The following is a 54286-nucleotide window of genomic DNA, read 5'->3' as shown; positions in this document are numbered from 1 at the left end:
TTGGTCTCGGCGAAGGCCCAGTCGATCCACTGGGTCAGCAGCGCGACATCATTGGCCTCGACGGTGGCGCCGCACCAGATACGCAGGCCGGCGGGCGCATCGCGATAGTAGGCGAAGTCGTAGCCCGCGCCCTCTTTCTCGACCAGCGCCACCAGCTTCTTGCTGAACTCGGCCTGCGCGTCCTCGGAGAGTGAGGTGATCGCGGGATCGGTGAACTTCAGGCACACCGAAGTGTTGGAGCGGATTGCGGCGTCCTTGGCGAGGAAGTCGATCCAGGGCGTCTTAGCCTTCCAGTCGGCGAGCACCTTGGTGTTGGCGTCGGCGCGCGCGATCAACGCCTTCAGGCCGCCGATCGACTTGGCCCAGTTCAGTGCGTCGAGATAATCCTCGACGCAGAGCATCGACGGCGTGTTGATGGTCTCGCCGACGAAAATGCCTTCGTTGATCTTGCCGCCCTTGGTCATGCGGAAAATCTTCGGCAGCGGCCAGGCCGGCTTGTAGGTTTCGAGCCGCTCCACCGCGCGGGGCGACAGGATCAGCATGCCATGCGCGGCTTCGCCGCCGAGCGCCTTCTGCCAGGAGAAGGTGACGACGTCGAGCTTGGCCCAGTCGAGGGGTTGCGCGAACGCGGCCGAGGTGGCGTCGCAGATGGTCAGGCCTTCGCGGGTCGCGCTGATCCAGTCGGCGTTCGGCACGCGCACGCCCGAGGTGGTGCCGTTCCAGGTGAAGACGACGTCGGACTTCGGATCGACCTTGGAGAGGTCGGGGATCTCACCGTAAGCCGCGTTGAGCTTGGTGACGTCCTTGAGCTTCAATTCCTTGACGATGTCGCTGACCCAGCCCTCGCCAAAGGATTCCCAGGCGAGCGTGGTGACGGGCCGCGCACCCAGCATCGACCACAGCGCCATCTCGACCGCGCCGGTATCGGAGGCCGGCACGATGCCGATGCGATAATCAGCGGGCATTTCGAGCACTTCGCGCGTCAAATCGATCGCGAGCTTGAGCTTGGTCTTGCCGACCTTCGCGCGATGCGAACGGCCGAGCGCTGCGTCCTTGAGATTTTGGGCATTCCATCCGGGGCGCTTGGCGCAGGGGCCGGAGGAAAAATGCGGCACGTTCGGCCGCGAAGCGGGCTTCGCTACAGTCATCGTCTACCCTTCCAGATAGTAAGCCTCCCGTTGGGGGGAGGTGTCCCGCCGCGGCTGATACGGGAAACGGGAAGAGTCGTCAAGGAAGTTCCGGCGGTTCACGCGCGGGTGATGGCGCCTCCGGTGCGATCTTGGGGGAATCGACCACCGCCAGCGCGTTCAGCAAGCCCGTGGCATCGCTGATCAATTGCGCGGCGCGGCGGCGGCTGCCGACTTTCAAAATGCATTTGTCATTGGCCTGCACGACGTAGTCGTTGCCGACCTTGATCATCGAATAGCTTGTCATCGAAATCCCCGAACCGATCGAGCCCGGTTTCGACGTCCCGTAGCACCGTTCGTTCCTTCACCAACGTGAACGCCGTGACGGTGGTTTATCAGCTCTTAATATGAACGTACGCGCGATCCGATTTCGCTGATCGCGCAAGGCTCATAGCGTGCTGCGTCAAAAGCGGACAGTCATGCCGACGTGACTCGCCGTGAACCCAAGCCGCTTGTAGAAGCGCTGCGCATCTGTTCGCGTCTGATGCGTCAGCAGTTCGACGAGATTGCAACCGCGCGCTTTCGCTTCCGTCACCGCCCATTGCACCAATTGCTCGCCGATGCCGCGGCTGCGGCAATCGGAAGCGACGCGGACGTCTTCGAGCAGACCGCGCAAGCCGCCTTGCGAGCTGAGACCCGGCAGGATCGCGAGCTGCAGGCAGCCGACCACCCTGCCCTCATTCTCGACAACCACAAGCTGGATATTTTGATCGCGCTCGACCCGCGCGAATGCCTCGTAATAGGACGCATGCAACGGGTCTTCCACGCGCTCGCGTGCGCTCCCGAGATGATCGTCGGCGAGCATCGTCACGATCGCAGCAACATCTTCGCGGCGCGCGGGACGAATGGAGACAGATTCGGCGTTCATAAAGTTACTCCTGCCTCAAGCGCGCCTAACGCACCTTGGGTAGCCCGAGAAAGGTCTCGGCTTCGCCGATCCAGCGGCGGATGGCGGCATAGCGACCGAGATCGAAGCCGCCTTCATGCGCGACGCGCGTATAGGCAAGCAGCGAGACGTCGGCAAGCGAAACGTCATCACCGGCGAAGAAGCGGTTTGCCGCCAGATGCTGCTCCATGCGATCGAGCGCCGCGTAGCCGCGCTTGACCTTTTCAGGATCGAGCTCGGAGGCGTCCTTGCCGAGATAGACGAGCTGGAAGCGGCACACTGCGATATAGGGCTCGTGGCTGTATTGTTCCCAGAACAGCCATTCGTCCATCTTGGCGGCAGTGAAGGCGTCGCCCGGAATGAGCGCACTGTCGCGCGCGAGATAGCGGATGATGGCATTGGACTGCGCCAGCGTGCGACCGTCGTCGAAAGCGACGGTGGGCACCTGGCCGGCACCGTTCATCTGGAGGAATTGCGGCGTACGGGTCTCGCCCTTGCGGGTGTCGATCTCGATCCACTCGTAGAGCACCGCGAGCTTGTCGCAGACCCACTTCACCTTCAGACAATTGCCGGAATTGCTATCGCCGTAGATCCGCATCCGTGCCCCCGCGCATTCGGCGACAGAGCATCAGGACGGGAGAAAGCTGTCAACCGGCGGCGAAGGGCGGCGACGTCAGAATTTGTAGCCGAGGCCGAGACGCGCGTTGTTCAGCGTCACCTTCGTGTTCATGACGGGCGAGAATTGCACATACTCGTATTCCACGCGCGCGAACAGCCCGCTCCAAATGCAATATTCCAAGCCGATACCGGCGGTCCAGCCGACCACGAAATTGTTGGTTCGGTGCTGGGACTGCGTCTGCGACTGCGCGGGAACCGCCATGGGCGTTCCGATGATGGTGAACACGTTGCCGAATATGTCCGTCACGGTCGCATCCTGGCGCAGCTTCACATCGCTGGTCACGGTGCGCGAGACGTCCATGCGGGCGATGGCCGGGCCCGCGAACATGTAAGGCATGAAATCGCCGCCGTCCCAACCCACGCGCCCACGGAGTGAGACCATGTCCTTGACGGTCGCCGCGGCGGTGCCGGTCAATGTCGTGAGATAGTGGTTGGTCACGCCGGTGGGCTGGACGTCTCCAGGCGGGTTGACGATGTCGAGCGAGTTGGAGCCTGACGTCAACGTGGAAATCTTGTTGAAATAGCTGTAGGTGCCCTCGAGACCGAGAATGGCGTCGTACCATTGCCAGTTGCGACCAACGAAGCCGCCGAAATTCGCGCCTTGCGTGCTTGTCTTGTTCATCAGCGACCAGGTCGAGGTCGGTTGCTGAAGCACGCTGTCGCGGAAGATGAAGTTGGTCAGGCCGACGACGCTCTGGCTGAAGTCGACCGCTGCGGACGAGTAACCGGCGGAGCCGCCGGCATAGAAGCCGTCCCAATTGCGGGTCGATTTTGACAGGCCGTCGGTGAAGCTGCCGCGCAGGAACGGCAGATCCGGCATGTCGGCCGCATGCGCGGCAGAAACCGTCCCCAACATCGCCGCCGCCAACAAAAGCCTACGCATCGAACGCTCCATCGAACTCGAACTTTCGCTCGTGATCATGGCCCGTTAACCTTAACCAATGGTTGCGCCGGAGCCTTTCGTCGCCGCCCGCCATGAAAAATACGCAAAGCAAAACGGCGCGGGATGATCCCGCGCCGTTAAGAAGTCCTAACCGATCAGGCTGACGATCAGCCCTTGGTGACGAGCGGCGGCATGTAGGCCGGCGGGCTGTCGAGATTCCAGCGCACGCCGAGCTTCAGGTCGTGCGAGGTAATGTCCTTGAACTTGAAAACGTTGCCGGTGGTTGCCCCGGTGTAGGTCGACAAGACACCGGTTTGCCCCTCACCCATATCGACATAGCTGTAGGCCAGTTCGAGAACGAGGTTGGGATTGACCTTGTACGCGAGACCCGCATGGGCAGCCCACGCCAGGTTCCACTTCGAACCGGCTGGTGCGCTCGAGAAGCTCGCCGTCGAGAACGCAAGATCGTTGATGCCGGTATCGGTAAAGTTCGAGATGGAGACGCGTGCGCCGCCAACGCCGGCACCGATGAACGGCGTGATGCACCACCAGGTGCCCAGGTCGACATACGCGTTCGCCAAGACCAGCCATTCGGACTTGGATGCGCTGTAATTATCGATCCCGCTGTAGGGCACGCCGCCCGCGGTTCCGGTGAAACGATCCGTTCCCTTGAAATTCGAATTGCCGCGATACTGCCCGGTCACGTCCGCGCGGAACCAATTGTTGAACCGGTAACCCGCGCCGAGGCCAAAGATGCCGGCGGTGTCGAACGACGACTGCTGATTGAACGAGGTGAGCTGCGAATAGGCGGACTCGCGACCGTAGTGGAGATCGCTCGTCTTCTGATTGCTGAAGCCGACGTCGCCGCGCAGGTACCAGCCACCGAAGTCGGCGGGCGGAGCCGGGGGCGCGTACATCGGAGGGGGCGCCGCGATCGGCATGTCGGCGGCGAACGCCATCGAGGAGATCAGGGTTGCCGCACCCGCGGCAAGGAGAGACTTAACGCTACGCATTGGCTTCGTCCTTTTGGCCGGTGAGGCAATACGGCGCCTCACGTTCTGGAAACTCACGGCCCGGACGATGCCAGCAAATGTTTAAGCGCCACTTAACCCTAATTTTTAAGGTTGATTTTTTCTCAACTCGGACGCGCGGGCGGCGCGAGCGTTGCAAAAATGCAGCGCCAAATGCGACGCCGTCGCCGCATTTCCTAACGATGTATGAAGCCGCGTTGCAGCAAGTCAGGATATGTTAACGCGCGTGCCGCGGCAGCTTGGGCAGGAACACCGCAAGCAGGCCGATCGCCGGCAGATAGGCGCAAACCTGGTAGACGAACGCGATCGAGGTGTGGTCCGCGAGCTTGCCGAGCACGGCGGCGCCCAGGCCGCCGATGCCGAAGGCGACACCGAAGAACACGCCGGAGATCATGCCGAAGCGGTGCGGGACCAGCTCCTGCGCGAACACGATGATCGACGACGTCGTCGAGGAGATGATCAGGCCGATGATCACGGACAGCACCGCGCTCGCATAGAGCCCGGCATAGGGCAGCGCCAGCGTGAACGGCAGCGCCCCCAGGATCGAGATCCAGATCACGATCTTGCGGCCGAAGCGATCGCCCAGGGGACCACCGAGAAAAGCGCCGACCGCGTTCGCTGCGAGGAAAATGAAGAGATACATCTGCGCGGCTTGCGTCGACACGCCGAAGCGGTCGATCAGATAGAAGATGTAGTAGCTCGACAGGCTCGAGACGTAGAGCTGCTTCGAGAACAGCAGCGCGACCAGCACGAGGAGCGCAACGACGACGCGACGCGAATTCGGCGCGTCGGGATGGGCTTGATCCACCGCCGTCTTCTTCGCCTTGATCTGCGGTTCGTACCAGCGGCCGATGCGCCAGAGGATGAGGATCGCGAGGAAGGCGATCGAGGAGAACCAGGCGATGCTGCCCTGCCCGAACGGCACGACGATGAGCGCGGCGAGCACCGGTCCCATCGAGGTGCCAAAACTGCCGCCGAGCTGGAACACCGATTGCGCAAAACCGTAGCGGCCGCCGGAGGCGAGCCGCGCGATGCGCGCCGACTCCGGGTGAAACACCGCCGAGCCGAGGCCGACCAGAGCGGCGGCGACGAGGATGACGAGATATTGGTGGGCGGCGCTGAGCAGCAACAGACCGAAGAAGGTCGAGGCCATGCCGATCGACAGCGAATAGGGCTGCGCCTTCTTGTCGGTGTAGTGGCCGACCACCGGCTGGAGCAGCGAGGCCGTGAACTGGAAGGCCAGCGTGATCATGCCGATCTGCGCGAAGTCGAGCGCATAGGTGTCCTTCAGGATCGGATACACCGAGGCGATCAGCGACTGCATGGTGTCGTTGAGGAAGTGCGAGAAGCTGATGCCGGCCAGCACGACATAGGCCGGCCCCGCGGCACCTTTGGCGCCGGGCTCGACGTCGCTGACGAGGACGGGCTCCGTCAGTGTTTCCTCTGAGACGACGACAGGCTTGTTCACTGGAGCATCCCGGCGGGCGCGGCAGATTGCCGCGACAAGCTAGTTACGATGCGCGCGGCGACCGATCCACCGCCAAACGCCCATGGCTGGAATGCGCTTCGCCAGATTTCGCGGCCAAACTGCGGCCTGCATGGTTCGAGACGCCCGCCTGTGGCGGGCTCCTCACCATGAGGGTCTACGTCTTCGCCTGGAAACAAAACCTCATCCTGAGGAGCCCGCGAAAGCGGGCATCTCGAAGGATGGCTGCGAGTTCAGGCCGCGGCGTTCCCGAGCGCCGAGACGATGGTATCGACGACGTCCTCGACCAGGATGCGATCCTCGCCCTCGCCCATGACGCGGATCACCGGCTCGGTGCCGGAGGAGCGGATCAGCAGGCGGCCGTGGCCGTTGAGCCGCTGCTCGCCGTCGGAGATCGCCGATTTGACGTCGGAATTGTCGAGCGGCTTGCCGCCCTTGTGACGGACGTTCTTCAGGATCTGCGGCAGCGGATCGAAGCGGTGGCAGACTTCCGACACCGGCCGGCGCAGCTTCTGCACCACGGCAAGCACCTGCAATGCGGCCACGAAGCCGTCCCCGGTGGTGGCGTAGTCGGACAGGATGATGTGGCCGGACTGCTCGCCACCGAGATTGTAGCCGCCGTTCAGCATCTGCTCGAGCACGTAGCGATCGCCGACCGGCGTGCGCACGAGATCGAGCCCCTGCGCATTGAGGAATCGCTCGAGCCCGAGGTTCGACATCACGGTGGCGACGATGCCCGATCGCGACAGCCGACCGTCTTCCTTCCAGCTCCGCGCGATCACCGCGAGCAGCTGGTCGCCGTCGACGATATGGCCGCGCTCGTCGACCAGGATGACGCGATCGGCGTCACCGTCGAGCGCGATACCGATGTCGGCGCGCATCTCGCGCACCTTCTTCGACAGCGCTTCGGGCGAGGTGGAGCCGCATTCCTTGTTGATGTTGAAGCCGTCGGGCTCGACCCCGATCGGAATCACGTCGGCACCCAGCTCCCACAGCGCTTCCGGCACCACCTTGTAGGCGGCGCCATTGGCGCAATCGACCACGACGCGCAAGCCGTCGAGCGACAGATCGCGCGGCAGCGTGCGCTTGGCGAATTCGATGTAGCGGTCATGCACGCCGTCGATGCGGCGGGCGCGGCCGAGACTGGCGCTCTGGGCGAGACGCTTGTCGATGGGCTCATCGAGCAGCTGCTCGATCTGCTTCTCGACGTCGTCGGAGAGCTTGAAGCCCTGCGGCCCGAACAGCTTGATGCCGTTGTCCTCGAACAGATTATGCGAGGCGGAGATCATCACGCCGAGATCGGCGCGCATCGACTTGGTCAGCATCGCGACCGCCGGCGTCGGCATCGGGCCGACCAGCAGCACGTCCATGCCGACCGAAGTGAAGCCCGCGACCATCGCGTATTCGATCATGTAGCCGGACAGGCGGGTGTCCTTGCCGATCACGACCCTGTGGCGGTGGTCACCGCGCTGAAACGCCAGGCCTGCGGCCTGGCCGACCTTGAGCGCGAGCTCCGGCGTGATCAGTCCGTTGGCGCGGCCCCGGATCCCGTCCGTCCCGAAATATTTGCGGCTCATATCGTCCCCCACGCAACAACCAGGGATCCCCAGCGCAACCTCCGGGTGCCCAAGCGGGACCCGCATCCCTGATTTGCTGAGGTCTTATAGAGCCATCACGGCTAACTTGGCTTCAAAAAATATGATGAATCATTACGGAACCGGGCGGCTCCCGGCCCCGATAACGTCTTGTTAACATTATATTTCCGTTGAAGATACTGGAACAGGGCGGAACCGGCACCTAGTCCGAGCGCTTCACATGGCCGTCCGCGCGGCTCGGCGCCGGCTGGGTGACACTGACGGGATCGGAGCCCGGAAAGGTCTCTTCCAGACCCTCCTCCAGCGCTTCCTCGAGATCATGCTTCTCCTTGATCTCCTCCGGCGTCGGTCCGGTGTGCGGCCTGGTCATGGCGCCCTCCTCTCCACAAAGGATTTGCAAACGATTTGGCTGTGCATCCAACCATGCTAGATGACCCCTCGATCTTCCGATGCAAGAGTCTTCCCATACAAGACTCTTCCGACAAGACGGGCCGGGAAACGTTCATGAAGCACATCACCTGTATCGACGATCTTCGCACACTGCATCAGCGCCGCGTGCCGAAGGCGTTCTTCGATTATTGCGACCGCGGCTCCTACGCCGAGGAAACGCTGCGCGCCAACCGCGAAGACATGCAGGCGATTAAGTTCCGCCAGCGCATTCTGGTCGACGTCTCCAAACGCGACACCGCGACCACGATCCTCGGCGAGCCCTCGACCATGCCGCTAATCCTCGCGCCGGTGGGCCTGCTCGGCATGCAGCATGGCGATGGCGAGATCCATGCCTGCCGTGCCGCGCAAGCGGCCGGTATCCCGTTCACGCAGTCGACGATGTCGATCTGCTCGATCGAGGACATCGCGGCCAATGTCGAGAAGCCGTTCTGGTTCCAGCTCTACGTGATGAAGGACCGCGGCTTCATCAAGGAGTTGATCCAGCGCGCGATCGCGGCGAAATGCTCCGCGCTGGTGCTGACCGTCGATCTCCAGGTCATCGGCCAGCGCCACCAGGACATCAAGAACGGCATGACGATCCCCCCCGAGTGGACGATGTCTAAATTTCTGGATTTCGCCACAAAGCCCGCGTGGGTCTCCGGCGTGCTGCGGGGCAAGCGCCGTACCTTCGGCAACATCGCCGGCCACGTGAAGAACACCGAGGACCTCAATCGCCTCGCCGAATGGACCGCCTCGCAGTTCGACACGTCGTTGAACTGGAAGGACGTCGAGTGGGTCCGCAGCATCTGGCCGGGCAAGCTGATCATCAAGGGCATTCTGGACGTCGAGGACGCCGAGGAAGCCGCCAAGACCGGCGCGCAGGCTCTCGTCGTCTCGAACCATGGCGGCCGTCAGCTCGACGGCGCGCCGTCATCGATCGAGGTGCTGCCCGAGATCGCCGAGGCGGTCGGTGACAGGATGGAGATCATGTTCGACGGCGGCATCCGCTCCGGCCAGGACGTGATGCGCGCGCTCGCGCTCGGCGCGAAGTCCTGCATGATCGGCCGCGCCTACGCCTATGGCCTTGGCGCCGGCGGCCAGGCCGGCGTCGCCAAGGCGATCGACATCATCCAGAAGGAGCTGCTCACCACCATGGGCCTGTGCGGCGTCAACCGGATTGACGAAATCGACGAACATATCATCGCGATGTGAACCGCAGCGGCAGTGCCGTAGGGCGGGCAAAGCGAGGCGTGCCCACCAATTCGCAAATCGTAGGGTGGGCACGGCGCTTCGCGCCTTTGCCCACCCTAAGATTTCAGCGTTCGCCCTCACATCGGCGGCGTCACCCCATCGCGGCCGACATTCACCCGGTTGGCCTCAAGCGAACCATCGTCCTTCTTCACCGCGCCGAAAATGATCAGCCTGGCGCCGGGCTTGAGCTCGGATTTGTCGCTGGCGACGAAGGTGACGATCGGCGTGTCCGGCGGCACCACGACTTTCTTCTCGCCGTCCTTGTACTTGACCGTGATGTTCTGGCCGTCGGTGCCCTTCACCGTCTGCGCCACGGTGGCGTTGGTCATGGTCGAGTTGGCGCGCGCATCCCAGGGACGAAAACCTTCGGCCGCGCCGCGCTGGTTTTCGGGGAAGATGTGCACCGCGATCGCCTTCTGGGTGCCGTCGGGCTCGGGCAGGCCGGTGACGCCGATATAGGAGCCGTCCTTGACCTCCGACAACGACGTCTTCACCACCGCGAAGACGGCGACGTTGTCGGTCATGCGCACCTTCACGTCGGTTCCTTCGCGGGTCTTGATGCCGAGCGTGTTGCCGTCGACGCTCTCGATGGTGCCGCGGATGCGCACCGTCGGCGTCTGCTGCGCCAGGGCAGATGACGTGACGATGCAGGCGGCGAACGCGGCCACGCCGAGGCGTGATATCCAGGTTCTCTTCGACATGTTGTTATTCTCCACTTACATCGGCGGCGTCAGGCCGTCGCGGCCGACGCTGACGCGGTTGGTTTCGAAAGAGCCGTCCGGCAGCTGCTTCATGAAGGCGATCACCTTGGCGCCGGCCTTCAGATCGGATCTGTCGCCGGGCACAAAGGTCACCACCGGCGTATTGTCGGCGACGAACACCTTTTTCTCGCCGTCCTTGTACTTGACCAGCAGCGTATGGCCGTCATTGCCGACCACGCTCTCCGACACGGTCGCATTGGTCATGCTGGAATTGGGCTTGAGGTCATAGGGTCGCGAGCCCTCGCCGGTGCCGCGCATGCTCTCCGGAAACACGTGCACCTCGACCGCGTTCGCGCCGCCGTCCGATCCCGGCACGGTGGTGGCGCCGACGAAGGAGCCGGGCTTGATGTCGGCAAGTGAAATCTTCGTAATGCCCGACACGTTCACGTCGGAGGCGATGTGCAGCTTGACATCCTCGCCGCTGCGCGCCTTGACCTGCATCGTGTCGCCATTGACGCTTTCGATCGTGCCTCGCACGCGCGTCGGCACCGGCGCCCTTTGCGCAAGGGCCGAGAGGGTCGAGACGGCCACCATCGCGACGGCGATGAGCGGACGTGTGAAAGTTGCACGTTGAACAGACATGATGGTCTCCGATTGCGCCCTATTGTCCCTACGGACATAGAACTCCGGAGATTACGCGCTATTCTCTCAAGTCTTTGTGAGATCGGCCTCGACCAGCGCACGCAGCTCGGCCGTGACCTGCGGCCGCTGGCCGAACCACAGCTCGAAGCCGCGGACCGCCTGATGCAGCAGCATGCCGAGCCCGTCGGCGGTCTTCAACCCGCGCGCCTGTGCGGCCGCCAGCAGCGGCGTCACCAGCGGGACATAGACGAGATCGGCGATCACGGCGCCATCCGGCAGGCGCGCCACTTCAAGGTCGAGTGAAGGCTGACCGTGCATGCCGAGCGAGGTCGTGTTCACGAGAAGTTTTGCACGCGGCAGAATGTGGTCGATGCCATCCCACGCAACAGGATGCACCTTCGGCCCGAACTGCCTTGCAAGCATCTCGGCCCGGCCGACGGTGCGATTGGCGAGATGGACGCGCTTGATGCCGCGTTCAAGCAACCCGAACACGATGGCGCGCGAGGAGCCGCCGGCGCCGAGCACCAGCGCCTCTTCGGCTGCGTCCCAGCCGGGCGCGCTGGCATCGAGATTGCCGATAAAGCCCTCGACGTCGGTGTTGGTCGAGCGCAGCTCGCCGTCTGCAAACCAAAGCGTGTTGGCCGCACCGACCGCTCGCGCGCGGGCATCGGGCGTCGACAGCTCGAGCACGCCTTCCTTGTGCGGGATGGTGACGTTGGCGCCGACGAAGCCGCGCAGCGACAGCCGCAGGACGAAGTCACGCAAATTATCGGGTGGAACCGCCTCGATGACATAGCCGCCCTCGATCCCGAGCGTGCGCAGCCAATAACGATGGATCAGCGGCGAGCGCGAATGCGCGGCCGGCCATCCGATCAGGCAGGCTGCGGGAGCCTTGGTCACGGTCGTCCTCCCCTGGGGTGGTTTCGGAGGCGATCCATTTCGCGTCCCGCAGGCGCTGTCAAGCGCGCGGGGCCGTCTCGGGAGAGGCTCGACGTCAGGTCGTGCCCGCCTCACCACCCGCGGGCAGCGCCGCGCCGCCCTTGATGTCGGCGACCGCACGCGCGATGGTCTCGCGATAGCGCGCGCGTGGCGGCGTGACGCCATGGGTGAGCAGCGCACGGCGGACCGCAGGCGACGCCCCTGTGATGAACAGCCGGATGCCCTGGCGGTGGGCCTTGGCGGCGACGCGGCCGAGCACGTTGGCCGCGGTCGAATCCAGGAACGGCACGTCGGCGAAATCGACCACAAAACCCTTGCGCTTGTCGGCGATGCCGTCGAGCACGCTGCCGATCGCCGAGGCCGCGCCGAAGAAGAACGCGCCGGTGATGCGATAGACCAGCACGTCGCGATCGACCGCGAGTGCGGGGTCGTAAGGCACGCGCCCGCCATTATCGTCATCGGGACGATCGGCGGCCACCAGTGGCGATCGTTCCTCGATGCCCGTCATTTCCGCCATGCGATGGATGAACAGGACCGCGCCAAGCGCGAAGCCAACCAGAATGCCCTCGGTCAGATCGCGGAAGATGGTGAGCAGGAAGGTTGCGAGCAGCACGACGGCATCGCCCCATGACGAGCGCAGGAGCGTCGCGAATTCGTGCTTCTCCGCCATGGTCCAGGCCACCACGACGAGCACGGCGGCGAGCGCGGCCAGCGGGATGTAGCTCGCGAGCGGCGCTGCGATCAGCATGAACAGCAGCAGGAAAACCGAATGCAGCATGCCCGCGAGCGGCCCCCGCGCGCCGGCGCGGATGTTGGTCGCCGTGCGCGCGATCAGCCCCGTGACACAGATGCCGCCGAACACCGCCGCGCCGACATTGGCGGCACCTTGCGCCACCAGCTCGCAATTGGAGCGGTGACGGCGTCCGGTCATGCCGTCGGCCACCACCGCCGACAGCAGCGATTCGATGGCGGCGAGCAGTGCGAAGGAGATCGCATCGGGCAGCACGGCGGTCGCCTTCGCGAGCGAGAATGCAGGCAAGGCTGGCGAGGGCAGTTCCCGCGGAATGCCGCCGAAGCGCGATCCGACGGTCTCGACCGGCAGCGACAGCACGGCACATGCGACCGCCGCGAGCACGACCGCGATCAGGATACCGGGCCAGGACGGCAGCCAGCGTCGCAGGCCGGCGATGATGGCAATGCTGACGATCGCAACCGCGACGGCCGACGGATTGACGGTGTGCAGGCCCCCGGCAAGCGCGACGAGTTTCGGGACGAATTCGCTGGGCTCCTTCGCGAGGAGCGTGATCCCGCCGAGATCGCGCAGCTGGCTGGCGAAGATGATGACGGCGATGCCGGCCGTGAAGCCAACCGTCACAGGATATGGAATGAACTTGATATAGGTGCCGATCCGCAGGAAGCCCGCAGCGATCAGGAACAGGCCCGCCATCAGCGTGGCCAGGACCACGCCGTCAACCCCGTGACGGTCGGCGGTCGCCGCAACCAGCACAATGAAGGCGCCGGCCGGACCGCCGATCTGGAATCGGCTGCCGCCGAGCAGTGACGCAATGAAGCCGCCGACAACAGCGGTGTAGAGTCCGCGGTCCGGCGTCACGCCCGAAGCGATCGCGATCGCCATCGACAACGGCAACGCGACGATCGCGACCGTGAGGCCCGCGAACACATCGGCACGGAAATCCGATAAGCCATAGCCCTCGCGCCATACGGTGACGAGCTTTGGCAGATAGAGTTCGGTAAAGGTCGGCCGACGAGGCTGGTGCAGCTTGCCTGCGTGTTCGCCTGTGATGCTCATTTCAGCAAAATGCTCCGCTGCCCACAACGCTCCGATGCATCGTGCGGCCGCGTATCGGGGCGCGACGGTGCGTTAGTTAAGACTGCTCCCGAGCATGATCATTGCGGGATCATGCTCCCACCCGACGCGGCGGCCCCGGCTCCTTGAGCCGAACGCCGCGTCCGCCGCCTTCGCTGCGCGCCTGTTCGCCGATCAGCTCGACGCCGGCGCGATCAAAGGCTTCGACCACTTTCATCAAGGTCTCGACCACGCCGCGGACATTGCCGGTGCTCGCCTCCATCCGCTGAATGGTCGGCAGCGAAACGCCTGCGAGCTCCGCCAAGGCCCTCTGGTCAATGCCGAGCAGCGCACGCGCTGCCCGCATCTGGAACGACGTGATCACCTTGGCCTCACGTATGAAAGATTATAAATGATGTCTGGAGCATGCACAATGATGTAAAATACATCAACCGAACGCAAGGGGAAGCTCGCCATGCGAGCCATCCGTCTCCACCGTCATTGCGAGGAGCGAAGCGACGAAGCAATCCAGAATTCCTCCGCGGAAAGACTGGATTGCTTCCGCCTTCGCTAAAGCTTCGGCGGACAAGTCGCTGCGCTCACACTGACGGTTGGGAGGAGCAGCGTGAGTCCAACCTTCGCCACGCCCATTGTGAAGCCCGTCACCCCACCCCTCTCCCCGTAAGAACGGCGAGAGGGAGTGAGACAGTGATGCGTCCCTTACTTCGGCAGACCGATCACGCCGCGTGCTGATGCGCTGCGATGATCTGGTCGGCGGCGCGCCCCGTGACTTCGGCCATGTGGTCGAACTGGCGGGTGAAGCTGCCGGCGCCTGCCGTGGCCGAGCGCAACTCAACGATCAATTCGCCGATCTCGGCTTCCGGCATCATGGCGCGGACGCAGTCCCATCCGCTCCAGCCGTCGCGGGTGTCAAAGCCGAGGATCTGGCCGCGCCGTGCCGACAGAATCGCATTGATCTTGGCGGTGGCGTCGGTCGGGCAGACGATCTCGACCACATGGATCGGCTCCAGCAGCACCGACTGGCATTGCGGCAGGCCCTCGGTGAGCCCGACCCGCGCCGCCGTGCGGAAGGCGAGGTCGGAGGAATCGACGCTATGATAGGAGCCGTCGGTCAGCGTCACCTGCAAATCGGTGACCGGGAAACCGAGCGGGCCGCGGGCGAGCCCGTCGATGACCCCCTCTTCCACCGCGCCGATGTAGTTGCGCGGGACCGCGCCGCCGACCACCTTCTCGGCGAACTTGAAGCCCTCGCCGCGCGGCAGCGGCCTGATGTCGAGCACGACATCGCCGAACTGGCCATGCCCGCCAGACTGTTTCTTGTGGCGGCCGCGCTGGACGATCGGCTTGCGGATGGTTTCCTGATAGCCGATCGCGGGGGGATGCGAAGCGACCTTGACGCCGAAACGATCGCGCAGCCGCTCGCTCGCGACGCGCAAGTGCATCTCGCCCTGACCCCACAGCACGGTGTCGTGGGTCTGCGCGTTCATCACGAAGACGAGCGAGGGGTCCTCCTCGTGCAGCCGCATCAGCGCCTGGCCGAGCTTGACGTCGTCCTTGCGGTCGGTGGCCGCAACCGAGATCGCGAGCACCGGCGGAGTGGGTTCTACGGCGGTTAGCGCTGCCGGCTGGATCTTGCCGCTCGAGACCGTGTCGCCGGTCTTGATCGGGTCGAGCTTGGCGAGCGCCACCGTATCGCCGGCTTCCGCCGCGGTACGCTTGGTGTCGTAGGCCCCGGTGACGGCGAGGATGCCGGAGATGCGGCTGGCCCCTCCGGAGGAGGCTTGCAGCGTGGCACCGTCGTCGAGATGGCCAGCGAGCATGCGCGTCAGCGACAGCTTGCCGCCGTGCTGCGAATGCAACGTCTTGAAGACGAAGCCGAGGGCGTCCCTCGTTTCGGGAACGCCGAGACGTTTTGCCGTTTCCGCGATACCGGGCGCCTCGTGGCGCAACGCTTTCATCAAACGCAGCACGCCGTTTTCGCGTGCGGCGGCGCCCAGCAGCACGGGGCAGATCAGCCCGTCGCGCAATTCGCGGGCGAGATCGTCGAACACGGCATCGCGCGGCGGCTGGATGTCCTCGAGCAGCTGCTCCATCAGCGCATCGTCGTGATCGGCGAGCTTCTCCAGCATCGAAAAGCGGGCCTCCTTCTCGCGATCGAGATCGCCGCCTTGGAGCGCGACCACTTCGGAGGCCTTGTGCTCGCGGTAAATGAACGCACGCTCCAGCGCGAGATCGACGAAGCCCTCGATCAGTTCGTCCTTCCAGATCGGGATCTGGCGCAGCACCAGCGGTACGCGCGAGGCGGGCTGGAGCATCTCGAGCGTCTCGCGGATGCGCTTGTTGGCGCGGTCGATCTTGTTGAGGAACAGGAAACGCGGGATCTCCAGCTCCTCCAGCTCGCGCAGGATGATCTGAAGCTGCGGCAGCTTCTTCTCGTCGGCTTCGCAGACCACGATTGCGGCATCGACCGCAGGCAGCGCGGCGCGCATGTCGTGGGCAAATTCGACGGAACCGGGACAATCGAGGAAGGTGTAGCTGTCGCCCATGAAACTCGTGGTGACGGCAGTCAGCCCGACGGTCATCTTGTGATGACGGGCCTCTGGCGTGGCGTCGCCGACGGAGGTTCCGGCATCGACGCTGCCGGCGCGCGGGATTGCGCCCGTTCGCGCCAGGATGGCTTCGAGAAGTGTGGTTTTACCGCTTTGGAAAGGGCCCACCAGCGCGATGCACCGTGGACCTCGGGGACTTCTGACGTCTTGTCCCATTCGCCGCCTCCTTGGTGTGGAGCTCGGCCCATGATTGGGTCGGCAAACGCTGATGCTCTGCCCGTCCCCGAGATTTGGCAAGCATCAAAAATCGCTGCGGTGCGTCGTCGGTATTTCCTCCTCTCCCGGAGAGAGGTTGAGGAGGAGCGCTTCGGCTGGCGCCGAGTCTCAACGTCCCGGGCGGAGTTCCAGGCTCTCGAGGCCGGCGGCGACGTTGAGGCCGACCTGGCCCTGCACGCTGAGCGGCTGGAGCGCGATCGAATTGTTGGAGCCGCCGACCAGCACGTTGCCGCCGAGACCGACACCGACCGAGGCGCTGCCCTGCGCACCGGCGTAGTTGCCGGCGAGGTCGCCCGGGCCGAGCCGGTTCACCGGCGCGAACACGCCCCACGCCAAAGCCGTCTCCTGTGTGATGCCGATATCCAGACCGACCTTGCGGATCGTCGCAACGTAACGGTCGTCCGGCAAACCATCGACGCGCAGCACGCAACCGAGATGGGTCACCGATCCCACGATGAAGCCCACGCTGGCGCCGCCGCGGCATTCGAGCACGCCCACCTGCACCATCCGCGATTGCGCGCTGGCGCCCGTAACGGAGGCGACGAGGCTCGCAACGGCAAGCCCGGCGAGGAGGAGTGAACGGCGCATGAATATCTCCGGCGATGAATGTGATGCGAGCATGGAGGCGCGGCACACGCCGCGCGATGGTCTATGCCACAACAGTTCCGGTGGCGCCAGATCGTGCAGACTTGAAAGAAAAAGGGCCCGCATTGCGCGGGCCCTTTGATGTCACTTCATGTCTGTGAGTTCAGCGCAGATTGCCGCAGAAGCGCTGGATGCGCTTGCAGGCGTCTTCGAGGTCCGAGGTCTTGGTCGCGTAGGAGATGCGGAACGCGGGGCCGAGGCCGAAGGCCGAACCCTGCACCACGGCGACGCCTTCGGTCTCCAGCAGTTCGGTGACGAACGTCTCGTCATTGTCGATCACCTTGCCCGACGGCGCGGTCTTGCCGATGGTGCCGGCGCAGGACGGATAGACGTAGAAGGCGCCCTCGGGCCGCGGGCACTCGATGCCCTTGGCCTGGTTCAGCATGGAGACGACGAGATCGCGGCGCTCCTTGAAGACCTTGTTGTTGGCGGGGATGAAGTCCTGCGGACCGTTCAGCGCCTCAACCGCGGCCCATTGCGCGATCGACGACGGGTTCGAGGTCGACTGCGACTGGATCGTCGACATCGCCTTGATGAGCTGCGCCGGACCGCCGGCATAGCCGATGCGCCAGCCGGTCATGCAATAGGCCTTCGACACGCCGTTCACGGTGAGCGTGCGGTCGTAGAGTTTCGGCTCGACCTGCGCGACCGTGGTGAACTGGAAGTCGTCATAGACGAGGTGCTCGTACATGTCGTCGGTCATCACCCACACATGCGGATGCTTGACCAGCACGTCGGTGAGCGCCTTCAGCTCGGTCCTGGTGTAGGCAGCTCCCGTCGGGTTCGACGGCGAGCACAGGATCACCCATTTGGTCTTCGGCGTGATCGCGCGCTCGAGTGCCTCGGCCTGGAGCTTGAAGCCGGTCGCGGCGGTGCAGACCACCGGCACCGGCTCGCCGCCGGCGAGCGCCACCATCTCGGGATAGCTGACCCAGTACGGCGCGGGGATGATCACCTCGTCGCCCGGATTGATGGTTGCCATCAGCGCGTTGTAGAGCACCTGCTTGCCGCCGGTGCCGACGATGATCTGGTTCGCCTTGTAGACGACGCCGTTCTCGCGCTGAAACTTGGCGATAATGGCTTCCTTCAACTCGGGAATGCCGTCGACCGCGGTGTACTTGGTCTTACCGGCTTCGATGGCGTGGATCGCGGCCAGCTTGATGTTCGCGGGCGTGTCGAAGTCGGGCTCGCCGGCGCCGAGACCGATGACGTTGCGGCCCGCCGCTTTCAGCGCACGTGCTTTATCCGTGACCGCGATGGTCGCGGACGGCTTCACACGGTCGAGCGCAGCGGCAAGGAAGGACATCGTCATCTCCTGACAAGCGTCGTGAACCCTTTGGCTTCACGACTCCGATTGTGGGAATGAACCACCCTAAAACGAGTGCCGTTGCACCGCAAGAAACTTCGGTCCGATCCCGCAAAAGTTTACGTGTCTGGCGTTTCGAGCCGCGATTTCCCGCAATATTCCGTAACTTTGCCGCGCAAACCCCTCATATCCGACAACGCGTGTCCTCGGAGCAATTTTGCGGCCTTCGCGGGCTATGAAACGAGAACGTCGTCATGCCCGGGCCTGTCTCGCCTGCGCGGCCGAAGCCGCTTCGGCGAGGCGAAGGCCCGGGGCATCCACGTTCTTCGTGCCGTGTGCAGCGCGTAGATGGCCGGGACAAGCCGGGCCATGACGATGCGGAAGCTTCAGTGCCCAAAACGCGACCGCGGTGCTCGCACACGATCGCGTCGAGCAACGCACTTGCGCGTTGACGCAAGCGTGAACTGAGTTGGATGGTCGCACGGAAATGATCTTCCGCCGCATTGCAATGCGGTAGGGTTTTCGAGTTTTTCTATTGGCCGGGTCTTGCGGCGGATTCGCATCGGCATCATTGTTTAGCCGCGTTGCGGGGCAACAAGCGCCGCGCCCTCCCGTCGTCCGGAATCATCCCCAGAATGTACAAGCTCTATTCGATGCAGCGCTCGGGCAACAGCTACAAGGTCCGCCTTGCGCTGGCGCTGCTGAACTTGCCTTACGAAGCGGTCGAGGTGGACATTCTGCGCGGCGAGAGCCGCACCCCGGACTTCCTGGCCAAGAACCCATCCGGCCAGGTGCCGCTGCTCGAGGTCGGCGACGACCGCTATCTCGCCGAGTCCAACGCCATTCTCTGGTACGTCGCCGTCGGCACGCCGCTCGCGCCGGAGAACCGCATCGATCGCGCCGACGCGCTGCAATGGATGTTCTTCGAGCAGCACGCGCTGGAGCCGAACATCGGCGCGGCCTATTTCTGGCTGTCGCTGGTGAGGGGCGGCCGCGACCTCCAGACTCATTCGCTGGAGGACTGGATGGAGCGCGGCTATGGCGCGCTCCAGGTGATGGAGAATCATCTCAGGACCAACGCCTATTTCGCCGCCCGCCAGCTCACGGTCGCCGACATCGCGCTGTACGGCTATACCCACCTCGCCGACCGCTGCGACTTCGACCTCTCGACCTTCCCGGCGATCCGGGACTGGCTGAAGCGCGTGGAAGCGGCCCCCGGCTACGTCGCAATGGACTGGCGGCCGGCCGACATCGAGGACCCCGCCAGCATCGCTGCTGGTGCCTGAGGGGCGATCACGCTCTGGCAAATAGCGGGCATAAAGGTCACCATTGCCGCAATCTCGCCATTTTCGCTCGATTGGCCGCCGCAATATTGCCGATTGCAACAGTGAAATTGTTCGATGTCGCGGGTGATTCGCTCGCGCGTTGAAGGATTTAGACCATGATTCGGGCGTCCGGCACGGCAGGCTTTCAGGGCCCACCCGCTACCGTTTCGTCTTCCCGGCTGACCAACGCGGTCGCGGCCTCGCTCGCCGTCGCCGCGCTCTCGCTGTGCCTGATCGTCACCCTGACGGTGCTGTCGACCAAGGCGACCATGGCGATGGGTCTGCCGGTCTGATTCCCGCTCATCCTGGACCCGCCTTCAAGGCGCCGCATGGCCCGCGCCGACCGGCATCGCGACAGGACGTCGATGAAATCACCTGTGGTCATCGTTGCAATCACCCTGACCGCGGCCATCCTGGTCGCGGCATCGCTGTTGATCTTCGTCGGCACGCGCAAGGGCCAGGGGACATCGAAGCTGAATGCGCCCGCGCTGCAACAACGTCTCAAGCACGCGCACTTGGTCTAAAATCATCCGAAAGCTTTGCGCGAGACCCAAAGCGCACCTTAAGCACACCGCGCGAAACCGCATCGCAATGGCGCAATCTTCGGTCAGTGTTGCCGCCTTACCTCGTTCACGAAGGAGCGAGACAGGCCCATGCGGTTGGGATGGCGTGCGATCTCCGGTCCGGCGCTGACGGCAGCGACTTTGCTGCTGACGATGTTTTTCGATCGCTTCGTCCCCGCTTCCTCCCCCGCGCCGCTGCTCGTCTGCATCGTGGCGCTCGCCGGCGCGCTCTCGGGTCCCGCTTCCGCCGTCGCCAGCGCAGCCATCGCCGTCATCGGCGCGGCACTGCTGCTCCTCAGCCGGCACGGCGTTGCAGGCCTTACCACGGCGGATATGATCCAGCTCGGCCTCCTGGCCGCGACGGCCGCGGGCACCGCAGGCATCACCGGCCTGATGCGCCAGCGGCTGCTCGGCACGTTTGCCGCCGAGCGTCGGAGTCACGCCATCGCCGCGCGGCTGTCGGCCGCGCTCGACCAGGTCGATATCGGCATCGTGCTGCTCGATGCCGAGATGCGCGCCGAATTCATCAACCGCGCGTTCCGCGATTATTTTGCGGTGCCGGACGACATCGCCGACGGCAAGCCGCCGTTCGTCGCGCTGATGTATCACGGCCGCGACACCGGCGCGTTCGAATTGCCCGAGGACGAACTCGGCACCTTCATCGCTCAGCGCATGGAGATGGTCCGGATCGGCGATGCCACGCCGATCAACATCGCCTTGCGCAATGGCGAGGTGTTGCGCTTCGTCTGTGCCGCGCTGCCCGACGGCGGCCGCATGCTGAGCTACACGCCGGTGACCGACCTCGTGCGCCACACCGATGCGCCGTCCCGCGCCGACTACTACCGCTCGCTGCGCGATCCCGCGGGCCGCAAGCTGATCCGGTATCTGCGCGTCGCGGAGTGATGCGCGATTGATCAGCACGTCCATCATCACGTATGAAGGACGCCTCATCGATCGCGGGAATTTCATATGTCGCTCACCATTCGCCCCGTCACCAGGCAGGACTACGATCAATGGCTGCCGCTGTGGGACGGCTACAACGCCTTCTACGGCCGCTCCGGTCCGACCGCGCTCTCGCCCGAAATCACGCGCGTGACATGGCAGCGCTTTTTCGATGCCTATGAGCCGGTGCACGGATTGGTCGCCGAGAGTGACGGCCGCCTGCTCGGGATGACGAATTACCTCTTTCACCGCAGCACCACCGCGATCGAGCCGTCCTGCTATCTGCAGGACCTGTTCACGACCGAGGCCGCGCGCGGCAAGGGCGTCGGCTCGGCGCTGATCCACGGCGTCTACGAGCGCGCAAAGCTCATGGGATCGCCGCGCGTGTACTGGCAGACGCACGAGACCAACGTGACGGCGCAGCGCCTGTACGACAAGGTCGCCGAGCGTTCCGGGTTCATCGTCTATCGCAAGATCTTCTGATCCTCGCGATCGCGCCGCCTGTGGATAACTCTGTCTGTCACCTGCGCGTAACATAGCGGGACTAGGCTGCAGCTGCGTCTGGTCAGCCCCCCGTCACCGATCAAGCGCCCCAAAGCGGTCCCCGTCAGTCGCCGCGTCTGACAGGGGCCGCATTTTTTTGTCGGCAGTCCTTGTCGGCAGCCTTGTCAGCATGGCAGCAACGCGGCGCACGGCTTGCTGCGGCGGGGCACCGCGGTCACAATGCGCCCCTGCCCATCTCCGACGGGGATCTCCCATGGAAATTCGCAATCTCGGCGCCTCCGGCCTGCGCGTGTCTGCGGTCGGGCTTGGCTGCAACAATTTCGGCCAGCGCACGGACCTGGAGACCTCGCGCAAGGTGATCCACGGCGCGCTCGATCTCGGCATCACGCTGTTCGACACCGCCGACATCTATGCCGGCATGGGCGGTTCGGAAACGGTGCTCGGCACCGTGCTCGGCGACCGCCGCAAGGAGATCGTGCTCGCCACCAAATTCTCCAAGCCGATGGCGGCCGACGGAACCAAGCAGGGCGCTTCGCGCCGCTACATGAACGCAGTCGAGGCAAGCCTGACGCGGCTCAAGACCGACTACATCGATCTCTATCAGCAGCACGATTACGACCCGCTGACTCCGATGGAGGAGACGCTGCGCGCGCTCGACGATCTCGTCCGTCAAGGCAAGGTGCGCTACATCGGCAATTCCAATTTTCCGGCCTGGCGCCTAGCGGAGGCCGAGTTCACCGCGCGCGCGATGAATGTCAGCCGCTTCGTCTCTTGCCAGGACGAATACAGCCTGCTGGTGCGCGACATCGAAAAGGATCTGCTGCCGGCGGCACAAGAGTACAAGCTCGGCCTGCTGCCGTTCTTCCCGCTCGCAAGCGGGCTGCTCACCGGCAAGTACCAGCGCGGCGCGGCCGCCCCGACCGATACGCGCTTCGGCAAGGTACCGGCATTACGCGACCGCTATGTCACGCCGCGCAACGAGGACATCGTCGAGAAGCTCACGGCATTTGCGAAAGCGCGCGGGCACAGCATGCTCGAGCTCGCCTTCTCCTGGCTCGCCGCGCGCCCGCAAGTGTCGAGCGTGATTGCCGGCGCCACCCGCGTCGCGCAGGTCGAGGAGAACGTGAAGGCGATTGCGTGGAAACTCGGTGCGGAGGAGATGGCGGAGATCGACAAGATCACGCTGGGCTGATCTTTGCGGCGGCGCGCGCTACTTGGCGCCGCGCCCCACCGTCTGCATCACCTCGAAGCCCTCGAACTGGGGATGGCCGAGATAGGTCGGCTTGGTGTCGCCGGCCCGCGCGTGCGCGGCACGAAAGGCATCCGATTTGGTCCAGGCCTCGAACGCCGCATGGTTCGCCCACACCGTGTGCGAGGCGTACAGCGTGTGATCCTCGAGCTCGGGGCCACGCAGCAGATGAAACTCGACGAAGCCCGGCACCTTGTCCAAATGAGTATCGCGCGAAAGCCAGACCTGTTCGAAAGCAGCCTCGGAGCCCTTGGCGACGCGGAAGCGGTTCATGGCGATGTACATGGGTGATGGTCTCCTGACGTTCGGCCGATCATGTCGTCATTCCGGGACGCGCCGCAAGGTGCGGGCCCCGGAATCGTAGGTTAAGCAACCAACCCCTTCATCGGACGTGCGCTTGCGCTATCTGGAAACACCGTCTCGGCCAGCACGCGATCCGACAGGCCGAACTGGCCCTGCAGCACGCCCTTGATCACGGAGCGCAGATCGGTGGTGGGCTTGAGGTCGCGGGCCTCGAAAAGGTTGGCGGGCTTGAGGCCGGGCCAGTCGGCGATGACGCGGCCGCCCTTCACCGCGCCGCCGGCGAGCAGCGCGATCGTTCCCGTGCCGTGATCGGTGCCGTCTGTGCCGTTGATGCGCGCGGTGCGGCCGAATTCGGTGGCGACCACGACGACGGTGTCGCGCCAGCGTTCCCCTAAGCCGCTTTCGAACTCGGCGAGCGCACCGTCGAGCCCGCCGAGCAGGAATGCGAGGCGACCGACAGGGCCGCCTTCATTGGCGTGCGTGTCCCAGCCATCGAACGCGAGCGCCGCGATGCGCGGGCCGTCGTCGGACGCCATCAGTTTTGCGGCGCCGCGCGCGACCTGCCGCATCTGCGCGACCGCGTTGCCCGGCTTCGGCTTCATGTCGTCGCCGCTCGCGGCCTTTTCCAGCGCAAGGCCCTGCGACAGCACAGCCGCCAGCGCGGGATCGCGGTGACGATAGAGCTCGACCAGACGCATTGCGGTGTCGTCATCGGCTTGCGGCAGCGCCACCGGCGCCCAGCCGACGGTCGGCGCATTGCCGCGCAGCACCAGCGGCGTGGTCGGGCCGACGGCAAGAGCACTCGACACCCGCTCGCCGCGCGGCAGCGCTTCCAGCGCGCGGTTGAGCCAACCGGATTGCACGCGCCCCGGGCCGGCATAGCCGCTTTCGAGCACGTCCTGGCCGTCGAAATGCGAGCGGTCGCGATAGGGCGTCGCGACCGCGTGGATCACCGCGGCGTGCCTGTCGCGATACATGCGTGCGAACTCAGGCATCGCCGGATGCAGCGCAAAGAAAGTATCGAGCATGATCGCGGGATGCGCACCGTCCGCCGTGAGCGCGATCGCCCCGTGCAGGCCGGCATAATCGGGATCGCCGACGGGCGCGACGGTCGAAAGCCCATCAAGCGCGCCGCGCAGGATCACCACGATCAGGCGAGGATCGCGGCCATCCGCGGCGCGCGCGAATTTCGGCAAGTAAGCCCAGGCCGCGAACGAGGCGCCGCCAAGCAGGAGGCCGCGCCGCGAGGTGAGGAGCCGGTTCTCGACGCAGTCGATCATCATCATCTCCTCTGCATTTCGGGCGACATCAACAGCAGCGCCAGCGCCTGCTGCCGCGACTCCGCGCGCTCGATGGTCCGCCGCGTTTCGATCGAGGCCGCATCCGCGGCGGCAAATTCCAACAAATCGAGCGGGTCGATGTTGGGCCCAAGCCGCGCGCCCATTTGCGCGGCAATGTCGAGCCGGAGCTTGATGCCTTCCGGCGCAGCCCAGGCGGCATTGGTGTCGGCGAAACCATTCGGGCCGGCCGGCGACCACAGCGGCTGGCCCAGCAGATTGAGGTTGTTGAGATAGGCGCCGGGATCCTCCGGCACGCGCGCGAGCAGCCGGCCGCTCGCGACCAGGAAATCATAAGGGCTGCGCATCTTCGTCAGTGGCGCCTTCCACGCCTCGTCGGAATCGACCAGTGCGGTTGCCAGCGCTTTGAGATCCCCGTCGGTCTTGATGAAGACATCGCGCAGTCGCGCCACCAGCGCCGGCGGCGGATCGTCGGCGACGAAGTGGCGGACGAATTTGGTGGCGATGAAGCTCGCGGTCGAGGGATGGCGTGCGATGTCCGCGAGGGCGGCTTCGCCTTGCGCAAGGCCGGTCGGCTCGTAGGTCTTGCCGAGCAGCATTTGCGGCCCGGGCTGGTGCGCATTGACGTTGAACACGAACGAACCGGGCGCTCCCAGCTGTCCCTGCCGGCCAGCAAAGGTCCAGCCGGTGATGATGCGCGCGAGCGAGGTGACGTCGTCCTGCGTATAGCCGCCGCCGACGCCGAGCGTATGCAGCTCCATGATCTCGCGCGCGAGATTTTCGTTCAGCCCGCGCTTGCGGTTCTGGCCCGCGCGCGAGTCCGGTCCGAGCGATTGCTGGTTGTCGAGGAAGAACAGCATCGCCGGATGCTGCTCCACCGCTTTCAGCATGTCGGCGAAACGTCCGAGCACATGCGGCCTGATCGCCTCGCGCTCGAACGCACCGGCCCAGATCCGCGCCAGCTCGCCCTTGCTGGCGGAGATGCAGAAATGGTTGGACCAGAACACGACCAGCCGTTCGGTGAAGCCGCACTCGACCAGCGTCGCGCGCTGCAACCGCGCCAGTGCCTCGGCGCGAAAGGTTTTTTGGATGACGTTGAGCGGCTGCGGGGCGGGTTTTGGGGCAGGCGGCGCGGCCGCGTTGGGCTGCATAGTGTCCGGCTTGGCCATATTGTCCGCCGGCTTGTTGTCAGCCGGCTTGTTGTCAGCCGGCTTGTTGTCAGCCGGCTTATTGTTACCGGGCTTGGCCTCGGCCATCTGGCCGGCGATCTCGGTTGCCACGGCGTTCAGCGAGAGATTGCGGCGCGGTCCGGGCCTCTCATCGGCCGGCGCTTGCAACGGCGCTTCAGTCGGCGCGCCGGCCTTCGCGGCGGCCTCGCGCGCCTGCTTGACCTGATCCTGATAGGCGAACACGGCCTGCCCGAGCTGCGGCGCGGATTGCAGGCCCGGCGCCTCCAGCAGCACACCGTTGGGACGAGTGAGTTCCACCTTCACAAAGCCGCGAGGATCGGAGGCCGCGTTGATGAGATCGCCGGATGCGCCGCCGCGGGCGCCGAAGCCGAAACGGTTGAGCGCGACGAGCGCGGCTTGCGAATCGCGGGCCATCGATATGTCCTTCGCGCGCTGCCAACCGCTTTCCCGATACGTGCGCGAGGCCTAATATACCGCAGCGGGAGATGAACCCGGCATGAAAACGACAGCCCGGCTTTTGCGCAAATCATGACAAATCGGCAAGACATTCCGGCGCAGCAACCCCGCCGCCTCGCCTGCTCTCGTTGCGGCGCCGAGTTCGGCTGCGACCTCTCCGGCACCTGCTGGTGCGCGGAAGAAACGGCGCGGCTGCCGATGCCGGTCAAGGGCGAGGATTGCTTGTGCCGGGAGTGCTTGCGTGCGGCGGCGGAGGCAACATAACCCTCCGCGTCCGCGGTATGGGTCCTAGCTTTCGCCAGGACGACGTTGAGGAGAGACGGCTCGCGACAACTACACTGGATGCCCCGGGGACTTCCGTGCCATGCCGTCGAACGCATCCAGCAGCTTTTCGCGCCAGGCGTAAACCGGGTCGTCCGCTTCCAGCAGCTTGAACGGGCTCGTCGCGCGCGCCCACTGAAAACCGCCGAACACGATGTAGTCGGCATAGTTCGGTGCGGCGCCGCCGATGAAGGGCTGCTTCTTGAGGGTCTGCCGCATCACCTCGAGCGATTTGCGGAAGGCGACCACGCCGGCATCGCGGCTGGCCATGATCTCTTCCAGCCTCTTGCCGCCGAAACGGGCCTCGCGCGACTGGCGGAAATAGGCGGCGTCGACCTCATCCAGATTGTTGGGAATGTCGGCGATGATCAATGGAAAGATGTCGCCGACGATGGCGATGTCGCCCCAGACATTGAGCATGCGTGCCATGGCGCGCCCGCCCTCGCCGCCAAACAGCGACGGACGATCCGGAAACTTGTCTTCGAGATAGATCGCGATCGTCCAGGAATCGACCACCGGCTGGTCGTGATGCAGCAGCACCGGAACCTTCTCCGAGCCATGTGGCGCGATCGCGCTCTTCTCGGTGAAGCGCCAGGGCAACGTTTCCGCCGAAAGGCCCTTGTGCGCCAGCGCCATTCGCGTGCGCCAGCAGAACGGGCTGAACGGTCGCGAGGCGTCTGTGCCGACGAGTTCGAAGAGTTTGAGCGACATGAAAGGGTCTCCCGGTATTCCGTCATTGCACGCGAAGCGAAGCAATCCAGGACTGCCGCCGCGGAAGCATTCTGGATTGCTTCGCTTGCGCTCGCAACGACGGATGTGGAGAGCTAGCGCCCGTTCGTGCGCAGCAGCCTCTCGCCGTCCTCCGTCACCGCGATCACCAGCCCCATTCCGGGCAGCGTCTCGCGCGCGACATAGCCGCGGTCGGCGGCGTCTTCCCAGATGGTGAGGCGCGGGCACGACGTCTTCCAGGTCGCGATCACCTCGGCATAGGCGCGGGGCTCGCGCGCAACCCACTCGACGAAGTCCAGCACCAGCGGGTCGGCAGTCTCGCTCATTGCAAACCTCCCTTGTCGAAGGCTGCCAGCACCGGCGTGCGGACCAGCAGCCAGCTGCCATAGGCGATATAGTAGCAGGCGATGGTGGTGATCAGCTTCATCGACCAGGCCACGAATTGCTGATCGGTCATGGCTTCGAGGATGCGCCGCGCCAGCGTGGTGCCGAGCATGGATGCTGCGATCGCGACGGCCGCGAGCACGGGATCGAGCGTCGCCGCCTGGTCGATCACGCCGCCGAAATAGATCAGCTTGCTGAAATGGCTGACGAGCTGGCACATCGCCTTGGTCGCCACCTTCTCGCGCCGGCCGAAATCGCCGCCGAGGAAGAAGGTGTCGAGCAGCGGCCCCGACACGCCGGTCATCAGCATGAGGCCCATGCAGATCGTGCCGTAGACGGTGCCCTGCCAGAGACGGTCGGGATCCGGCTTGATGTTGGCGGGCAGCAGCCGGGCCATGAACGGCGTGATCCCGAGCAGCAGCAGCGCGACCGGCTTGTCCGGTACGTAGCGCGTGAGCGACCACGCCGCGAGCGCGACGGCCGCGCCGACCATATAGTTCGCGACCGGGCGCCAGCGGATATGCGTCCGCCAGAGAAAGGCGCGCCAGCCGTTCGAGGTCATCTGCGTGATCGCATGCAGCACCATCGCGGTCGGCAGCGGCATCAAGGCCAGCAGCACGCCGATCAGGATCAGCCCGCCCGCCATGCCGAACAGCCCCGACAGGAACGCGGTGCCGACCATCAGCAATCCAAGGGCAGCGATCATGATGGGCGTCACGTAAAAATCTCCCGACCTTCTCCCCGCTCGCGGCGCGAAGCGAAGGAAACGTGCCCCGCTTGCCCCGTCTACGCAAACTGAGTTATCTTGGCCTGGCATCAGCTTTCCTGAGGGTCGGTCATTTGCGGCGCTTGCTGTTTCTCAACGGCATCAAGGCATTCGAGGCCGCGGCGCGGGCCGGCAGCTTTGCCGCGGCCGGCCTCGAGCTGAGCGTATCGGCAGCCGCCGTGAGCCGCATGGTGCACATCCTGGAAGAACGGCTCGGCGTCGCGCTGTTCGAGCGCAAGGCCAACAAGCTGCTGCTGACGCAGGCGGGCCGCGCCTATCAGAGCGGGCTGACGCCGATCTTCGATGCGCTCGCAAGCCTCACCGCGCAGGTGACGGCGCCCTCGAGCGTCCGCGTGCTCACCATCGGCATCGGCCACACCTTTGCGATGCGCTGGCTGATCCCGCGCCTGTCGGAGTTTCGCAGCGAAGAGCCCGACATCGAGGTGCGCTTCACCACCGGCGGCGCGTCGGTGCCGTTCGGCGAGGACTGGAGCTGCGGCATCCAGCTCGGCACCGGCGACTGGCCGGGGCTGGTGGCCGAACCGCTGTTCGCCGGCGACCTCACGCCGGTCTGCGTGCCCCGCCTCGCCTCCTCGCTGAAGCGCCCGGCCGATCTCAAGGCACCGAGCCTGATCCGCGTCGCGCATTCGCCCGAGGACTGGCCGATCTGGCTCAAGGCCGCAAACCTCGCGCGCGTCAACGCGCGGGGACCGGAGTTCCAGTTCTACGGCCAGGCGCTTCAGGCTGCCGCCGACGGGCTCGGAATCGCCATGGGCATCCGACCCTATATCGACGACGACCTCGCCGCCGGCCGGTTGGTGGCGCCATTCGAGCTCTCGGTGCCGAAGGGCATGCGCTGGTACCTGCTCTATCGCAGCTTCCAGACCGAGCAGCGCGACTTTGCCGCGTTCCGCCGGTGGATCATGCGCGCGGCGTCGGAACCCGCCGCCCGTCCCGTCCGGCGGCCCGGCCGCACCAGCGCGCGGAACTGACGCTGCTATCGGACTTTGGCAAAAAAAGCCCGCCGCTTGTGAACGGCTTCACATCCTGAAATCCGCAAACGTGGTCCCCTGACCCTCCAACAAGGCGCTCGAATAAAACATTTTGGGGACTGCAATGACGACCCTTTACGACGGCTTTGACATCGAATCCTTCGAAGCTGGCCAGGGGCTGTGGCACGCCCGGATCCGGCGTGCCGATTTCAGCCCGGTTGCCATCGACGGCGTGCTGTTTCCGGCCATGGAAGTCGGCTTCGCCTGGCCTGATCCCGATGCCGCGATTGCCCATGCCAAGCACCACATCGATCGCTTCCGCCGGCGGGCCGACGACAGCGACGACGAATAAGCGAGCGGGACTGCAGGCGAACCAAGGAACGGCGCAGGGTCAAAGGGGGAAATCGGTCATGTCAGTCATCGAATTCGAAGACACGCCGCGGCCGAGGATTTACACCCGCAATGTGTTGTCCAGCTGCCCGGAATGCGAGGGCGATCTCACGGTGCTCCGCGTGATCGGCGGCCGTGCCGGATGCGAGTATTGGACCATGCGCTGCACCGATTGCGGCGGCATCCATCTCGACATCCTCGAGCCGCGTCAGGCAGCCGGGGACGATGAGGGACCGCTGCCGGCGGCCTGATCGCAAGATCCCAAGGCCTGCTGCCAACCTGCTGTCAGCAGTCTGAGCATTGCCGGGCATTCGCTCTTTATTGCGAGGCGGACTCGCCCCATATTCGGAGCATGGCGAAGAAACCTGCATCCTTCGAAAAATCCGGCAAATCCCCCAAGGCCAAGGCTCCGAACGCGAAGGCGCCGAATTCCAAGGCGTCTCGCCCCGACGTGCAGCCGATCGGGCCGGCGTTGGCCGAGTTGCTCAATCCCGCGATCAATCGCGGCGATGCCGGGCTCGGATCGGGCACCGGACTGCAGCCGCCGCCGGACAATTCGCGCGACCGCCGCTCCGGAGGCGAGGCCGCCGCGCATCGCGCGCGGGCCTCGACGCGGAAAGAGTTTCCGCAGGACAATACGAGGCCAATGCCGCTGCGGCCCAATCCGCAGCCGCCCGGCGCCCGCGACGCGGGCTTCGACGAGGCGCCGCAGGCCAATTACGGAACCGCGGCCACGATACCGACGCTCGATCCGGAACTGGCGCGTCAGCTCGGCCTCCCGACGGAAGAGGACGATGCCGAAGCCCTGGCTCGTCCGCCGCGCAGCAAGATGGAGGCGCTCGGCGTCAAGGCCACCGCCGACGCGCTGGAATCGCTGATCCGCGAGGGCCGGCCGGAGTTCCGCAAGGACGACGGCTCCACCAGGGTGTGGACCCCGCATCGGCCGCCGCGCCCGGAAAAGTCCGAAGGCGGCGTGCGCTTCGAGATCAAGTCGCAATATGAGCCGCGCGGCGACCAGCCAACCGCGATCGCCGAGCTGGTCGAGGGCATCAACCGCAACGACCGCTCGCAGGTGCTGCTCGGCGTCACCGGCTCCGGCAAGACCTACACCATGGCCAAGGTGATCGAGGCGACGCAGCGGCCCGCCATCATCCTGGCACCGAACAAGACGCTCGCCGCCCAGCTCTATGGCGAGTTCAAGAGCTTCTTCCCCGACAACGCGGTCGAGTATTTCGTCAGCTATTACGACTATTACCAGCCGGAAGCGTATGTCCCTCGCACCGACACCTACATAGAAAAGGACTCCTCGATCAACGAGCAGATCGACCGCATGCGCCACTCGGCGACGCGCGCGCTGCTCGAACGCGACGACGTCATCATCGTTGCCTCGGTGTCCTGCATCTACGGTATCGGCTCGGTCGAAACCTACACCGCGATGACCTTTGCCCTGAAGAAGGGCGAGCGCATCGACCAGCGCCAGCTGATCGCCGACCTCGTCGCGCTGCAGTACAAGCGCACCCAGGCCGATTTTACCCGCGGCACATTTCGCGTGCGCGGCGATGTCATCGACATCTTCCCGGCGCACTATGAAGACCGTGCCTGGCGCGTGAACCTGTTCGGCGACACCGTCGAGACCATCGAGGAGTTCGACCCGCTCACCGGCCACAAGCAGGACGAGCTCGAATTCATCAAGATCTACGCCAACTCGCACTATGTGACGCCGCGCCCGACGCTGGTGCAGGCGATCAAGTCGATCAAATCCGAATTGAAGATGCGGCTGGACCAGCTCCACGACCAGGGCCGCCTGCTGGAAGCGCAAAGACTGGAGCAACGCACCACCTTCGACCTCGAGATGATGGAGGCAACCGGAAGCTGCGCCGGCATCGAGAACTATTCGCGCTATCTCACCGGGCGCCTGCCCGGCGAGCCGCCGCCGACGCTGTTCGAATATGTGCCCGACAACGCGCTGGTGTTCGCCGACGAGAGCCACGTCACCGTTCCCCAGATCGGCGGCATGTTCCGCGGCGACTTCCGCCGCAAGGCGACGCTCGCCGAATATGGCTTCCGGCTGCCCTCTTGCATGGACAACCGCCCGCTGCGCTTCGAGGAATGGGACATGATGCGGCCGCAGACCATCGCGGTCTCCGCGACGCCCAGCGCCTGGGAGATCAACGAGAGCGGCGGCGTGTTCGTCGAGCAGGTGATTCGCCCGACCGGTCTGATTGATCCGCCGGTCCACATCCGCCCGGCCCGCACCCAAGTCGACGATCTCGTCGGCGAGGTCCGGGCCACGGCGCAGGCCGGCTATCGCTCGCTGATTACGGTGCTGACAAAGCGCATGGCGGAGGATCTCACCGAATATCTGCATGAGCAGGGCATTCGCGTTCGCTACATGCACAGCGATATCGACACCATCGAACGCATCGAGATCATTCGCGATCTGCGGCTCGGCGCGTTCGACGCGCTGGTCGGCATCAATTTGCTGCGCGAAGGCCTCGACATTCCCGAATGCGCGCTGGTCGCGATCCTCGACGCCGACAAGGAAGGCTTCCTGCGCAGCGAAACCTCGCTGATCCAGACCATCGGCCGCGCCGCGCGCAACGTCGACGGCAAGGTGATCCTCTATGCCGACCAGATGACGGGATCGATGGAGCGCGCCATCGCCGAAACCGACCGCCGCCGCGAGAAGCAGGTCGAGTACAACACGGCGCATGGCATCACGCCGGAGAGCATCAAGAAGTCGATCGGCGACATCATGAACAGCGTCTACGAGCGCGATCACGTGCTGGTCGAGATCGGCGGCCACGACATGACCGACGACGTCATCTCGATCGGCCACAATTTTGAAGCCGTGCTCGGCGATCTCGAGACGAGGATGCGCGAGGCCGCCGCCGATCTGAACTTCGAGGAAGCCGCGCGCCTGCGCGACGAGGTCAAGCGCCTGCGCGCCACCGAGCTCGCGGTGGTCGACGATCCCACCGTCAAGCAGCGCACGGTGCAGGGCAAGGCCGGAGCCTATGCGGGCGCGAAGAAATACGGCGACGCCGCCAATTTGCCGGTCAGCGCGCTGAAGAACAAGAGCGCCGCCACAGCGCTCAAGGCCAGCGGCAGCAAGGGCTCGCGAATCCACAAGCCGCATCTCGACGAGATGCACGGCCCGGAATCGTTGCCATATCGGGGCGACCGCGCGCTGCCGTCGAAGCCGTTCGGTGGCGAGAGCCGCATCATCCAGCCGACGGATTCAAGGCAGTCAGGGCCGGAGTTCGGGCCATCGCCGAGGTCGAGCGGTGGGGCGCCGGGGCATAGGGGTGGGTGGAAGAAGAGGTAAGGGGGCGCGGAGCGCCGGCGCCGCCCATGGTTGTTCATGGCGGCGTCGGAGAATCATGAGAACGCGAACTCACCCCAGGCTCGCCGTCACCACCGCCATCACCGACAGCAGCAGCACGGTGGTCATCAGTTGCAGCGAGGCGACCGCTGGGTGCGCCATGCCGTGATCTTGTCGGCGAGCGACAGATGGGCCTCGAAGAACTTCGGTTCGTAGACGGTCTTGAACAAATGCGGGAAGCTCACCGCAAGCAGCGCATGGGCGAGCGAGGCGATGGCGACGAAGATGGCGACGCCGGGATCGCCGACCAGGTCGTGATTGCCGACCAGCTTGAGCAGGAATGCGGCGGCGGCGAAGGTCGGGAAGCTCTGCAGCGTCGCGGTCAGCGCGAGGCCTTCGAGCGCGTTATGCAGGCTGGACTTTCTGACTCTGGCGATGGCGGCCATGGCACGTCTCCCTGAGGACATGCGGATGAATCCAGCCGCCATCAGGGGGACCTGATGTGAGATGCGTCACGCCCATTTCCTCTGCGGGAACAAGGCGCGCGCCCCCCGAATGACCAGGGGTTACAGCTTGCCCTGCCCGTTCACCTGGCTCTGCTGTTGCCGCTGCCTCTCCTGCTCTTGCTGTTCCTTGGCATGGTGGCGGCCGTAGAGGCAGCCGGCGGCGGCGCCGAGGACGCCGTGATGGCCAGCATAGTGGCCGGCGACGCCGCCGACGACGGCGCCCTTGATGCAGCCCTTGGCGTTGGCGGCGGAAGTCGCGCCACAGATGAGAAGTACGGCGGCGATGGCGGCGAGGGATTTCATGGATCGATGTCTCCGGATGCGGTGTCGCACTCTCAACAGGCACGGACCCGTCCCGGTTCCCGCGCGCGCACGCGATGCTTCGCTAGACCATGCAGCCGAACGCCTGCACCAATTCGTGAAGACTCGCGCTCGCTCAACCATAAATTGCAGTCATGAACCTGGCATTGCGCTGGCGCGTCATACGTCAGCAATATCCCCTGTGGTTTGCGGATTGCCGGTGTCCGAGGCAGCGCGTTAGCCTTGCGCGAACTCCACACGGCCGATGAGGGCGGGCGGAATGACGGTCGAGAAGCTCAATCGCCAGCGCGTGCTGCATCTGCTCGACGCCATCTCGCGCAGCGATCTCGCTGCCGCGCTGTCGTGCTGCACCGACGACGTCGACTTCCTCACCCACGCGCCGATCGATGTGCTGCCGCACATGGGCCCCTGTCACGGCAAGCAGGAGCTCGGCGAATTCTGGCGCACCGTGCAGGAGCGATACGCCGAGATCGCTACGAGGTGCCGCAGATCGTCGCCGAGGGGGACACGGTCGCGGCCTATCTGCGCGTGTTCTTCAGGAAGCGCAGCAACGACCGCATCATTCAGGTCGACATGGCCGTCTTCTACACTTTTCGCCGCGGCAAGGTGGCGCAGATCCGCGAGATCATCGATTCCTACGACCTGGTGCAGCAGGTGCTGGAACGTGAGATCGGCCCCCTGATCGTGGGCGAGCGGGTGGACGGGGGCTAGCTCTCTCCCAAACCGGCCCGGACCGGGAAAAATGCGGGGTTTTATTGTAAATCTCACACGCCGGGATCAATTGTGCATTGCGAAAACGTGAATTGCGTTTTGGCCGAATTGACGTATTTTGTTCGCATACAAATGAGTTGAGCGACCCCGCGGCACCTTTCCTGTGCGCTTGGGGTGGTTTTTCGCTTTTTCGCAAGCCAGCTTCAGGACTGCCCAAGATGACAGAGCACAGCCTCTGGCGTTTCTCGCGTGCGTTGCACCGCGCGATCAACGACCGGCATTTCGAGGACATCGAGGCCCTGATCGACGAGGACGTCGAGTGGGCGCTCTATGGGCCGATCGACATGTTTCCGTTCCTCGGCGCGCGCCAGGGCAAGGACGCCGTGCTCGACGTCATCCGCCAATTCGCCGACAATTTCCAGGTCCGCCGCTTCGACCGCGAGAGCATCATGCTCGGTGTCGATTCCGCCGCCTCGATGCTGCGCTATTCGCTGACCGCACTGGATTCCAGCAAGCCGATCAGCTTGCGGGTGGCGCAGTTTGCCCAGTTCAGGGCGGGCAAGCTCACCAGCATGCGCGTGCTGATCGACACGTTTGATCTGGTCGAGCAGGCACTTGGCCGCGCCATTCATCTGCCGAAGATGACCAGCGTCGGCTGAACGGAACACCAACGGGCCCCGCACTTCGGGACCGATGGCTGAGCACCCCACGACGCGTCCTGGCCTCCAGCCCCGCCGGATGCAATCGTGGAGAAGCTCGTCATCGGGCGCGCGCCTTTCGCGCGGCCCGTTGGTTCGCGTCTGATGGAACCGCCACAATTTCGCAATGATGGTTCCGCATCCTCGGCGGGAACTGGGCTGACGGGCAGGACGATGGAATTCGCGACAGGGTTTGGCTGGACCAGGCTGCCGATGCTGGCGGCCGCTTTGATCTTGGGATCGGTGCTGACGGTTTCGGCGCAGATCATTCCGCCCTTCTCCCCCGGCCCGGCCGCAGCGCCCGACGACGACGCCGAAGCGGCGGAGGCCCCCGACGTCAACGACCCCGACGTGCTGAGCGGCATCGACGTTGACAAGCTCGACTGGGGCCAGCTCGCGATCGACGCCGGCACGCTCAACGACATCATCGCCGCCAAGAAGCGCGCGCAGGCCGCCGCCAAGGACGGGCTGAACTGGGCGACGAACGCCAACGCCAACGGCTCCTCGGCGGTGACGGTGAAGCAGTCGGTATCCTCATTCTGGGACGCCCGCATCGGCGCCGACATGACTGTGACGAGCGAGCCGCGGACGATGTCCGAGCTGCTGGCACAGAAGGCCAGCAATGGCGGCAGCGTGCCTCAATCGTCCGGCAGCGCCTGGGCGGCCGCGACCGCGCCGGGCCCCGGCGCGATCTGGGACAAGACCGCGGTGGAGGCTCGCGTCGATCCCGGCGCGGAGCAGAGCAAGCTCGGGGCCTCGCTGATCAAGTCGGTGCCGCTGTCGGGCGACACGTCGCTGACGCTGCAGAACGGCTACAGCGTCAACCAGCAGGGCACCACGGCGCTCCCCGGCGTCGGCGGTCACGTCACGCGCAATTACGAGACCGAGCAGTCGGCCAAGGTCACTCTCACCGATACCGGCACCAGCATCACCGCGGGCCAGTCGCTGTCGACCACGGACGACAAATGGCTGCGCAAGGTCGGCGCGGAACAGAAGCTGTTCGACAACGTCACCGTCTCCGGTTCGGTCGGCGAAACCTCGCAAGGGGCGATCAACAAGAGCCTGACGGCGGGTTTCAAGAAGAGCTGGTAGCTGTTTTCGCCTCTCCCCCCTGCGGGGCGAGGGAGTCGAGCACCGACCGGCCGCGCATTCACTTCGGCGCGGCGGCCGCGTTCAGACTCCGGTAACCATACGCCACGGCAAAGCCCCCGAATGGACCGCCCTTGCCGCACCTCGGCCAAGTTGCGGCCAAAATCCGGCGCCCTAGTCCCAGACCGACGTCGTCGTGCGGGGGACACTCGCGCTGCGCTCAACGCGAACAGGGGAATAACGATGAACGCCATGCGTCCGGAAAAGACCGAAGCCACCGAGACCGAGACCATCGACACCAACCTTGCCGCAGTGACGGAAGTCGAAGCCGGCATCCGTGACTTCGTCCGCAACGACATCGCCTATCTGCGCCGTCCGGCAGCGACGGCCGCGGACGCGCCGCTCGATCCGAGCGCGGAGGCCACCGTCACCAACGTCAACTCGCTGATCCAGCGCGTCGCCGGCACCTCGCTCGCCGAGATCGAGAATCTGATCTCCGAGCTCGAGAGCCTGCGCGACCTGCTCCACGCCGAAGGCCAGCGCGTCCAGCGCGAGATCTCCGGCTACGCCCAGCTCAGCCAGGCCGCGATGAAGTCGACCCGCATGATCGCCGACAACGTCTCGCAGTGGAAGCGCGCCGCCGACGGCCTGCGCAACAGCTGATCGCTGCATCCCGCATCACCAGCCGCCGCGTTCCGAAAGGGGCGCGGCGGTTTTGATTCGGGGGGTGTGTGACGGTGCGCACGCGCCCCATGAAAAGTGTCATCACCCGCGAAAGCGGGTGATCCAGTATTCCAGAGGCAGCGAGGCCAGAATCGAGAAGCCGCGGCGTACCGGATGCCCCGCTTTCGCGGGGCATGACAACGGAGGATTTTGAACTTCCCGCATCCACCCGGCGACTAACGCCAGGCGCTCCCGCCATCGCGGCCGGGCCCGGGGACATCTCATGGAAAGCATTCGGCCCGACACCACCGACCCGATACCGCTGCGGCCCGCGCCGAACCAGTTCGGCACGATCATGCTGCGTTTTGTCGGTTTGCTGGCGGTTGCGATCGCGACATTGGCGTTCGTCTATAGCCGCTGAGGGCGGAGGCCGCGGAGTTAACGAAATCTTACCGGGCGGCTTCCACGGTCGAAGCTTCCAGGGTGTAGGCGCCGTCGGCATAGCCCTTCACCACCATGCCGGCCACCAGCATCACGGCCAGCGTCGCGGTAGCAAAGATGAATCCGACCAGCTTGAGTGCGCCGCGGTCTGCCATGGTCCTCGTCCCCTGTACTCTGCCCAGTTCGTTCAAATAGACAGCGACAGGTTCATAATTGGTTAGCAACTCGATGGTTCCGCGCATTGCTTCGCGGGAAAACCATGTTGCGCAGGCTTATGGCAGCCACCCGGAATCGCGTCCATAGCGCGGGGGCAACACTCGCGCGCTGTTTTCGCCGTTCATCCTGGAACGAATCTAACCGCCGTTCACACGCATCGGCACGAAGGCGGTTGCGGTGATGGCGTAGACGTCCTCGCCGCGCTGGTTGGTGCCGGTGGTGCGCGCGGTCAGGATGCCCCAACCGGGTCGCGAGGCGGAGCTGCGCTTGTCGATGACGACGTTGACGTAGGTGACGATGTCGCCGGCGAGCACCGGCCTGATCCAGCGCAGGTCGCGAAAGCCCGGCGACGGGCCCCACACCGCGACCTCCTCGCCGCGCGAAGCGGCTTCCCGCGCCAGACGCTGGCCGTCGGCGACAAGCAGGCTCATGCAGGCTGAGCCGACATGCCAGCCCGAGGCCGCGAGCCCGCCAAACAGCGAGTTCTTGCCCTCCTCCTCGTCGAGGTGAAAACGCTGCGGATCGAACTTTGCGGCGAATGTCTTGATCGACTCGGCCGTGAACGTATAGGCGCCGATCTCACGGCGATGCCCAATCTCGATCTCCTCGAAAAACGGCATCAGACCGCCCCCTCGCGCCGCTTGATCAGGATCGGCGACGTCATCTCGCACAGCGCATCAGCCCTGGCGTTGCGCACGGTGCATTTGAATTTGACGATGCCGAGCTCCGGGCGGCTCTTCGAGGTGCGGGCCTCCACGAAGTCAACATCGAGCATGAGGTCGTCGCCGGGTCTGAGCGGCGACAGCCAGCGCACTTCATCGACGCCGGGAGATCCCAGCGAAGCGGCGCGGGTGATGAAACCGTCGGCCATCATCCGCATCATCAGCGAACAGAGATGCCAGCCCGAGCCGGACAGGCCGCGCAGCATGCTTTTGCTGGCAGCGTCCTCGTCGAGGTGCATCGGCTGCGGATCGAACTCGGCGGCAAAGGCCACGATCTCGTCGCGCGTGACATGGCGCGGGCCGAATGTTCCGAACCGGCCGGGCGGGAAATCTTCGAAGGTCAGGGTCATCTTGGGAAAGGTTTGAGGGAATGACAGATTGTGGCCGCACTTTGCGGCAATCTCAACCCGCCGGCCCGCATGGCTCGTGCTACATTCGGCGCGCCGGCGTCGGTCTTGAGTCGGATCGATCAGGGGCCACGATCCATTTGCAAGGCCCGACAACACCTGAATTGCCCTGGGGAGAGCAATGTTTTCATTCAGCGACCTGTTTCAATGGGACCGCTTTATCACGCCGACGATCATCAAGACCTTCTACTGGCTGGTGATCGCGCTGATCTGCCTGTTCGGCCTCTCCGGCATCTTCTCCGGCCTCGCAATGATGGCGATCAGCCCGTTCGGCGGCTTCCTGATGCTGCTGTCGTCGATCGCGAGCGTCGTCGTCGGAATCGTGTTCTCGCGCATCATCGCGGAGTTGATCCTGATCATCTTCCGCATCAACGAGCATCTCGGCGCGATCAGGGATCAGGGCGGCGGGGTACGGTGAGGCAAGCACCGGCGCCGTAGTGCCGTAGGGTGGGTTAGCCGAAGGCGTAACCCACCAACTTCGTTCGGCAAACGAGGAAGCATGGCGCGTTACGCTGCGCTAACCCACCCTGCGAACCTATCAAGATCTTACGTGTTGAACCTGAAATGCATCACGTCGCCGTCGGCGACGACGTATTCCTTGCCTTCGAGGCGGAGCTTGCCGGCATCGCGGGCGCCGGCTTCGCCGCCGAGCGCGACGTAGTCCTCATACGCGATGGTCTCGGCGCGGATAAAACCCTTTTCGAAATCGGTGTGGATCACACCGGCGGCGCCCGGCGCCTTGGTGCCGCGATAGATGGTCCAGGCGCGCGCTTCCTTCGGGCCCACCGTGAAATAGGTGATGAGGTCGAGCAGCGTGTAGCCGGCGCGGATCAGGCGATCGAGGCCGGCCTCTTCGAGACCCAGCGTCTCCAGGAAGTCGGCGCGTTCGTCGCGCGAAATGGTGGCGATCTCGGATTCGATTTTTGCCGAGATGACGACCGCAATGGCGCCTTCCTTGGCAGCCTGGTCTTGCACCGCCTTCGAGAACGAATTGCCTGATGCGGCCGAGCCTTCCTCGACGTTGCAGACGTAGAGCACGGGCTTGGACGACAGCAGGCCGAGCATCCCGAAGGCGCGCTCCTCCTCCGCCTTGCGCTCGACGAGGCGCGCGGGCTTGCCTTCGCGCAGCAGCACCAGCGTGCGATTGACGAGGTCGAGCTGCTCCTTGGCGTCCTTGTCGTTGCCCTTGGCCTTCTTGGACAAATTGTCGACGCGCTTCTCGAGGCTGTCGAGATCGGCGAGCATCAGCTCGGTCTCGATGGTCTCGATATCGGCGAGCGGGGCGATCTTGCCTTCGACATGGGTAATGTCGGAGTCCTCGAAGCAGCGCACGACATGCGCGATGGCGTCGACCTCACGGATGTTGGCGAGGAACTGGTTGCCGAGGCCTTCACCCTTGGACGCGCCGCGCACGAGGCCGGCGATGTCAACGAAGGTCAGCCGGGTCGGGATGATCTGGCCCGACTTGGCGATCGCTGCGAGCTTATCGAGCCGCGGATCCGGCACCGCGACCTCGCCGACATTCGGCTCGATCGTGCAGAACGGATAGTTCGCCGCCTGCGCCGCGGCCGTCTCGGTCAGCGCGTTGAACAAGGTCGACTTGCCGACATTGGGCAACCCGACGATCCCGCATTTAAATCCCACGAGCGTTATTCCTTGCCGTTGTCGTCCTTGGTCAAAAATCCCTTCGCCTGCATGGCGAGGTGCACCCTGTTGGCGAAGGTCGCGTCCGTGCCTTTGGCAACCAATGCCGCGTGCTCGGCCACCGCGTCGCAGAGCGTCGCCACCCAGTCGTTGTCCGCTTTGGCGAAGTCCGACAGCACATGGCCGTGCACCAATTCCTTGACGCCGGGATGACCGATGCCGAGCCGCACCCGGCGGTACTCGTTGCCGATATGGGCGGAGATCGAGCGCAGGCCGTTGTGGCCGGCGATGCCGCCGCCGATCTTCACCCGCACCTTGCCCGGCGGCAGTTCGAGTTCGTCATGGAATACGGTGACGTCGCCCGGCGCGATCTTGAAGAAGCTTGCCGCTTCCTGAACGCTGCGGCCGGAATCATTCATGTAGGTCATCGGCTTGAGCAGGATCACGCGCTCGGTGCCGAGCGTGCCTTCCGAGGTCTCGCCCTGAAACCTGCGGCGCCAGGGTGCGAAACCATGACGCCGCGCGATCTCGTCGACGGCCATGAAGCCGACATTGTGCCGGTTACGTGCGAATTTCGGGCCGGGATTGCCGAGCCCAACAAACAGTCGCATGACGCGGCGCGCCCCTCGCTCGGCGCGCGATCAGGGACCGCGCGCCAGCTTTGAGAGATTACTTCTTCTTGTCGCCGCCGGCGGGAGCCTTGGCAGCCGGGGCCTTGGCAGCCGCTGCCGGAGCAGCACCCGCAGCAGGAGCGGCAGTACCAGCCGCCGGAGCAGCAGCACCTGCAGCCGGAGCAGCAGCCGCGGCCTTCAGCTCTTCGGCGTAGCCGGACGGCGGCACGATGGTGACGAGGGTCGCGTCCTCGGCGGTCAGCGCCTTTACGCCTGCCGGCAGCTTGATGTCAGAGAGATGCAGCGAGTGGCCGATTTCGAGCGAACCGACGTCAGCCTCGATGAACTGCGGGATGTTCTCCACGCCGCACTCGAGCTCGATCGCGTGCGCAACGATGTTCACGGCGCCGCCGCGCTTCACGCCGGGCGAACCTTCAGCCTTCACCACGTGCAAGGGAACGCTGATGCGGATGGTGGCGCCTTCGCCGAGCCGCATGAAGTCGACGTGGATCGGGAAATCCTTGACCGGATCGAGGTGGTAGTCGCGCGGAATCACGCGGTGCTTGTTGCCTTCGAGGTCGATGTCGACCAGCGTGGTCAGGAACCGGCCGGCGAGGATGCGCGAGCGCAGTTCGCGATCGTCAACCGAGATGGTCAGCGGGGGCTGGTTGTTGCCGTAGATCACTCCGGGCACTCTCCCGGCGCGACGCTCAGCCCGGGCGGCCCCCTTGCCGCTCTTCGGACGTGCGGTCGCCTTCAATTCCTTGACGGTCGCCATAACGTTAAGTCCTTGTTTTTGCAAAAGTTAATGGGCCGCAACGCGGCCCATGGCATACGCCGCAGCAAGCCTCCAGGGGTGCGGGGGCTGCGGACGTGGCGGGCTTTTACCCGGAAGACGCGGAAATAACAAGGAGAATGGGCGGCCGGAAGGAACCGGATCGCCCGGAAGGAGCCGGCGGAGTTACCCGCCGAGCTTGGCCTCCAGTGCCGCGATGCGCGTCTTCAGGGCCTCGTTCTCCTCGCGCGCCAGGCGCGCCATATCCTTGACCGCCTCGAACTCCTCGCGCTTGACCAGGTCCATATCGCGCAGGAATTTTTCGGCCTGGGTGCGCATCACCGTGTCGAACTCGCGCTTGACGCCCTGCGCGGCGCCGGCGGCATCGTTCATCAGGCGGCCGATCTCGTCGAAAAACCGGTTGTTGGTCTGGGTCATGTCGGTCTCCTGGCGGCTTTCGATGAACTCTGCGCGAACGCGCGGGAAGACAATGGCAATCCGTTTGGGCCGGTTCAAGGGCCGATCGGCGGTATCCTTGTCATGCCCCGGTTTCCTTGCAATCGTATTCAACGTCCCTGCATAAGAAGAATCACAAAAGGCGCTCGAGATGATCGATCAGCAGATCGCGATCCCCACCAAGGACGGTCACACCGCAACCTTCATCAGCCATCCCGAACGCGGCGGGCCGTTTCCGGTCATCCTGTTCTACATGGACGCGCCGGCGATCCGCGAAGAGCTGCGCGACATGGCGCGCCGGCTCGCAACATCGGGCTATTACGTGATGCTGCCGAACCTCTATTACCGCTCCGGCGTGATGGAGCTCGGCGCGCTGCCGGCCGATCCGAACGCCCCGGAACGCAAGCGCATGTTCGCGCTGATGGGATCGCTCACGATCGCCATGATCATGGACGACACGCGGGCGTTGCTCAAACTGATCGGTACAGTCGGCTACTGCATGAGCGGCCGCTACGCCGTCAACGCCGCCACGCATTTCCCTGATCGCGTCAAGGCCGCCGCCTCGGTCTACGGCACGCAGCTCGCAACCGACCAGGACGACAGCCCGCATCTCGCGGCAGCCAAGACCAAGGCCGAACTCTACTTCGCCTGCGCCGAGACCGACATCTACGCGCCCGCCGAGATCATCGAGAAGGTGAAGCAGGGCATGAGCGGCGCCAAAGCCGAAGTCGAGATCTATCCCGGCACCCATCACGGCTTCGCCTTCCCCAAGCGTCCGGTCTATCACCGCGACGCCGCCGAGCGGCATTGGGAGCGTCTGCTGGCGCTCTATCGCCGCAATCTCGTCCAGACATAGAAGGCGCGATGCAACTTCTGCTCATCGACTTTCCCGCCTTCAAGCCGATCGCGATCGAGATCGGCCCGTTCGCGATCCGCTGGTATGCCCTGGCCTATATCTGCGGCATCGTGTTCGGCTGGCTCTATGCGCGCTCGCTCCTGAAAAGGGAGCGGCTGTGGGGCGGCCCGGCGCCGATGTCGCTGGTGCAGATCGACGACTTCATTCTGTGGGTCACGCTCGGCATCATCCTCGGCGGCCGCACCGGTTATGTGCTGTTCTACAACCTGCCCTTCTTCATCGACCATCCCGCCGCGATTTTCAGGCTGTGGGAAGGCGGCATGTCCTTCCACGGCGGCTTCCTCGGCTGCGTCGTCGCGGTGATGTGGTTCGCCTATCGCAACCGCATCTCGATCCTGTCGCTCGGCGACATCACCACCGCCGTCGCCCCGGTCGGGCTGCTGCTCGGCCGCATCGCCAATTTCATCAATGGCGAATTGTGGGGCCGCGCCGCCGACCCGGAGCTGCCCTGGGCGATGATCTTCCCCAACGATCCCGCCCAGCTGCCGCGCCATCCGAGCCAGCTCTACGAGGCCGGCATGGAGGGCATTTTGCTGTTCACAGTGCTCGCGGTCATGATCCGCTTCGGTGCCCTGAAGCGGCCGGGCATGATCCTCGGCGCCTTCATCCTGATCTATGGTTTGAGCCGGATCGCCGGCGAGCATTTCCGCGAACCGGATGTCCAGCTCGGCTTCCTCTGGGGCGGATTAACCATGGGCATGCTGTTGTCGATCCCGATGCTTATTGTAGGCCTCATACTTATTGTATTGGCAGTGAGGCGCGATGCGCCGAGGCCCGCAGGGGCTATTCGTTAATTCCTATTGAGAAGATAGGCCGTGACCGACCAGCCGTTACTCGACGAGATCAAGGCGCTGATCAAATCCTCAGGCCCCATGCCGGTCTGGCGGTACATGGAACTGTGCCTGATGCATCCGCGCTACGGCTACTACGTCTCGCGCGATCCATTGGGACGAGAAGGCGACTTCACCACTGCGCCGGAGGTCAGCCAGATGTTCGGCGAGCTCTTGGGCCTGTGGACCGCCTCGGTGTGGAAGCAGATGGGCTCGCCGCAATTCCTGCGGCTGATCGAGCTCGGCCCCGGCCGCGGTACCATGATGGCCGACGCCCTGCGCGCGCTCCGCGTGCTGCCGCCGCTCTATCAGGCACTCCACATCCACATGGTCGAGGTCAATCCGGTCCTGCGCGAGCGGCAGAGTGCGACGCTGTCGGCCGTGCGCAACATCGCCTGGCACGACAGCATCGACGACGTGCCTGAGGGGCCGAGCATCATCCTCGCCAACGAATATTTCGACGTGCTGCCGATCCACCAGATGGTCCGTCACGAGAACGGCTGGCACGAGCGCGTGATCGAGGTCGACGCCAACGGAAAACTTCAATTCGGCGCGGCGGCCGAGCCGACGCCACGCTTCGAGGTGCTGCTGCCGCCTCTGGTGCGCGCCGCGCCCGTCGGGGCCGTGTTCGAATGGCGGCCCGATGCGGAGATCATGAAGCTCGCCAGCCGCGTGCGCGACCAGGACGGCGCGGCGCTGATCATCGATTACGGCCATCTGCGCAGCGATGCCGGCGACACCTTCCAGGCGATCGCGCGCCACACCTTCACCGATCCCCTGAAGGCGCCGGGCCAGGCCGACGTCACAGCCCATGTCGACTTCCAGGCGCTCGCGCGCGGGGCCGAGGACGTCGGCGCCCGCGTGCACGGGCCGGCGACGCAGGGCGATTTCCTCAAGCGCGTCGGCATCGAGACCCGTGCAGCCGCCTTGATGCAGAAGGCGGCGCCTGACGTCGCCACCGACATTTCGATCGCGCTCAAGCGCCTGACCGAAACCGGGCGCAGCGGCATGGGCTCGATGTTCAAGGTGCTCGGCATTTCCGAGCCGCGGCTGACCGGCCTTGCGGGACTCAGCGATCTCGAACGCGCCGGAGACGGTTCATGACGCTTGCCTCCTCGCTGCTGTCCGCGGTGCCGGGCCTGCGCCACGCCTTCTTCACCCGCGAAGGCGGCGTCTCGGGCGGCATCTATTCCGCGCTGAACGGCGGGCTCGGCTCCAATGACGACCAGGCCCTTGTTGCGGAGAACCGCCGCCGCATGGCCGAGCATGTCGGCGTCGCACCCGAACGCTTTCTCAGCCTGCACCAGATCCATTCGCCCGACGCGCTCGTGGCCGACGCTCCGTGGCCGAGCGGGCCGCGCCCGAAGGGCGATGCGCTGGTGACGAAGGTGCCCGGCATCGCGCTCGGCGTCTCCACCGCCGATTGCGGACCCGTGCTGTTCGTCGATCCCAATGCGGGCGTGATCGGCGGCGCGCATGCCGGCTGGAAGGGCGCGCTCACCGGCGTGCTGGAGCAGACCATTTCAGCGATGGAAAAACTCGGCGCCTCGCGGAGCCGCATCATCGCCGCGATCGGCCCGCTGATCCGCCAGGACAGTTATGAAGTCGGCAACGAGTTCGTGGCGCGCTTCATCGAGGCGGATGCGGACAACGCCGTGTTCTTCATCCCGTCGGTGCGAGAGAGCCACGCGATGTTCGACCTCGCCGGCTTCATCCGCAAGCGTCTGGAGGCTGCGGGCATCCTGATGATCGACGATCTTGGTCTGGACACCTACGCCGACGAACGCTTCTTCAGCTACCGCCGCTCGGTACATCGCAAGGAGCCGGATTACGGCCGCCACGTTCACGCGATCGCGCTCGAAGCGTGAACACAAAGGCAACCCCGTGTCATTCCGGGGCGATGCCTGCGCGCGATGATAGTGGCCTGTGGCGCTCCCGCCCTAGACGTTAATGCGTTTTAACGATATCGCTGCCCTCCATAATGAGGGACGCGTCATTCATCTTGCGCCGCGCGGGTTCGCGCGTGCTGGCGATCATGCTGCTGACGGCGGCGGCCGCGCTTGGCGGCTGTGCCGGTGGCGGTGGTGCCGCGAACTCCTATGCGATGGCGCCGAGCGCCGGCTCGGGGGCGACAGTCGCGTTCGAATCGATCGATGGGCCGCCGCCGCAAGTGTTCGACCGCATGGTCGGCGTGCTCGACAGCGAATCCAAGCTGCGCAGCCTGTCCGTGGTCTCCCGCGAGGGGACGGCTGCCTACCGCGTGCGCAGCTACCTCTCCGCCCAGATCGTTCGTGGCAAGACCGTGATCGCCTGGGTCTGGGACGTCTACGACGCCAACCAGCAGCGGGCGCTGCGCCTTTCAGGCGAGGAACCGACCGCGGCCAAGGGCGGCCGGGATCCTTGGGGCGCGGCCGACGACCTCGTGCTGCGGAAGATCGCCCAGGCCGGATTCAGCGGACTTTCCAACATGATCAACGGCACGCCGGATGCGCCGAACTCGGCTCCCGGCTTGCGCGGGCCGGCCGTGGCGAGCGTGATCCCGGAGGCTCCATTGGCCGACATGCCGGCCTCGGCGCTGGGCTATGCCGAGCGCTAACCCCCGCGAAACCACGGCCCCATTTTCCGGCCAAACCGTTGGCCGGACTCGGGATTTCGCAGGGAAAACGTAGTGCCCCGGGTTGCCATTGCAGCCCCCGGCCTGATATTTCCTCGCCCGTCGTAACCGTGCTTCCAGTGGGTATTGTTTGATGTTGAACATCGTGTCCAGCAAAGCGCGGGAGGAAGCGTCCATGTCGGCCAAGAACGGCTCCATCAAGCTCGTCGCCGGCAACTCCAATCCGGCTCTCGCTCATGCCATCGCGCAAGGTCTCGACCTGCCGCTGACCAAGGCGGTGGTACGGCGCTTCGCCGACATGGAGATCTTCGTCGAGATCCAGGAGAACGTGCGCGGCTCGGATGCCTTCGTCATCCAGTCGACCTCGTTTCCGGCGAACGACCATCTGATGGAATTGCTGATCATCACCGACGCACTGCGCCGCTCCTCGGCGCGCCGCATCACCGCGGTGTTGCCCTATTTCGGCTACGCCCGGCAGGACCGCAAATCGGGTTCGCGCACGCCGATCTCGGCAAAACTCGTCGCCAATTTGATCACCCAGGCTGGCGTCGACCGCGTCATGACGCTCGACCTGCATGCCGGCCAGATCCAGGGCTTCTTCGACATCCCGACCGACAACCTCTACGCGGCGCCGCTGATGGTGCGCGACATCAAGGACAAGTTCGACCTCTCCAGGACAATGGTGATCTCGCCCGACGTCGGCGGCGTGGCGCGCGCACGCGGCCTCGCCAAGCGCATCAACACCCCGCTCGCGATCGTCGACAAGCGCCGCGAGAGGGCGGGTGAATCCGAGGTCATGAACGTGATCGGCGACGTCGCCGGCTACACTTGTATCTTGATCGACGACATCGTGGACTCCGGCGGCACGCTGGTGAACGCCGCTGACGCGCTGATCGCCAAGGGCGCCAAGGACGTCTACGCCTACATCACCCACGGCGTGCTCTCCGGCGGCGCGGCGGCCCGGATCACGAACTCCAGGCTGAAGGAGCTGGTGATCACCGACTCGATCCTGCCGACGGATGCGGTGAGCAAGGCCCCGAACATCCGCACGCTGCCGATCGCCAGCCTGATCTCCGACGCGATCGCGCGCACCGCGGCGGAAGAGTCGGTGTCGAGCCTGTTCGACTGAGGTTTCCGCCTCTGGCCGCTTGCGGAAAATCGTAGGGTGGGCAAAGGCGCAACGCGCCGTGCCCACCTTTTTTGTGGCCATGAAGACGGTGAGCACGCTTCCGCCTTCGCTCGTCGAGCTCCGGCGGACAAGTCGCTTTGCCCCCTACGGCCTCACGCGCCGCCGCCCCCCGGGTTGTTGCCAACGAGCGCCCATGACATCATCCGAATCCCGAGTCATCTCTGCCCTCTGGATGCCCGATGCCACGCCGGAAATTTGCCTGGGAGAAGCTGTCGGATGATGAGTTGCTCAAGCAACGCCTCTCCAGCCTGAGGGTTACGGTCGAAGGCACCTGGCTCGAGGATTGCGTCAGCGCGCTGTACGAGGAGCTCCAGGAGCGCGGCATCCGGCTGCGGCCGCACACCTGGATGTCGAGCGAATGGTTCAGTCCGGGCGGCGTTCCCGGCATCGCCATTCCGTTCTATCTCGCTCATCCCCGCCTGATGAAGCTCGAGAAGAAGATGATGTTCGACGTCGAGGGCGGAACCTGGCGCGAATGCATGGCCATCCTCCGTCACGAAGCGGGCCATGCGATCCAGCACGGCTACCAGTTGCAGCGCCGCCGGCGCTGGCAGCAACTGTTCGGCCCGTCGTCGAAACATTATCCGCGCTATTACCGGCCCAATCCGGCCAGCCGGCGTTACGTCCAGCATCTGCGGCTGTGGTACGCGCAGAGCCATCCGGACGAGGATTTCGCCGAGACCTTTGCGGTGTGGCTGCGGCCGCGCTCGAACTGGCGAACGCGATATGCGGGCTGGCCGGCACTGAAGAAGCTTGAATATGTCGACGAGCTGATGGGCGAGATCGCGGGAAAGCGGCCGCCGATCACGACGCGGGAGCGTGTCGATACGCTGGGTCGGCTCAGCCAGACGCTCGAAGAGCACTACAAGAAGAAGCAGGCGTTCTACGCCTTCACGCCCCCCAAGACCTACGACCGCGATCTCTCCCGGCTGTTTTCAGCCGATCCAAGGCACCACCGCTCAAAGCCGGCTTCAGCCCTGATCAGGCGCCACCGCTCCCAGATCAGGCAATTGGTCTCGCGATGGACCGGCGAGAATCAGCTTACGCTCGATGCCGTGCTTGACGAGATGATCTCTCGTTGTCGCGAGCTCGATCTGCGTGCCGTCGGCCCTGAACAGAAGCTTGTTCTCGACTTCATCGTCCTCGTGACCGCCAAGACGATGCACACGATGTTTGGCCCGTCTCGACGAAAATGGATCGCGCTATGAGACGTCTACGCATTCTGGTGCTCATGCATCCGGACTTCGTGCCGCCGGACTCCAGCGACGGGCACACCGCGCAGGAAATCAACGCGTGGAAAACGGAATACGACGTGGTGAGTACCTTGCGCGCGGCGGGCCATGAGGTTCGCCCACTCGGCGCGCAGGAGGAAATCAAGCCGGTGCGCGAAGCTATCGAGGAATTCAAGCCGCACGTGGTGTTCACGCTGCTGGAGGAATTCCACAACAACGTCGCCTTCGACCAGCACATCGCGAGCTATCTCGAGCTGATGAAGGTCCCTTATACCGGGTGCAATCCGCGCGGCCTGACCCTCGCCCGCGGCAAGGATTTGTCCAAGACGCTGGTGCATCACCGCCGGATCGCCGCGCCGGCCTTTGCGGTCTTCCCGATGCGCCGCAAGGTGAAACGCCCGACACGCCTTGCGCTGCCGCTGATCGTCAAGAGCCTGAACATGGATGGCTCGTTCGGCATCTCGCAAGCATCGATCGTCGACACCGACGAGAAGCTGGCGGAGCGGGTTGCCTTCATCCACGAGCGGGTCGAATCCGCCGCCATTGCCGAGCAGTTCATTGAGGGGCGAGAGCTTTACGTCGGCGTGCTCGGCAACAACCGCTTGCGCGTTCTGCCGGTCTGGGAGCTGAAATTCGGCAGCATGGGCGGCCGCTCGTCACGGCATATCGCTACGGAGAAGGCCAAGCACGACACCGACTATCAGGAGAAGGTCGGCATCGTCGACGGACCTGCGAAGGATCTGGCGCCGGAAGTGACCGCCAGGATCCAGCGGGCCGCGAAACGCATCTACCGGGTGCTCGGCCTCGACGGCTATGCGCGCATCGATTTTCGTCTCACTGCCGACGGCACGCCATATTTCATCGAAGCCAATCCCAATCCCGAGATCGCCAAGAGCCAGGAGTTCGCCACGGCGGCTTTACATGACGGGCTCAAATATCCGGCTCTCCTGCAGCGCATCCTGGCCCTCGGGATCAGCCGCGCCAAAGCGGGAGTCTCACTCGGCTGAGACGAACACGGCTGCGATCGCCCCTCATCCTTCGAGACGCGCTTTGCGCCGCTCGGGATGAGGGATGGTCGTTGCGCCGCGTTACACGATCCCCGCAGCGACCTGGCCGCGCAGGCGTTCGAGCCCGAGCAGTGTCTCCGCGCAGGCGGCTGCCACTTCGACGCCCTTGATGGCAAAATGCTTGCGGAAGAAATCGTAGTGCACCTCGGTCTCGTGGAATTGCTGCGGCGTCAGCACCGCGGAGAACACGGGCACCTCGGTGCGCAGCTGCACGTCCATCAACGCCTTGATCACGGTATCGGCGACGAACTCATGGCGGTAGATGCCGCCGTCGACGACGAGGCCGGCCGCGACGATCGCGGTGTAGCGTCGTGTCTTGGCCAGGATCTGCGCATGCAGCGGGATCTCGAACGAGCCCGGCACCTCGAACACGTCGACATGATTGAGGTGGCGCGCTTCTGCCTCCTTCGCGAAGGCGATGCGGGCCTCCTCGACCACGTCGCGGTGCCAGCAGGCCTGCACGAAGGCCACCCGCTGCGGTTTCGCGAAGCGCGGATGGTCGGGCACCGGATCTTGCGGAACCGGCGGTGGCGTTTGAGTTGGTTGGGACGTTTCGGCTTGGGGATCTTGCAACATCTGATTCATGGCTTTCCTCAGTTAAGGACCAGAATCAGGGCACACGGAACGACAAACAGCCGCATCCTGCGATGCGTCTGCCACCGACCGTTCTCTTTCATCCGGACTTTAACCGTCGGCTTCGGAGTTGCACCGAATCTGCTGACCCTTCCCCTCAGCAAGGCTTTGAGGAAGGCGCTCGCGGGCTTAGGCCTTACGGCCCTTACCGCCGGTGGGGACTTTCACCCCGCCCTGAGAACATCGGCCGCCCGGGATGAACGGCCTGACCGGAATATGACGCCGGTTCGGGGCCGCGGCAAGCGGGTTCCGCATGGGAAAACCGCATGGTCCCATGCCGCCATGGCGGTCCAGGGGGCACGCGACGGAATTAGCGATTGGCAGGCCTTTGGCGAATCCGATTCCGGTTTGTTCTTCTCCATCCGGTTCGGCCTCACCGGCGTTAATAATTGTGGCGGAGATGAGCTGTGGACGAACGAGTCCTGACTTGTGGACGGACTCGGCAGCCAGTTGCGCAGATTCCGCAAATCACATCAGTTGATCCGCGACAAGCCCGCGCTGATCCGAACGGATCGCCTTAGCAAGATTTAAGGGAGCGCGCGCCGGACCAACCGCGTGCGTATCAAAGACAACAAAAAGGCAAGAGGTCGAGACGGCATGTCCCTGCTCGAAGGCACCATCGATTCCAAAAACCATCCGCTCGCGGTGGTCGAGGATATCGCTGCCAGCAACAACTGGCCGTTCGAACGCTCCGGCGAAGACGAACTCACGATTGTCTCCAAGGGACAATGGACCGACTACCAGATCTCCTTCACCTGGATGGGCGAGATCGAGGCGCTGCATCTGGCCTGCGCGTTCGACATGAAGATCCCGGTTGCGCGGCGACCGGAGGTCCAGCGGCTCGTGGCCGCGGTCAACGAGCAGTTGTGGGTCGGGCACTTCGACCTGTGGACCACCACCGGCATGATCATGCACCGGCAGGCCCTGGTGCTGCCGGGCGGGCTCATCGCCTCCACCGGCCAGTGCGAAGCCATGCTCGCAGGCGCCATCCACGCCTGCGAACGCTATTTCCCGGCTTTCCAGTTCGTGGTGTGGGCGGGCAAGTCCACGACGGAAGCCATGGACGCGGCCATGTTCGACACGGTGGGCGAGGCGTAAGCGCACTCTCCCGAGGCGGCGAGCGAGCCCGGCTTTCTCCATCGTCGTCCTGGCGAAAGCCAGGACCCATACCGCGAGGTCTTTGTGTAGCTCGCGATGCTTGTTGCTCTGCCATCCTTCCACTAGAACCAGCCGTGGTAATGGGTCCTGGCCTTCGCCAGGACGACGGCGGTGGCGACAGCGATGGCGAACAGCAATCTCGAAAACATCACCGGCACCATCCTGCTCGCCGGCGCCGGCAAGATGGGCGGCGCGATGCTGACCGGATGGCTTTCGGGCGGGCTCGATCCGCGCCGCGTCGCGGTGATCGATCCGCACATCTCGGCCGAGATCACCGCACTTGCCGCCAAAGGGATTGCGCTCAATCCTGATGTGACGACGGCAGGCCAGGTCGAGACGCTCGTCGTCGCGGTGAAGCCGCAAATGTTCCGCGAGGCCGGCGCCAAGCTGAAGCCATTCGTCTCCGACAAGACCGCGGTGGTGTCGATCATGGCGGGAACCACGATCGCCTCGCTCGAGGAGGTCTGCGGCGGCGCGGTGGTGCGCGCGATGCCGAACACGCCGGCCGCGATCGGTCGCGGCATCACGGTGGCTGTCGCCGCGAACAATGTCAGCGCACAGCAACGCGCGGTGGCCGATGCGCTGCTACGCGCCACCGGCTCGGTCGAATGGGTCAACGATGAGAGCCTGATGGACGCGGTCACTGCGGTGTCCGGCTCGGGCCCGGCCTATGTGTTTTTGCTGGCCGAGGAACTCGCGCGCGCCGGTGTCGAGGCGGGATTGCCCGAGGCGCTCGCGACAAAACTCGCGCGCGAAACCGTCGCCGGCTCGGGTGAACTTCTCCACCAGTCGGAGCTTGCCTCCGGCACGCTGCGCCAGAACGTCACCTCGCCCGGCGGCACCACGGCCGCGGCACTCGGCGTGCTGATGGGCGAGCCCGGCCTGCGCGATCTGATGATCCGCGCCATCGCGGCGGCGACGAAGCGGTCGAAGGAATTGGCGAAGTAAGAAAGTGTGCCGTAGGGTGGGCAAAGCGAAGCGTGCCCCACCCATTCGAATGCAATCGCGGAAAGATGGTGGGCACGGCGCTGCGCGCCTTTGCCCACCCTACGATTTCGAGCCTGCGGCTAGCCGCTTGTTGAACATCGCGACATTGACGAGCCCGCGCGCGTGGCGCCCTTCGCCGAGTTTTCGCGGGCCTTCGAAGGCCTCGACCTCGAAGCGGATGACGCGGCGCTCGACCGCGAAAACCTTCGCAGTGGTCCGCACCGTCGCACCGACGAGGGCTGCTGCAAGATGGCGGATATCGACCTCGGTGCCGACGGTGACCCAGCCCGGCTGAAGGACGCTGCGAATCGCATCGCCCGACGTCATCTCCATTTCCAGAATCATCATCGGCGTCGCATAGACCATCGGCATGCCGGGCACGAAATGCCCGACCGTGCGCTCCACCGGCACCACCAGCGTGCGCTCGGCGCTCATGCCGACCTTGATGAAGTCGCGTGCGTCCATGGGGCCTCCCCCCGTCGTCCTGGACAAGCGCAGCGAAGCGGAGCGCCGATCCAGGACCCATTACCCCGACTCAACATTGTCATGCGCGGTCTAAACCACGACCTGCTGCGACAACTGCCGCTTGGGGTAATGGGTCCTTGGCTTTCGCCAGGACGACCTTTGTGGTTGCCGAACCAGCGCCGGCTACTTCTTCGCAGCCGCCGCGCGCTCCACGAACGTCTTGCCGCCCTTCATCTTGTGGCGGAGCGGGGCTTCATTGATCTGGATGACGACGGCGTCGGCATCGACGCCGAGATTCTTCACCAGTGCCTGGGTGATATCGCGCATCATGCCGGCCTTTTGTTCGTCGGTGCGGCCTTCGGCCATGCTGACAGTGATCTCAGGCATTTTTCTCTCCCTTGGGGCCGGACACCGGCCATTGACGGGCGCCATCAAACAGGAGGTAGATGTCCGGGACAAGCCCGGGCATGGCGACGTCAGCGAATGGCTAGCCCCAGCTCACGTCATGGCGCGCCAACACCTCGCGCACTTTGGCGACGAGGTCGGCCTCGCTGCACGAGAACTGCGCCGGGCGGCTCTCGCGCCATTCCTGGTTGGAAGCGATCGCGGCCGCCGCCTTCGCGCCCTCGATCAGATCCTTGATCTGCACCTCGCCACGCGCTTTTTCATCCGAGCCCTGGATGATGACGCAGGGCGCATTGCGGCGATCGGCATATTTGAGCTGGTTGCCCATGTTCTTGGGATTGCCGAGATAGAGCTCGGCGCGAATGCCGGCGGTTCGCAACGATGCGACCATCTTCTGATAGTCGGCGACGCGGTCGCGGTCGAACACGGTGACGACGACGGGGCCGAACTCGGGCCGCGTGTCGAGCTTGCCAAGCAGAGT

The 54286-nt window shown here is 64.8% G+C and carries 64 protein-coding genes and 1 riboswitch (1 of these 65 only partly in view); of the genes, 28 read left to right on the top strand and 36 right to left on the bottom strand.

Features of this window, described 5'->3' with window-relative positions; all coding sequences use genetic code 11:
- The 9 genes from IVB13_RS14275 to IVB13_RS14235 all read right to left on the bottom strand — a co-directional run.
- Window positions 1–1148 carry the 5' portion of a phosphoserine transaminase gene (locus IVB13_RS14275; protein WP_247489280.1) on the bottom strand. The gene continues 25 nt to the left of window position 1, outside the view, so the window shows 1148 of its 1173 coding nt (coding positions 1–1148); the start codon lies at window positions 1146–1148; its stop codon lies off the left edge, out of view.
- A gap of 79 nt (window positions 1149–1227) precedes the next feature.
- Window positions 1228–1419 carry a hypothetical protein gene (locus IVB13_RS14270; protein ID WP_231190264.1) on the bottom strand — a complete coding sequence of 64 codons (192 nt, stop codon included), beginning with the start codon at window positions 1417–1419 and terminating at the stop codon, window positions 1228–1230.
- Window positions 1420–1590: 171 nt separating this feature from the next.
- On the bottom strand, window positions 1591–2055 hold the full coding sequence (locus tag IVB13_RS14265) for a GNAT family N-acetyltransferase (protein WP_247489278.1): 465 nt from the start codon (window positions 2053–2055) through the stop codon (window positions 1591–1593).
- Between the two features lie 25 nt (window positions 2056–2080).
- Window positions 2081–2671 carry a glutathione S-transferase family protein gene (locus IVB13_RS14260; RefSeq protein WP_018453558.1) on the bottom strand — a complete coding sequence of 197 codons (591 nt, stop codon included), beginning with the start codon at window positions 2669–2671 and terminating at the stop codon, window positions 2081–2083.
- Between the two features lie 75 nt (window positions 2672–2746).
- Window positions 2747–3634 carry an outer membrane beta-barrel protein gene (locus IVB13_RS14255; RefSeq protein WP_247489276.1) on the bottom strand — a complete coding sequence of 296 codons (888 nt, stop codon included), beginning with the start codon at window positions 3632–3634 and terminating at the stop codon, window positions 2747–2749.
- A gap of 167 nt (window positions 3635–3801) precedes the next feature.
- Entirely contained in the window at window positions 3802–4647 is an 846-nt protein-coding gene (locus IVB13_RS14250; protein ID WP_240543166.1) for an outer membrane beta-barrel protein, read from the bottom strand.
- A 235-nt stretch (window positions 4648–4882) separates the two neighbouring features.
- The gene (locus tag IVB13_RS14245) at window positions 4883–6133 is read right to left on the bottom strand and encodes an MFS transporter (RefSeq protein ID WP_085383819.1); all 1251 of its coding nucleotides are present in this window, start codon (window positions 6131–6133) and stop codon (window positions 4883–4885) included.
- Window positions 6134–6384: 251 nt separating this feature from the next.
- Window positions 6385–7728, bottom strand: coding sequence for a phosphoglucosamine mutase (glmM, locus tag IVB13_RS14240; RefSeq protein ID WP_247489273.1), 1344 nt, complete (start codon window positions 7726–7728; stop codon window positions 6385–6387).
- A gap of 220 nt (window positions 7729–7948) precedes the next feature.
- On the bottom strand, window positions 7949–8116 hold the full coding sequence (locus IVB13_RS14235) for a hypothetical protein (RefSeq protein ID WP_018453553.1): 168 nt from the start codon (window positions 8114–8116) through the stop codon (window positions 7949–7951).
- Between the two features lie 134 nt (window positions 8117–8250).
- On the opposite strand from IVB13_RS14235, the gene IVB13_RS14230 reads away from it, so the two are divergent.
- Window positions 8251–9387 (top strand): alpha-hydroxy acid oxidase, encoded by a 1137-nt coding sequence (locus IVB13_RS14230; RefSeq protein ID WP_018453552.1) that lies wholly within the window; start codon window positions 8251–8253, stop codon window positions 9385–9387.
- 116 nt (window positions 9388–9503) lie between these two features.
- Here the strand turns inward: IVB13_RS14230 and IVB13_RS14225 are convergent, their stop codons facing one another.
- The 8 genes from IVB13_RS14225 to IVB13_RS14190 form a co-directional block, all read right to left on the bottom strand.
- Window positions 9504–10127 carry a hypothetical protein gene (locus IVB13_RS14225; protein ID WP_247489271.1) on the bottom strand — a complete coding sequence of 208 codons (624 nt, stop codon included), beginning with the start codon at window positions 10125–10127 and terminating at the stop codon, window positions 9504–9506.
- A gap of 15 nt (window positions 10128–10142) precedes the next feature.
- A complete protein-coding gene (locus tag IVB13_RS14220) occupies window positions 10143–10769 on the bottom strand; it encodes a hypothetical protein (protein WP_247489269.1) in 627 nt (208 codons plus the stop codon).
- Window positions 10770–10835: 66 nt separating this feature from the next.
- Window positions 10836–11669 carry a shikimate dehydrogenase gene (locus tag IVB13_RS14215; RefSeq protein ID WP_204512354.1) on the bottom strand — a complete coding sequence of 278 codons (834 nt, stop codon included), beginning with the start codon at window positions 11667–11669 and terminating at the stop codon, window positions 10836–10838.
- Between the two features lie 94 nt (window positions 11670–11763).
- Window positions 11764–13518 (bottom strand): SulP family inorganic anion transporter, encoded by a 1755-nt coding sequence (locus IVB13_RS14210; protein WP_018453548.1) that lies wholly within the window; start codon window positions 13516–13518, stop codon window positions 11764–11766.
- A gap of 109 nt (window positions 13519–13627) precedes the next feature.
- On the bottom strand, window positions 13628–13900 hold the full coding sequence (locus tag IVB13_RS14205) for a helix-turn-helix transcriptional regulator (RefSeq protein WP_007614761.1): 273 nt from the start codon (window positions 13898–13900) through the stop codon (window positions 13628–13630).
- A gap of 352 nt (window positions 13901–14252) precedes the next feature.
- The gene (locus tag IVB13_RS14200) at window positions 14253–16301 is read right to left on the bottom strand and encodes an elongation factor G (protein WP_026232552.1); all 2049 of its coding nucleotides are present in this window, start codon (window positions 16299–16301) and stop codon (window positions 14253–14255) included.
- A gap of 168 nt (window positions 16302–16469) precedes the next feature.
- Window positions 16470–16949, bottom strand: coding sequence for a DUF992 domain-containing protein (locus tag IVB13_RS14195; protein ID WP_026232551.1), 480 nt, complete (start codon window positions 16947–16949; stop codon window positions 16470–16472).
- A gap of 160 nt (window positions 16950–17109) precedes the next feature.
- Entirely contained in the window at window positions 17110–18312 is a 1203-nt protein-coding gene (locus IVB13_RS14190; protein ID WP_007596745.1) for a pyridoxal phosphate-dependent aminotransferase, read from the bottom strand.
- A 635-nt stretch (window positions 18313–18947) separates the two neighbouring features.
- Here IVB13_RS14190 and IVB13_RS14185 point away from each other — a divergent pair.
- The 6 genes from IVB13_RS14185 (at window position 18948) to IVB13_RS14160 (ending at window position 22838) form a co-directional block, all read left to right on the top strand.
- Complete coding sequence (locus IVB13_RS14185) at window positions 18948–19598, top strand: glutathione S-transferase family protein (RefSeq protein WP_018453545.1); 651 nt, start codon at window positions 18948–18950, stop codon at window positions 19596–19598.
- Between the two features lie 155 nt (window positions 19599–19753).
- Window positions 19754–19930, top strand: coding sequence for a hypothetical protein (locus IVB13_RS14180; RefSeq protein WP_007614766.1), 177 nt, complete (start codon window positions 19754–19756; stop codon window positions 19928–19930).
- 36 nt (window positions 19931–19966) lie between these two features.
- On the top strand, window positions 19967–20161 hold the full coding sequence (locus tag IVB13_RS14175; RefSeq protein WP_018453544.1) for a hypothetical protein: 195 nt from the start codon (window positions 19967–19969) through the stop codon (window positions 20159–20161).
- Between the two features lie 129 nt (window positions 20162–20290).
- Window positions 20291–21103: a PAS-domain containing protein gene (locus tag IVB13_RS14170; protein ID WP_247489267.1), complete on the top strand. Its 813-nt coding sequence runs from the start codon at window positions 20291–20293 to the stop codon at window positions 21101–21103.
- A 66-nt stretch (window positions 21104–21169) separates the two neighbouring features.
- A complete protein-coding gene (locus tag IVB13_RS14165) occupies window positions 21170–21625 on the top strand; it encodes a GNAT family N-acetyltransferase (protein ID WP_018453542.1) in 456 nt (151 codons plus the stop codon).
- Between the two features lie 274 nt (window positions 21626–21899).
- On the top strand, window positions 21900–22838 hold the full coding sequence (locus IVB13_RS14160; RefSeq protein WP_247489265.1) for an aldo/keto reductase: 939 nt from the start codon (window positions 21900–21902) through the stop codon (window positions 22836–22838).
- Between the two features lie 18 nt (window positions 22839–22856).
- Here IVB13_RS14160 and IVB13_RS14155 read toward each other — a convergent pair whose 3' ends face one another.
- The 3 genes from IVB13_RS14155 to IVB13_RS14145 all read right to left on the bottom strand — a co-directional run bounded on the left by IVB13_RS14155 (window position 22857) and on the right by IVB13_RS14145 (window position 26100).
- A complete protein-coding gene (locus IVB13_RS14155; RefSeq protein WP_007596764.1) occupies window positions 22857–23180 on the bottom strand; it encodes an antibiotic biosynthesis monooxygenase in 324 nt (107 codons plus the stop codon).
- Window positions 23181–23260: 80 nt separating this feature from the next.
- A complete protein-coding gene (locus IVB13_RS14150) occupies window positions 23261–24478 on the bottom strand; it encodes a DUF1501 domain-containing protein (protein WP_026232550.1) in 1218 nt (405 codons plus the stop codon).
- A gap of 2 nt (window positions 24479–24480) precedes the next feature.
- Window positions 24481–26100 carry a DUF1800 family protein gene (locus IVB13_RS14145; RefSeq protein WP_247489263.1) on the bottom strand — a complete coding sequence of 540 codons (1620 nt, stop codon included), beginning with the start codon at window positions 26098–26100 and terminating at the stop codon, window positions 24481–24483.
- Between the two features lie 114 nt (window positions 26101–26214).
- Between IVB13_RS14145 and IVB13_RS14140 the strand changes: the two genes are divergently transcribed.
- Complete coding sequence (locus IVB13_RS14140) at window positions 26215–26406, top strand: cysteine-rich CWC family protein (protein WP_247489261.1); 192 nt, start codon at window positions 26215–26217, stop codon at window positions 26404–26406.
- Window positions 26407–26475: 69 nt separating this feature from the next.
- Here IVB13_RS14140 and IVB13_RS14135 read toward each other — a convergent pair whose 3' ends face one another.
- The 3 genes from IVB13_RS14135 to IVB13_RS14125 form a co-directional block, all read right to left on the bottom strand.
- Complete coding sequence (locus tag IVB13_RS14135) at window positions 26476–27174, bottom strand: glutathione S-transferase family protein (protein WP_247489259.1); 699 nt, start codon at window positions 27172–27174, stop codon at window positions 26476–26478.
- 113 nt (window positions 27175–27287) lie between these two features.
- On the bottom strand, window positions 27288–27518 hold the full coding sequence (locus IVB13_RS14130; protein WP_018453537.1) for a hypothetical protein: 231 nt from the start codon (window positions 27516–27518) through the stop codon (window positions 27288–27290).
- Window positions 27515–28294 carry a sulfite exporter TauE/SafE family protein gene (locus tag IVB13_RS14125; protein ID WP_026232549.1) on the bottom strand — a complete coding sequence of 260 codons (780 nt, stop codon included), beginning with the start codon at window positions 28292–28294 and terminating at the stop codon, window positions 27515–27517. Before IVB13_RS14125 ends, IVB13_RS14130 begins: the two co-directional genes overlap by 4 nt.
- Window positions 28295–28416: 122 nt before the next feature.
- Here IVB13_RS14125 and IVB13_RS14120 point away from each other — a divergent pair, with 122 nt between their 5' ends.
- From IVB13_RS14120 to uvrB, 4 genes are all read left to right on the top strand, one after another.
- The gene (locus IVB13_RS14120; RefSeq protein WP_018453535.1) at window positions 28417–29334 is read left to right on the top strand and encodes a LysR substrate-binding domain-containing protein; all 918 of its coding nucleotides are present in this window, start codon (window positions 28417–28419) and stop codon (window positions 29332–29334) included.
- 124 nt (window positions 29335–29458) lie between these two features.
- The gene (locus IVB13_RS14115) at window positions 29459–29686 is read left to right on the top strand and encodes a hypothetical protein (protein ID WP_007596778.1); all 228 of its coding nucleotides are present in this window, start codon (window positions 29459–29461) and stop codon (window positions 29684–29686) included.
- Window positions 29687–29744: 58 nt separating this feature from the next.
- Window positions 29745–29975, top strand: coding sequence for a hypothetical protein (locus IVB13_RS14110; RefSeq protein ID WP_018453534.1), 231 nt, complete (start codon window positions 29745–29747; stop codon window positions 29973–29975).
- A 101-nt stretch (window positions 29976–30076) separates the two neighbouring features.
- Window positions 30077–33052: an excinuclease ABC subunit UvrB gene (gene uvrB / locus IVB13_RS14105; RefSeq protein WP_247489256.1), complete on the top strand. Its 2976-nt coding sequence runs from the start codon at window positions 30077–30079 to the stop codon at window positions 33050–33052.
- 125 nt (window positions 33053–33177) lie between these two features.
- Here uvrB and IVB13_RS14100 read toward each other — a convergent pair whose 3' ends face one another.
- A complete protein-coding gene (locus tag IVB13_RS14100; RefSeq protein WP_245288369.1) occupies window positions 33178–33495 on the bottom strand; it encodes a hypothetical protein in 318 nt (105 codons plus the stop codon).
- A gap of 120 nt (window positions 33496–33615) precedes the next feature.
- Window positions 33616–33858, bottom strand: coding sequence for a hypothetical protein (locus IVB13_RS14095; RefSeq protein WP_027520351.1), 243 nt, complete (start codon window positions 33856–33858; stop codon window positions 33616–33618).
- A gap of 360 nt (window positions 33859–34218) precedes the next feature.
- Between IVB13_RS14095 and IVB13_RS14090 the strand changes: the two genes are divergently transcribed.
- The 5 genes from IVB13_RS14090 (at window position 34219) to IVB13_RS14070 (ending at window position 37458) form a co-directional block, all read left to right on the top strand.
- The gene (locus IVB13_RS14090; RefSeq protein WP_247489254.1) at window positions 34219–34587 is read left to right on the top strand and encodes a nuclear transport factor 2 family protein; all 369 of its coding nucleotides are present in this window, start codon (window positions 34219–34221) and stop codon (window positions 34585–34587) included.
- Window positions 34588–34805: 218 nt separating this feature from the next.
- Window positions 34806–35246, top strand: a complete 441-nt coding sequence (locus IVB13_RS14085; protein ID WP_018453530.1) for a nuclear transport factor 2 family protein — start codon at window positions 34806–34808, stop codon at window positions 35244–35246.
- A 213-nt stretch (window positions 35247–35459) separates the two neighbouring features.
- A complete protein-coding gene (locus IVB13_RS14080) occupies window positions 35460–36377 on the top strand; it encodes a hypothetical protein (protein ID WP_247489252.1) in 918 nt (305 codons plus the stop codon).
- 240 nt (window positions 36378–36617) lie between these two features.
- Entirely contained in the window at window positions 36618–37037 is a 420-nt protein-coding gene (locus IVB13_RS14075; RefSeq protein WP_247489251.1) for a hypothetical protein, read from the top strand.
- 283 nt (window positions 37038–37320) lie between these two features.
- On the top strand, window positions 37321–37458 hold the full coding sequence (locus IVB13_RS14070) for a hypothetical protein (RefSeq protein ID WP_018453527.1): 138 nt from the start codon (window positions 37321–37323) through the stop codon (window positions 37456–37458).
- 28 nt (window positions 37459–37486) lie between these two features.
- Here IVB13_RS14070 and IVB13_RS14065 read toward each other — a convergent pair whose 3' ends face one another.
- The 3 genes from IVB13_RS14065 to IVB13_RS14055 all read right to left on the bottom strand — a co-directional run bounded on the left by IVB13_RS14065 (window position 37487) and on the right by IVB13_RS14055 (window position 38766).
- Window positions 37487–37633, bottom strand: a complete 147-nt coding sequence (locus IVB13_RS14065) for a hypothetical protein (RefSeq protein WP_007596790.1) — start codon at window positions 37631–37633, stop codon at window positions 37487–37489.
- Window positions 37634–37831: 198 nt separating this feature from the next.
- Window positions 37832–38314, bottom strand: a complete 483-nt coding sequence (locus IVB13_RS14060; protein ID WP_018453526.1) for a MaoC family dehydratase — start codon at window positions 38312–38314, stop codon at window positions 37832–37834.
- Window positions 38314–38766, bottom strand: coding sequence for a MaoC family dehydratase (locus tag IVB13_RS14055; protein WP_247489250.1), 453 nt, complete (start codon window positions 38764–38766; stop codon window positions 38314–38316). The genes IVB13_RS14060 and IVB13_RS14055 overlap by 1 nt, the downstream gene beginning before the upstream one ends.
- Before the next feature lie 178 nt (window positions 38767–38944).
- Here IVB13_RS14055 and IVB13_RS14050 point away from each other — a divergent pair, with 178 nt between their 5' ends.
- Entirely contained in the window at window positions 38945–39241 is a 297-nt protein-coding gene (locus IVB13_RS14050; protein ID WP_007596805.1) for a DUF4282 domain-containing protein, read from the top strand.
- A 128-nt stretch (window positions 39242–39369) separates the two neighbouring features.
- On the opposite strand, the gene ychF is transcribed toward IVB13_RS14050, so the two are convergent.
- From ychF to IVB13_RS14030, 4 genes are all read right to left on the bottom strand, one after another.
- Window positions 39370–40467, bottom strand: a complete 1098-nt coding sequence (gene ychF / locus IVB13_RS14045; RefSeq protein ID WP_247489249.1) for a redox-regulated ATPase YchF — start codon at window positions 40465–40467, stop codon at window positions 39370–39372.
- A 5-nt stretch (window positions 40468–40472) separates the two neighbouring features.
- Window positions 40473–41078, bottom strand: coding sequence for an aminoacyl-tRNA hydrolase (gene pth / locus IVB13_RS14040; RefSeq protein WP_018453522.1), 606 nt, complete (start codon window positions 41076–41078; stop codon window positions 40473–40475).
- 58 nt (window positions 41079–41136) lie between these two features.
- Window positions 41137–41856, bottom strand: coding sequence for a 50S ribosomal protein L25/general stress protein Ctc (locus IVB13_RS14035; RefSeq protein WP_085358102.1), 720 nt, complete (start codon window positions 41854–41856; stop codon window positions 41137–41139).
- A 183-nt stretch (window positions 41857–42039) separates the two neighbouring features.
- Window positions 42040–42291, bottom strand: a complete 252-nt coding sequence (locus tag IVB13_RS14030; protein ID WP_135170330.1) for an accessory factor UbiK family protein — start codon at window positions 42289–42291, stop codon at window positions 42040–42042.
- A gap of 169 nt (window positions 42292–42460) precedes the next feature.
- Here IVB13_RS14030 and IVB13_RS14025 point away from each other — a divergent pair, with 169 nt between their 5' ends.
- The 8 genes from IVB13_RS14025 (at window position 42461) to IVB13_RS13990 (ending at window position 50097) form a co-directional block, all read left to right on the top strand.
- Window positions 42461–43165, top strand: coding sequence for a dienelactone hydrolase family protein (locus IVB13_RS14025; protein WP_247489248.1), 705 nt, complete (start codon window positions 42461–42463; stop codon window positions 43163–43165).
- Window positions 43166–43173: 8 nt separating this feature from the next.
- Window positions 43174–44019 (top strand): prolipoprotein diacylglyceryl transferase, encoded by an 846-nt coding sequence (gene lgt, locus IVB13_RS14020; RefSeq protein ID WP_247489247.1) that lies wholly within the window; start codon window positions 43174–43176, stop codon window positions 44017–44019.
- Window positions 44020–44040: 21 nt separating this feature from the next.
- Complete coding sequence (locus IVB13_RS14015) at window positions 44041–45159, top strand: SAM-dependent methyltransferase (protein ID WP_247489246.1); 1119 nt, start codon at window positions 44041–44043, stop codon at window positions 45157–45159.
- Complete coding sequence (gene pgeF / locus IVB13_RS14010) at window positions 45156–45923, top strand: peptidoglycan editing factor PgeF (protein WP_247489245.1); 768 nt, start codon at window positions 45156–45158, stop codon at window positions 45921–45923. Before IVB13_RS14015 ends, pgeF begins: the two co-directional genes overlap by 4 nt.
- 113 nt (window positions 45924–46036) lie before the next feature.
- Window positions 46037–46651 carry a hypothetical protein gene (locus IVB13_RS14005; protein WP_247489244.1) on the top strand — a complete coding sequence of 205 codons (615 nt, stop codon included), beginning with the start codon at window positions 46037–46039 and terminating at the stop codon, window positions 46649–46651.
- Window positions 46652–46844: 193 nt separating this feature from the next.
- Window positions 46845–47798, top strand: coding sequence for a ribose-phosphate pyrophosphokinase (locus tag IVB13_RS14000; protein WP_247489243.1), 954 nt, complete (start codon window positions 46845–46847; stop codon window positions 47796–47798).
- Window positions 47799–48037: 239 nt separating this feature from the next.
- Complete coding sequence (locus IVB13_RS13995; protein ID WP_247489242.1) at window positions 48038–49066, top strand: putative zinc-binding metallopeptidase; 1029 nt, start codon at window positions 48038–48040, stop codon at window positions 49064–49066.
- Window positions 49063–50097, top strand: a complete 1035-nt coding sequence (locus tag IVB13_RS13990; protein WP_007596826.1) for an ATP-grasp domain-containing protein — start codon at window positions 49063–49065, stop codon at window positions 50095–50097. Before IVB13_RS13995 ends, IVB13_RS13990 begins: the two co-directional genes overlap by 4 nt.
- A gap of 81 nt (window positions 50098–50178) precedes the next feature.
- On the opposite strand, the gene IVB13_RS13985 is transcribed toward IVB13_RS13990, so the two are convergent.
- The gene (locus tag IVB13_RS13985) at window positions 50179–50742 is read right to left on the bottom strand and encodes a 6,7-dimethyl-8-ribityllumazine synthase (RefSeq protein ID WP_026232546.1); all 564 of its coding nucleotides are present in this window, start codon (window positions 50740–50742) and stop codon (window positions 50179–50181) included.
- A 76-nt stretch (window positions 50743–50818) separates the two neighbouring features.
- Window positions 50819–50976: riboswitch (FMN riboswitch) on the bottom strand.
- Between the two features lie 411 nt (window positions 50977–51387).
- On the opposite strand from IVB13_RS13985, the gene IVB13_RS13980 reads away from it, so the two are divergent.
- Both IVB13_RS13980 and proC read left to right on the top strand, forming a co-directional pair.
- Window positions 51388–51888, top strand: a complete 501-nt coding sequence (locus IVB13_RS13980) for a YbjN domain-containing protein (protein ID WP_018453509.1) — start codon at window positions 51388–51390, stop codon at window positions 51886–51888.
- 183 nt (window positions 51889–52071) lie between these two features.
- A complete protein-coding gene (proC, locus tag IVB13_RS13975; protein ID WP_247489241.1) occupies window positions 52072–52896 on the top strand; it encodes a pyrroline-5-carboxylate reductase in 825 nt (274 codons plus the stop codon).
- Window positions 52897–52995: 99 nt separating this feature from the next.
- Here the strand turns inward: proC and IVB13_RS13970 are convergent, their stop codons facing one another.
- The 3 genes from IVB13_RS13970 to IVB13_RS13960 form a co-directional block, all read right to left on the bottom strand.
- The gene (locus IVB13_RS13970; RefSeq protein WP_247489239.1) at window positions 52996–53400 is read right to left on the bottom strand and encodes a hotdog domain-containing protein; all 405 of its coding nucleotides are present in this window, start codon (window positions 53398–53400) and stop codon (window positions 52996–52998) included.
- A 183-nt stretch (window positions 53401–53583) separates the two neighbouring features.
- Window positions 53584–53832, bottom strand: a complete 249-nt coding sequence (locus tag IVB13_RS13965; RefSeq protein WP_083926322.1) for a tautomerase family protein — start codon at window positions 53830–53832, stop codon at window positions 53584–53586.
- A 55-nt stretch (window positions 53833–53887) separates the two neighbouring features.
- Window positions 53888–54286: His/Gly/Thr/Pro-type tRNA ligase C-terminal domain-containing protein (locus tag IVB13_RS13960; protein WP_247489237.1), on the bottom strand; the 399-nt coding region annotated here is incomplete at its 5' end.

The sequence above is a fragment of the Bradyrhizobium sp. 17 genome, assembly GCF_023073515.1.
GTDB classification, from domain to species: domain Bacteria; phylum Pseudomonadota; class Alphaproteobacteria; order Rhizobiales; family Xanthobacteraceae; genus Bradyrhizobium; species Bradyrhizobium canariense_D.
This window is presented reverse-complemented; position numbering and strand designations above follow the sequence as displayed.

Coding starts and splice junctions, on each gene's coding strand:
- IVB13_RS14115 (WP_007596778.1), top strand. CDS start 29,459: ATGACGACCCTTTACGACGGCTTTGACATCGAATCCTTCGAAGCTGGC.
- IVB13_RS14145 (WP_247489263.1), bottom strand. CDS start 26,100: ATGGCCCGCGATTCGCAAGCCGCGCTCGTCGCGCTCAACCGTTTCGGC.
- IVB13_RS14060 (WP_018453526.1), bottom strand. CDS start 38,314: ATGCCGTTTTTCGAGGAGATCGAGATTGGGCATCGCCGTGAGATCGGC.
- IVB13_RS14095 (WP_027520351.1), bottom strand. CDS start 33,858: ATGAAATCCCTCGCCGCCATCGCCGCCGTACTTCTCATCTGTGGCGCG.
- IVB13_RS14250 (WP_240543166.1), bottom strand. CDS start 4,647: ATGCGTAGCGTTAAGTCTCTCCTTGCCGCGGGTGCGGCAACCCTGATC.
- IVB13_RS14190 (WP_007596745.1), bottom strand. CDS start 18,312: ATGTCCTTCCTTGCCGCTGCGCTCGACCGTGTGAAGCCGTCCGCGACC.
- IVB13_RS14200 (WP_026232552.1), bottom strand. CDS start 16,301: ATGGGACAAGACGTCAGAAGTCCCCGAGGTCCACGGTGCATCGCGCTG.
- IVB13_RS14220 (WP_247489269.1), bottom strand. CDS start 10,769: ATGTCTGTTCAACGTGCAACTTTCACACGTCCGCTCATCGCCGTCGCG.
- IVB13_RS13995 (WP_247489242.1), top strand. CDS start 48,038: ATGCCACGCCGGAAATTTGCCTGGGAGAAGCTGTCGGATGATGAGTTG.
- IVB13_RS14255 (WP_247489276.1), bottom strand. CDS start 3,634: ATGCGTAGGCTTTTGTTGGCGGCGGCGATGTTGGGGACGGTTTCTGCC.
- IVB13_RS13980 (WP_018453509.1), top strand. CDS start 51,388: ATGTCCCTGCTCGAAGGCACCATCGATTCCAAAAACCATCCGCTCGCG.
- IVB13_RS14030 (WP_135170330.1), bottom strand. CDS start 42,291: ATGACCCAGACCAACAACCGGTTTTTCGACGAGATCGGCCGCCTGATG.
- IVB13_RS13990 (WP_007596826.1), top strand. CDS start 49,063: ATGAGACGTCTACGCATTCTGGTGCTCATGCATCCGGACTTCGTGCCG.
- IVB13_RS14025 (WP_247489248.1), top strand. CDS start 42,461: ATGATCGATCAGCAGATCGCGATCCCCACCAAGGACGGTCACACCGCA.
- IVB13_RS14230 (WP_018453552.1), top strand. CDS start 8,251: ATGAAGCACATCACCTGTATCGACGATCTTCGCACACTGCATCAGCGC.
- IVB13_RS14035 (WP_085358102.1), bottom strand. CDS start 41,856: ATGGCGACCGTCAAGGAATTGAAGGCGACCGCACGTCCGAAGAGCGGC.
- IVB13_RS14075 (WP_247489251.1), top strand. CDS start 36,618: ATGAACGCCATGCGTCCGGAAAAGACCGAAGCCACCGAGACCGAGACC.
- IVB13_RS13970 (WP_247489239.1), bottom strand. CDS start 53,400: ATGGACGCACGCGACTTCATCAAGGTCGGCATGAGCGCCGAGCGCACG.
- IVB13_RS14005 (WP_247489244.1), top strand. CDS start 46,037: ATGAGGGACGCGTCATTCATCTTGCGCCGCGCGGGTTCGCGCGTGCTG.
- IVB13_RS14085 (WP_018453530.1), top strand. CDS start 34,806: ATGACAGAGCACAGCCTCTGGCGTTTCTCGCGTGCGTTGCACCGCGCG.
- pgeF (WP_247489245.1), top strand. CDS start 45,156: ATGACGCTTGCCTCCTCGCTGCTGTCCGCGGTGCCGGGCCTGCGCCAC.
- IVB13_RS14080 (WP_247489252.1), top strand. CDS start 35,460: ATGGAATTCGCGACAGGGTTTGGCTGGACCAGGCTGCCGATGCTGGCG.
- IVB13_RS14150 (WP_026232550.1), bottom strand. CDS start 24,478: ATGATCGACTGCGTCGAGAACCGGCTCCTCACCTCGCGGCGCGGCCTC.
- IVB13_RS14130 (WP_018453537.1), bottom strand. CDS start 27,518: ATGAGCGAGACTGCCGACCCGCTGGTGCTGGACTTCGTCGAGTGGGTT.
- IVB13_RS14110 (WP_018453534.1), top strand. CDS start 29,745: ATGTCAGTCATCGAATTCGAAGACACGCCGCGGCCGAGGATTTACACC.
- IVB13_RS14170 (WP_247489267.1), top strand. CDS start 20,291: ATGCGGTTGGGATGGCGTGCGATCTCCGGTCCGGCGCTGACGGCAGCG.
- IVB13_RS14265 (WP_247489278.1), bottom strand. CDS start 2,055: ATGAACGCCGAATCTGTCTCCATTCGTCCCGCGCGCCGCGAAGATGTT.
- uvrB (WP_247489256.1), top strand. CDS start 30,077: ATGGCGAAGAAACCTGCATCCTTCGAAAAATCCGGCAAATCCCCCAAG.
- IVB13_RS14065 (WP_007596790.1), bottom strand. CDS start 37,633: ATGGCAGACCGCGGCGCACTCAAGCTGGTCGGATTCATCTTTGCTACC.
- IVB13_RS14210 (WP_018453548.1), bottom strand. CDS start 13,518: ATGAGCATCACAGGCGAACACGCAGGCAAGCTGCACCAGCCTCGTCGG.
- IVB13_RS14185 (WP_018453545.1), top strand. CDS start 18,948: ATGTACAAGCTCTATTCGATGCAGCGCTCGGGCAACAGCTACAAGGTC.
- IVB13_RS14270 (WP_231190264.1), bottom strand. CDS start 1,419: ATGATCAAGGTCGGCAACGACTACGTCGTGCAGGCCAATGACAAATGC.
- IVB13_RS14225 (WP_247489271.1), bottom strand. CDS start 10,127: ATGTCGAAGAGAACCTGGATATCACGCCTCGGCGTGGCCGCGTTCGCC.
- IVB13_RS13985 (WP_026232546.1), bottom strand. CDS start 50,742: ATGAATCAGATGTTGCAAGATCCCCAAGCCGAAACGTCCCAACCAACT.
- IVB13_RS14165 (WP_018453542.1), top strand. CDS start 21,170: ATGTCGCTCACCATTCGCCCCGTCACCAGGCAGGACTACGATCAATGG.
- IVB13_RS14055 (WP_247489250.1), bottom strand. CDS start 38,766: ATGACCCTGACCTTCGAAGATTTCCCGCCCGGCCGGTTCGGAACATTC.
- glmM (WP_247489273.1), bottom strand. CDS start 7,728: ATGAGCCGCAAATATTTCGGGACGGACGGGATCCGGGGCCGCGCCAAC.
- IVB13_RS13965 (WP_083926322.1), bottom strand. CDS start 53,832: ATGGCGCCCGTCAATGGCCGGTGTCCGGCCCCAAGGGAGAGAAAAATG.
- IVB13_RS14155 (WP_007596764.1), bottom strand. CDS start 23,180: ATGTACATCGCCATGAACCGCTTCCGCGTCGCCAAGGGCTCCGAGGCT.
- IVB13_RS14070 (WP_018453527.1), top strand. CDS start 37,321: ATGGAAAGCATTCGGCCCGACACCACCGACCCGATACCGCTGCGGCCC.
- pth (WP_018453522.1), bottom strand. CDS start 41,078: ATGCGACTGTTTGTTGGGCTCGGCAATCCCGGCCCGAAATTCGCACGT.
- proC (WP_247489241.1), top strand. CDS start 52,072: ATGGCGAACAGCAATCTCGAAAACATCACCGGCACCATCCTGCTCGCC.
- IVB13_RS14160 (WP_247489265.1), top strand. CDS start 21,900: ATGGAAATTCGCAATCTCGGCGCCTCCGGCCTGCGCGTGTCTGCGGTC.
- lgt (WP_247489247.1), top strand. CDS start 43,174: ATGCAACTTCTGCTCATCGACTTTCCCGCCTTCAAGCCGATCGCGATC.
- IVB13_RS14235 (WP_018453553.1), bottom strand. CDS start 8,116: ATGACCAGGCCGCACACCGGACCGACGCCGGAGGAGATCAAGGAGAAG.
- IVB13_RS14195 (WP_026232551.1), bottom strand. CDS start 16,949: ATGCGCCGTTCACTCCTCCTCGCCGGGCTTGCCGTTGCGAGCCTCGTC.
- IVB13_RS14175 (WP_018453544.1), top strand. CDS start 19,967: ATGGCCCGCGCCGACCGGCATCGCGACAGGACGTCGATGAAATCACCT.
- IVB13_RS14050 (WP_007596805.1), top strand. CDS start 38,945: ATGTTTTCATTCAGCGACCTGTTTCAATGGGACCGCTTTATCACGCCG.
- IVB13_RS14135 (WP_247489259.1), bottom strand. CDS start 27,174: ATGTCGCTCAAACTCTTCGAACTCGTCGGCACAGACGCCTCGCGACCG.
- IVB13_RS14180 (WP_007614766.1), top strand. CDS start 19,754: ATGATTCGGGCGTCCGGCACGGCAGGCTTTCAGGGCCCACCCGCTACC.
- IVB13_RS14260 (WP_018453558.1), bottom strand. CDS start 2,671: ATGCGGATCTACGGCGATAGCAATTCCGGCAATTGTCTGAAGGTGAAG.
- IVB13_RS14000 (WP_247489243.1), top strand. CDS start 46,845: ATGTCGGCCAAGAACGGCTCCATCAAGCTCGTCGCCGGCAACTCCAAT.
- IVB13_RS14140 (WP_247489261.1), top strand. CDS start 26,215: ATGACAAATCGGCAAGACATTCCGGCGCAGCAACCCCGCCGCCTCGCC.
- IVB13_RS14100 (WP_245288369.1), bottom strand. CDS start 33,495: ATGGCCGCCATCGCCAGAGTCAGAAAGTCCAGCCTGCATAACGCGCTC.